The 57,671-nt window shown below is 71.6% G+C and carries 49 protein-coding genes and 1 riboswitch (2 of these 50 cut by a window edge); of the genes, 18 read left to right on the forward strand and 31 right to left on the reverse strand.

Translation table 11 applies throughout. The features are described 5' to 3' along the window. Positions 1-3,148 carry the 5' portion of a DNA polymerase III subunit alpha gene (gene dnaE, locus PS467_RS12055; RefSeq protein WP_311035264.1) on the reverse strand. The gene continues 398 nt to the left of window position 1, outside the view, so the window shows 3,148 of its 3,546 coding nt (coding positions 1-3,148); the start codon lies at positions 3,146-3,148; its stop codon lies off the left edge, out of view. 215 nt (positions 3,149-3,363) lie between these two features. On the opposite strand from dnaE, the gene PS467_RS12060 reads away from it, so the two are divergent. From PS467_RS12060 to PS467_RS12075, 4 genes are all read left to right on the forward strand, one after another. Continuing rightward, entirely contained in the window at positions 3,364-4,689 is a 1,326-nt protein-coding gene (locus PS467_RS12060; protein ID WP_311035265.1) for a DUF2252 domain-containing protein, read from the forward strand. A 77-nt stretch (positions 4,690-4,766) separates the two neighbouring features. Beyond that, positions 4,767-5,714 (forward strand): thioredoxin domain-containing protein, encoded by a 948-nt coding sequence (locus PS467_RS12065; protein ID WP_311035266.1) that lies wholly within the window; start codon positions 4,767-4,769, stop codon positions 5,712-5,714. A 62-nt stretch (positions 5,715-5,776) separates the two neighbouring features. Then, entirely contained in the window at positions 5,777-6,457 is a 681-nt protein-coding gene (locus tag PS467_RS12070) for a hypothetical protein (RefSeq protein WP_311039831.1), read from the forward strand. A gap of 64 nt (positions 6,458-6,521) precedes the next feature. Further along, on the forward strand, positions 6,522-7,349 hold the full coding sequence (locus PS467_RS12075; protein ID WP_311035267.1) for a DsbA family protein: 828 nt from the start codon (positions 6,522-6,524) through the stop codon (positions 7,347-7,349). An 85-nt stretch (positions 7,350-7,434) separates the two neighbouring features. Here PS467_RS12075 and PS467_RS12080 read toward each other — a convergent pair whose 3' ends face one another. Next, complete coding sequence (locus tag PS467_RS12080) at positions 7,435-8,025, reverse strand: dienelactone hydrolase family protein (protein ID WP_268971454.1); 591 nt, start codon at positions 8,023-8,025, stop codon at positions 7,435-7,437. Positions 8,026-8,177: 152 nt separating this feature from the next. Here PS467_RS12080 and PS467_RS12085 point away from each other — a divergent pair, with 152 nt between their 5' ends. Continuing rightward, complete coding sequence (locus PS467_RS12085) at positions 8,178-9,332, forward strand: mechanosensitive ion channel family protein (protein ID WP_311039832.1); 1,155 nt, start codon at positions 8,178-8,180, stop codon at positions 9,330-9,332. A gap of 49 nt (positions 9,333-9,381) precedes the next feature. On the opposite strand, the gene PS467_RS12090 is transcribed toward PS467_RS12085, so the two are convergent. The 4 genes from PS467_RS12090 to PS467_RS12105 all read right to left on the reverse strand — a co-directional run bounded on the left by PS467_RS12090 (position 9,382) and on the right by PS467_RS12105 (position 12,410). Next, positions 9,382-9,846, reverse strand: a complete 465-nt coding sequence (locus PS467_RS12090) for a GNAT family N-acetyltransferase (protein ID WP_268971455.1) — start codon at positions 9,844-9,846, stop codon at positions 9,382-9,384. Next, complete coding sequence (locus PS467_RS12095) at positions 9,843-10,784, reverse strand: RluA family pseudouridine synthase (protein WP_311035268.1); 942 nt, start codon at positions 10,782-10,784, stop codon at positions 9,843-9,845. The genes PS467_RS12090 and PS467_RS12095 overlap by 4 nt, the downstream gene beginning before the upstream one ends. A gap of 118 nt (positions 10,785-10,902) precedes the next feature. Further along, positions 10,903-11,496 carry a signal peptidase II gene (locus PS467_RS12100; protein WP_311035269.1) on the reverse strand — a complete coding sequence of 198 codons (594 nt, stop codon included), beginning with the start codon at positions 11,494-11,496 and terminating at the stop codon, positions 10,903-10,905. Between the two features lie 71 nt (positions 11,497-11,567). Further along, positions 11,568-12,410 (reverse strand): TraR/DksA family transcriptional regulator, encoded by an 843-nt coding sequence (locus PS467_RS12105; protein WP_311035270.1) that lies wholly within the window; start codon positions 12,408-12,410, stop codon positions 11,568-11,570. A gap of 598 nt (positions 12,411-13,008) precedes the next feature. Here PS467_RS12105 and ileS point away from each other — a divergent pair. Then, positions 13,009-16,146 (forward strand): isoleucine--tRNA ligase, encoded by a 3,138-nt coding sequence (ileS, locus tag PS467_RS12110; protein ID WP_311035271.1) that lies wholly within the window; start codon positions 13,009-13,011, stop codon positions 16,144-16,146. Between the two features lie 195 nt (positions 16,147-16,341). On the opposite strand, the gene PS467_RS12115 is transcribed toward ileS, so the two are convergent. From PS467_RS12115 to rsmH, 16 genes are all read right to left on the reverse strand, one after another. Next, the gene (locus tag PS467_RS12115; RefSeq protein ID WP_311035272.1) at positions 16,342-17,514 is read right to left on the reverse strand and encodes a DivIVA domain-containing protein; all 1,173 of its coding nucleotides are present in this window, start codon (positions 17,512-17,514) and stop codon (positions 16,342-16,344) included. A 49-nt stretch (positions 17,515-17,563) separates the two neighbouring features. Continuing rightward, positions 17,564-17,860 (reverse strand): YggT family protein, encoded by a 297-nt coding sequence (locus tag PS467_RS12120; protein WP_268971462.1) that lies wholly within the window; start codon positions 17,858-17,860, stop codon positions 17,564-17,566. Positions 17,861-17,941: 81 nt separating this feature from the next. Further along, positions 17,942-18,556 carry a cell division protein SepF gene (locus tag PS467_RS12125; RefSeq protein WP_020872079.1) on the reverse strand — a complete coding sequence of 205 codons (615 nt, stop codon included), beginning with the start codon at positions 18,554-18,556 and terminating at the stop codon, positions 17,942-17,944. Positions 18,557-18,679: 123 nt separating this feature from the next. Then, complete coding sequence (locus PS467_RS12130; RefSeq protein ID WP_268971464.1) at positions 18,680-19,399, reverse strand: YggS family pyridoxal phosphate-dependent enzyme; 720 nt, start codon at positions 19,397-19,399, stop codon at positions 18,680-18,682. Between the two features lie 3 nt (positions 19,400-19,402). After that, entirely contained in the window at positions 19,403-20,143 is a 741-nt protein-coding gene (gene pgeF / locus PS467_RS12135) for a peptidoglycan editing factor PgeF (protein ID WP_311035273.1), read from the reverse strand. Positions 20,144-20,186: 43 nt separating this feature from the next. Beyond that, entirely contained in the window at positions 20,187-21,425 is a 1,239-nt protein-coding gene (gene ftsZ / locus PS467_RS12140) for a cell division protein FtsZ (protein WP_311035274.1), read from the reverse strand. 276 nt (positions 21,426-21,701) lie between these two features. Next, a complete protein-coding gene (locus PS467_RS12145) occupies positions 21,702-22,499 on the reverse strand; it encodes a cell division protein FtsQ/DivIB (protein ID WP_311035275.1) in 798 nt (265 codons plus the stop codon). A 13-nt stretch (positions 22,500-22,512) separates the two neighbouring features. Continuing rightward, complete coding sequence (murG, locus tag PS467_RS12150) at positions 22,513-23,607, reverse strand: undecaprenyldiphospho-muramoylpentapeptide beta-N-acetylglucosaminyltransferase (RefSeq protein WP_311035276.1); 1,095 nt, start codon at positions 23,605-23,607, stop codon at positions 22,513-22,515. A gap of 6 nt (positions 23,608-23,613) precedes the next feature. Beyond that, positions 23,614-25,065 (reverse strand): putative lipid II flippase FtsW, encoded by a 1,452-nt coding sequence (gene ftsW / locus PS467_RS12155; protein ID WP_311035277.1) that lies wholly within the window; start codon positions 25,063-25,065, stop codon positions 23,614-23,616. 53 nt (positions 25,066-25,118) lie between these two features. Next, positions 25,119-26,570 (reverse strand): UDP-N-acetylmuramoyl-L-alanine--D-glutamate ligase, encoded by a 1,452-nt coding sequence (gene murD, locus PS467_RS12160; protein ID WP_311035278.1) that lies wholly within the window; start codon positions 26,568-26,570, stop codon positions 25,119-25,121. Next, positions 26,567-27,634, reverse strand: coding sequence for a phospho-N-acetylmuramoyl-pentapeptide-transferase (gene mraY, locus PS467_RS12165; RefSeq protein WP_311035279.1), 1,068 nt, complete (start codon positions 27,632-27,634; stop codon positions 26,567-26,569). The genes murD and mraY overlap by 4 nt, the downstream gene beginning before the upstream one ends. An 8-nt stretch (positions 27,635-27,642) precedes the next feature. Continuing rightward, positions 27,643-29,073 (reverse strand): UDP-N-acetylmuramoyl-tripeptide--D-alanyl-D-alanine ligase, encoded by a 1,431-nt coding sequence (locus tag PS467_RS12170; RefSeq protein ID WP_311035280.1) that lies wholly within the window; start codon positions 29,071-29,073, stop codon positions 27,643-27,645. A gap of 62 nt (positions 29,074-29,135) precedes the next feature. After that, positions 29,136-30,896, reverse strand: a complete 1,761-nt coding sequence (locus tag PS467_RS12175; RefSeq protein WP_432280575.1) for a UDP-N-acetylmuramoyl-L-alanyl-D-glutamate--2,6-diaminopimelate ligase — start codon at positions 30,894-30,896, stop codon at positions 29,136-29,138. A gap of 12 nt (positions 30,897-30,908) precedes the next feature. Beyond that, positions 30,909-32,891: a peptidoglycan D,D-transpeptidase FtsI family protein gene (locus tag PS467_RS12180; protein ID WP_311035282.1), complete on the reverse strand. Its 1,983-nt coding sequence runs from the start codon at positions 32,889-32,891 to the stop codon at positions 30,909-30,911. Positions 32,892-33,033: 142 nt separating this feature from the next. Continuing rightward, positions 33,034-33,543, reverse strand: a complete 510-nt coding sequence (ftsL, locus tag PS467_RS12185) for a cell division protein FtsL (protein WP_311035283.1) — start codon at positions 33,541-33,543, stop codon at positions 33,034-33,036. Beyond that, on the reverse strand, positions 33,540-34,502 hold the full coding sequence (gene rsmH / locus PS467_RS12190; RefSeq protein ID WP_311035284.1) for a 16S rRNA (cytosine(1402)-N(4))-methyltransferase RsmH: 963 nt from the start codon (positions 34,500-34,502) through the stop codon (positions 33,540-33,542). Before rsmH ends, ftsL begins: the two co-directional genes overlap by 4 nt. A 410-nt stretch (positions 34,503-34,912) precedes the next feature. Here rsmH and PS467_RS12195 point away from each other — a divergent pair, with 410 nt between their 5' ends. The 4 genes from PS467_RS12195 (at position 34,913) to PS467_RS12210 (ending at position 40,573) form a co-directional block, all read left to right on the forward strand. Next, positions 34,913-35,467, forward strand: coding sequence for a beta-class carbonic anhydrase (locus PS467_RS12195; protein ID WP_311035285.1), 555 nt, complete (start codon positions 34,913-34,915; stop codon positions 35,465-35,467). Between the two features lie 233 nt (positions 35,468-35,700). Continuing rightward, a complete protein-coding gene (locus PS467_RS12200; protein ID WP_268971483.1) occupies positions 35,701-36,756 on the forward strand; it encodes an AAA family ATPase in 1,056 nt (351 codons plus the stop codon). Then, positions 36,756-38,147, forward strand: a complete 1,392-nt coding sequence (locus PS467_RS12205) for a DUF58 domain-containing protein (RefSeq protein ID WP_311035286.1) — start codon at positions 36,756-36,758, stop codon at positions 38,145-38,147. The genes PS467_RS12200 and PS467_RS12205 overlap by 1 nt, the downstream gene beginning before the upstream one ends. Then, positions 38,144-40,573 carry a transglutaminase TgpA family protein gene (locus tag PS467_RS12210; protein WP_311035287.1) on the forward strand — a complete coding sequence of 810 codons (2,430 nt, stop codon included), beginning with the start codon at positions 38,144-38,146 and terminating at the stop codon, positions 40,571-40,573. The genes PS467_RS12205 and PS467_RS12210 overlap by 4 nt, the downstream gene beginning before the upstream one ends. A 268-nt stretch (positions 40,574-40,841) precedes the next feature. On the opposite strand, the gene PS467_RS12215 is transcribed toward PS467_RS12210, so the two are convergent. The 3 genes from PS467_RS12215 to PS467_RS12225 form a co-directional block, all read right to left on the reverse strand. Next, the gene (locus PS467_RS12215; protein WP_030831620.1) at positions 40,842-41,234 is read right to left on the reverse strand and encodes an SCO2097 family morphological protein; all 393 of its coding nucleotides are present in this window, start codon (positions 41,232-41,234) and stop codon (positions 40,842-40,844) included. 267 nt (positions 41,235-41,501) lie between these two features. After that, a complete protein-coding gene (locus tag PS467_RS12220) occupies positions 41,502-42,284 on the reverse strand; it encodes a methyltransferase (protein WP_311035288.1) in 783 nt (260 codons plus the stop codon). 132 nt (positions 42,285-42,416) lie between these two features. Further along, positions 42,417-42,947 (reverse strand): SAV_6107 family HEPN domain-containing protein, encoded by a 531-nt coding sequence (locus tag PS467_RS12225; protein ID WP_311035289.1) that lies wholly within the window; start codon positions 42,945-42,947, stop codon positions 42,417-42,419. A 241-nt stretch (positions 42,948-43,188) separates the two neighbouring features. Between PS467_RS12225 and PS467_RS12230 the strand changes: the two genes are divergently transcribed. Both PS467_RS12230 and PS467_RS12235 read left to right on the forward strand, forming a co-directional pair. Continuing rightward, entirely contained in the window at positions 43,189-43,809 is a 621-nt protein-coding gene (locus PS467_RS12230) for a TetR/AcrR family transcriptional regulator (RefSeq protein WP_311035290.1), read from the forward strand. A gap of 400 nt (positions 43,810-44,209) precedes the next feature. Further along, a complete protein-coding gene (locus PS467_RS12235) occupies positions 44,210-45,766 on the forward strand; it encodes a phytoene desaturase family protein (protein WP_311035291.1) in 1,557 nt (518 codons plus the stop codon). A 135-nt stretch (positions 45,767-45,901) separates the two neighbouring features. Here the strand turns inward: PS467_RS12235 and PS467_RS12240 are convergent, their stop codons facing one another. From PS467_RS12240 to PS467_RS12260, 5 genes are all read right to left on the reverse strand, one after another. Next, entirely contained in the window at positions 45,902-46,897 is a 996-nt protein-coding gene (locus PS467_RS12240; RefSeq protein ID WP_311035292.1) for a hypothetical protein, read from the reverse strand. A gap of 40 nt (positions 46,898-46,937) precedes the next feature. Next, a complete protein-coding gene (gene metF / locus PS467_RS12245; RefSeq protein ID WP_311035293.1) occupies positions 46,938-47,855 on the reverse strand; it encodes a methylenetetrahydrofolate reductase [NAD(P)H] in 918 nt (305 codons plus the stop codon). Positions 47,856-48,036: 181 nt separating this feature from the next. Beyond that, entirely contained in the window at positions 48,037-48,684 is a 648-nt protein-coding gene (gene thiE / locus PS467_RS12250) for a thiamine phosphate synthase (protein WP_268971494.1), read from the reverse strand. A 244-nt stretch (positions 48,685-48,928) separates the two neighbouring features. After that, positions 48,929-49,294 (reverse strand): Rv2175c family DNA-binding protein, encoded by a 366-nt coding sequence (locus tag PS467_RS12255; protein WP_268971495.1) that lies wholly within the window; start codon positions 49,292-49,294, stop codon positions 48,929-48,931. A gap of 102 nt (positions 49,295-49,396) precedes the next feature. Further along, positions 49,397-50,656: an NAD(P)/FAD-dependent oxidoreductase gene (locus PS467_RS12260; RefSeq protein ID WP_311035294.1), complete on the reverse strand. Its 1,260-nt coding sequence runs from the start codon at positions 50,654-50,656 to the stop codon at positions 49,397-49,399. A 127-nt stretch (positions 50,657-50,783) separates the two neighbouring features. After that, a riboswitch (TPP riboswitch) is annotated at positions 50,784-50,898 on the forward strand. Positions 50,899-50,996: 98 nt separating this feature from the next. Between PS467_RS12260 and thiO the strand changes: the two genes are divergently transcribed. The 6 genes from thiO to PS467_RS12290 all read left to right on the forward strand — a co-directional run bounded on the left by thiO (position 50,997) and on the right by PS467_RS12290 (position 57,054). Further along, positions 50,997-52,232 (forward strand): glycine oxidase ThiO, encoded by a 1,236-nt coding sequence (gene thiO / locus PS467_RS12265; RefSeq protein WP_432280576.1) that lies wholly within the window; start codon positions 50,997-50,999, stop codon positions 52,230-52,232. Continuing rightward, positions 52,229-52,429: a sulfur carrier protein ThiS gene (thiS, locus tag PS467_RS12270; RefSeq protein WP_311035295.1), complete on the forward strand. Its 201-nt coding sequence runs from the start codon at positions 52,229-52,231 to the stop codon at positions 52,427-52,429. Before thiO ends, thiS begins: the two co-directional genes overlap by 4 nt. A 91-nt stretch (positions 52,430-52,520) precedes the next feature. After that, positions 52,521-53,324, forward strand: a complete 804-nt coding sequence (locus PS467_RS12275) for a thiazole synthase (protein ID WP_311039834.1) — start codon at positions 52,521-52,523, stop codon at positions 53,322-53,324. A 101-nt stretch (positions 53,325-53,425) separates the two neighbouring features. Beyond that, a complete protein-coding gene (locus tag PS467_RS12280; protein WP_268971499.1) occupies positions 53,426-53,884 on the forward strand; it encodes an SRPBCC domain-containing protein in 459 nt (152 codons plus the stop codon). A gap of 152 nt (positions 53,885-54,036) precedes the next feature. Further along, a complete protein-coding gene (gene pknB, locus PS467_RS12285) occupies positions 54,037-55,962 on the forward strand; it encodes a Stk1 family PASTA domain-containing Ser/Thr kinase (RefSeq protein WP_311035296.1) in 1,926 nt (641 codons plus the stop codon). 231 nt (positions 55,963-56,193) lie between these two features. Then, a complete protein-coding gene (locus PS467_RS12290; RefSeq protein WP_432280738.1) occupies positions 56,194-57,054 on the forward strand; it encodes a deoxyribonuclease IV in 861 nt (286 codons plus the stop codon). A gap of 72 nt (positions 57,055-57,126) precedes the next feature. On the opposite strand, the gene PS467_RS12295 is transcribed toward PS467_RS12290, so the two are convergent. After that, positions 57,127-57,671, reverse strand: the 3' portion of a protein-coding gene (locus tag PS467_RS12295; RefSeq protein WP_268971502.1) for a sulfite oxidase-like oxidoreductase. 79 nt of this gene lie beyond the right edge of the window; only the last 545 of its 624 coding nucleotides appear in the window; its start codon lies off the right edge, out of view; its stop codon occupies positions 57,127-57,129.

The raw sequence follows: 57,671 nt of genomic DNA on the forward strand, positions 1-57,671 counted from the left end.
GGTCCTCCACGGTGGCGATGGCCCAGGCGTTGCCCTGTTTGGTCATCTTGCGCTGGAGGCCGGAGATGATGCCGCCGATGGTGACGATCGCACCGTCGGCGTGCTCGCCCCCGGTGAGCGCGGCGATCGCGGCGTCCGCCTTCTCGTTCAGCACATGCTCGATACCGAACAGCGGATGGTCGGAGACATACAGGCCCAGCATCTCCCGCTCCTGGGCCAGCAGATAGGCCTTGTCCCATTCGACGTCCGAGAACTCGACGTCGAGCCCGAAGCCCGGCCCGTCGCTGTCCCCGCCGTCGCCGCCCAGGCCGCCGAAGAGGTCGAACTGCCCCTCGGCCTCCTTGCGCTTCACCGCGACCACATTGTCGATCAGCGCCTCGTAGTGCGCCATCAGCCCCTTGCGGGTGTGGCCCATCTCGTCGAAGGCGCCCGCCTTGATCAGCGATTCGGTGGTGCGCTTGTTGCAGACCACCGCCTCGACCTTGTCCAGGTAGTCCGGGAACGAGGCGTACTTCCCCTTGGCCTTACGGCCGCGGATGATCGCTTCCACCACGTTCTGACCGACGTTCCGGACCGCCGTGAGACCGAAGAGGATCACATCATCACCCTGGGCGGTGAAGTTGGCCTCGGACTCATTGACGTTGGGCGGCAGCACCTTGATGCCCATGCGGCGGCATTCGTTCAGATAGACCGCCGACTTGTCCTTGTCGTCACGGACCGAGGTGAGCAGCGCCGCCATGTACTCGGCGGGGTAGTTGGCCTTGAGGTACGCGGTCCAGTAGGTGACCAGGCCGTACGCGGAGGAGTGCGCCTTGTTGAACGCGTATCCGGCGAACGGGACCAGCACGTCCCACACCGCCTGGATGGCCTCGTCGGAGTACCCCTTCTCGCGGGCGCCCTTCTGGAAGTTGACGAACTCCTTCTCCAGCACCTCGGGCTTCTTCTTGCCCATCGCACGGCGCAGCAGGTCGGCCTGGCCGAGCGAGTAGCCCGCGAGCACCTGGGCGGCCTTCTGCACCTGCTCCTGGTACACGATGAGGCCGTAGGTGATGCCGAGGACCTCCTTGAGCGGCTCCTCCAGCTCGGGGTGGATCGGGGTGATCTCCTGCTGCCCGTTCTTCCGCAGCGCGTAGTTGATGTGCGAGTTCATGCCCATCGGACCCGGCCGGTAGAGGGCCGAGACGGCGGAAATGTCCTCGAAGTTGTCGGGCTTCATCATGCGCAGCAGGGAGCGCATGGGACCGCCGTCGAACTGGAAGACGCCGAGGGTGTCACCGCGGCAGAGCAGTTCGAAGGTCTTGGGGTCGTCCAGGGACAGATCGAGCAGCTTCAGATCGATGCCCTTGTTGGCGCGCACCATCTTGACGGCGTCGTCCATGATGGTGAGGTTGCGCAGGCCCAGGAAGTCCATCTTCAGCAGGCCCAGCGACTCACAGGTGGGGTAGTCCCACTGGGTCACGACCTGGCCGTCGTTCTTCGGCGAGAAGACCGGGACGTGGTCGGTCACCGTCTCGCTCGACATGATCACGCCGGCGGCGTGCACACCCATCTGGCGCACCAGGCCCTCGATACCGCGGGCGGTGTCGATGACCTTCTTGACATCCGGCTCGTTCTCGTACATTCCGCGCACCTCGCCCGCCTCGCTGTAGCGGGGGTGGCTGGAGTCGGTGATGCCGGAGAGCGGGATGCCCTTGCCCAGGACGTCGGCGGGCATCGCCTTGGTGATGCGGTCGCCCATCGCGTACGGGTAGCCCAGCACACGGGCCGAGTCCTTGATGGCGTTCTTGGCCTTGATGGTGCCGTAGGTGCCGATCTGGGCGACCTTGTCGGCGCCGTATTTCTCGGTGACGTACCGGATCACCTCACCGCGCCGACGCTCGTCGAAGTCGATGTCGACATCGGGCATGGACACGCGCTCGGGGTTGAGGAACCGCTCGAAGATCAGCCCGTGCTCGACCGGGTCGAGGTCGGTGATGCCCATCGCGTACGAGACGATCGAACCGGCCGCGGAGCCTCGGCCGGGGCCGACCGCGATGCCGTTGTTCTTGGCCCACATGATGAAGTCGGCGACCACGAGGAAGTAGCCCGGGAACCCCATCTGGATGATGACGTCCATCTCGTACTCGGCGAGCTTCTGGCGGTCCTCGGGGACGCCGCCGGGGAAGCGGCGGGCCATCCCCTTGCGGACCTCCTCCTGGAACCAGGTGACCTCGGTGTACCCCTCGGGGACGTCGAACCGGGGCATCAGGTCGCGCTTCTCGAACCACCCGGTGGTGTCGATCTGCTCGGCGACCAGCAGGGTGTTGGCGCACCCCTGCTGCCAGGCGTCGGAGGAGTCGATGGCGTACATCTCCTCCGTGGACTTCAGGTAGTAGCCGGAGCCGTCGAAGCGGAAGCGGTCCGGGTCGGAGAGGTTCTTGCCGGTCTGGACGCACAGCAGCGCGTCGTGCGCCTCCGCCTCACGGGAGTACGTGTAGTGCGAGTCATTGGTGACCAGCGGCGGGATGCCCAGCTTCTTGCCGATCTCCAGCAGCCCGTCGCGGACCCGGCGCTCGATCTCGATGCCGTGGTCCATCAGCTCCAGGAAGTACCGGTCCTTGCCGAAGATGTCCTGGTACTCGGAGGCGGCCTTGAGGGCCTCGTCGAACTGGCCGAGCCGCAGCCGGGTCTGCAGCTCGCCCGAGGGGCAGCCGGTGGAGGCGATCAGGCCCTCGGACCACTGGGCGATGGTCTCCTTGTCCATCCGCGGCCACTTGACGAAATAGCCCTCCATATAGGCGTCCGAGGAGAGCCGGAAAAGATTGTGCAGACCGGTCTTGTTCGCCGCCCAGATGGTCTTGTGGGTGTAACCACCGGAACCGGAGACGTCATCGCGCTTCTGGTGCGGCTGGCCCCACTGCACACGCCGCTTGTAGCGCCGCGACTCGGGCGCCACATACGCCTCGATCCCGATGATCGGCGTGACCCCGGCGCCCGTCGCCTGCTGGTAGAAGTCGTAGGCGCCGTGCAGGTTGCCGTGGTCGGTCATGGCGATGTGGGTCATGCCCATCTCATTGCAGGCCTTGAACATGTCCTTGAGCCGCGCCGCACCGTCCAGCAGCGAGTACTGGGTGTGGACATGCAGGTGCGTGAAGGGCGGCTTCGTCACGGTGGAGGACCTCCGGCGAACAATCGATGACGGCAAGGCGAGACAGCACCGAAGGTTACCCCTCCGCACCGACAGGAGCCCGGCACTCACGAGTAGCCTCGGGCGTTGATCCCGACGGGGCGTCCGGTCCTCCCGCGCACCCGGCGGACCGGAACATACCCTGTCGTATCTGCCATTCCGATCAGACCCCTCATGCCCCCAGGAGGCGCTCCGCGATGTCGACCCAGCAGACCCAGGCGGAACAGCGCGGCGAGCACATCCTCGCCGTTTTCGACACCGCCTTCGGCGAGCTGCTCGCCGCCGACCCGGCCGCCTTCCGCGTCAAGTTCCGGAAGATGGCCGCCTCGGCGTTCGCGTTCTACCGCGGCACCGCCTGCCTGTTCTACGCCGATGTGGAGCGGGAGCGCGCCGGCGGGCCGTACCTGGACGACCGCACCAGCCGGGTGTGGATCCACGGCGACCTCCACGCCGAGAACTTCGGCACCTACATGGACGCCAACGGCCGGCTGATCTTCAATGTGAACGACTTCGACGAGGCGTACGTCGGTCCCTTCACCTGGGACCTGAAGCGCTTCGCCGCCTCCGTGGCGCTCATCGGCTACACCAAGGCGCTCAGCGACGAGAAGATCACCGAGCTGGTGCGGACGTACGCCGGCGCGTACCGCGAGCGCATCCACGCCCTGGCCACCGGCGCCAAGAACGACGAGGTGCCACCCTTCACCCTGGAGACCTCGGAGGGTCCGCTGCTGGACGCGCTGCGCGACGCCCGCTCGCTGACCCGCTTCGGGCTGCTCGACTCGATGACCGAGATCCGCGACTTCGAGCGGCGCTTCTCGGCCGGCGGCGGGTCCATCGAGCTGGACGCGGCCACCCGCTACAAGGTCCTGGCCGCCTTCGACGGCTATCTGGAGACCCTCCCGGAGTCCAGTCTCGCGCGTCCGGACTCCTACCGCGTCAAGGACGTCGTGGGCCGCCGGGGCATCGGCATCGGCAGCGCCGGGCTCCCCTCGTACAACATCCTTCTGGAGGGCAACAGCGACGCCCTGGAGAACGATGTGGTGATCTACATGAAGCAGGGGCAGACCCCGGCGGTCTCCCGGCACATCACCGACGAACAGGTGCGGTCGTACTTCCACCACGAGGGCCACCGCACGGTGATCTCCCAGCGCGCGCTCCAGGCCCACGCCGACCCGTGGCTGGGCTGGACCGAGCTGGACGGGGCGGGGCAGCTGGTCGCCGAGATCTCGCCGTACGCGGTGGACCTCGACTGGTCCGACATCGACGACCCGGCCGAGATCGCGGCGGTCGTGGCCGACCTCGGACGGGCCACGGCCGCCATGCACGCGGCCGCCGACGACCAGAGCGGCCACTCGCTGGTGCCGTTCTCCACCGAGCGCGCCATCGACGCGGTGATCGCCGCCGACGAGGACGGCTTCGCCGATCTCCTGGTGGACTTCGCGCACTCCTACGGCGCCCGCGCCCGCGCCGACCACCAGATCTTCGTGGACCTCTTCCGCAACGGCCGCATCCCCGGCCTCTGACCGCTTAAGGGGCCCATGACCGCCCCCGGTGACCGCACGGTCGCCGCCCCCCGCCGACTGCTCTATCGTTACCGGGCATGTGGCCTGGAGAGCAGCCGCCGGGGGGCGAGCAGAATCCGCAGCGGAATCCGTACCAGCAGCCGGGGTACCAGCAGCCGGGCCATCCGCCGCCCCCTGCTCAGCCTCCGGGCTTCCCGCCCGCTCCCCCGCCGCCGCCCGGCCCGGTCGGCGCGCCCGGCCCGGCGGACCGGCAGCGCCGGAGCGGGCTCACGGCCGTCGTGGCGGTGACGGTGGCCGCCGCCGCGCTCGCGGGCGTTCTGGTGATCACGGACGACGACACGGGTTCGAAGGACTCCGCGGCCGATGTCGTCCAGGGCGGCTCCGACGGCTCCACGGACGCGGACGGCTCCGGGGGCTCGCAGAAGCTCGTCACGCCCGCCCACAGCTCCGGTCCGAGCGGCACCACCGTGGTGATCGGCGAGGCCGGCTCCGGGCACACCCTCGACGTCTACGAGGATCTTCGCTGCCCGCCGTGCGCCGCCTTCGAACAGGGGGTCGGGCCCACCATCGCCAAGGACATCAAGGACGGCACGTACCAGGTGTCGTTCCACTTCGCCGCCATCCTGGACGAGACCATGGGCGGCAGCGGCTCCGCGAACGCCCTGAGCGCCCTCGGGGCGGCGCTGGACGTGAGCACCGATGCCTTCCTCGACTACAAGGCCGCCCTGATGTCGTCGAAGAACCACCCCGTGGAGTCCAAGGACTCCTACGCCGACGACGACTATCTGCTGAACGTCTCCCAGGAGGTGTCCGCGCTCAAGACGAACGCCTCCTTCCGGGCGGCGGTGCGCGAGGGCACCTACGACCCCTGGGCGAAGCAGATGATCGCCGACTTCGACGCCTCCGGGGTGAACGGCACGCCCACCGTCGAGCTCGACGGCTCCCCGCTCCAGCCGAACGGCTCCACCCCGGTGACCGCGACGGAGTTCACGAAAGCGGTGAACAAGCAGCTCAAGGACGGATAGCAGGCCGCCATGGCCGGTTCTTCATCTGGTCCATACGGGCGAACGTGGCAGAATTCGAAGGTATGGACGGCACCGGACCGCAGCTGAGGGCAGTGCGCGCGGCGCTCTTCACCGCGCTGTGCGTCACGCTGTCCTCGGCTTCGCATGTCCTGCTGTCGCGGGTCCCGCTGCCCCTGGGCACCGTCGCCGCGCTCTCGGTGGCCGTCTTCGCCCTCGCCTACGCCCTCGCGGGCCGGGAGCGGGGTTTCTGGTCCATCGCCGCCCTGCTGATCCCGTTGGAGCTGGCCGCCGACACGGTCTTCACCACCGGCCAGCAGGCGTGCTACGGACAGTCCGGCGGCCCCGTGGCGGGCTCGCTGCGCTCCATGGGGGTCACCGTCCTGTGCGGCGGCGGTGACCTCGGCGGTCCGCTGCCCGCGGTCTCCCGGAGCGGCGTCGGCACCCCGCTGGCGGCCACCGTGAGCTCCTCCACCCCCTGGCTGCTGCTCGCCGCGCATATCGCGGTGGGTCTGGTCGCCTCGGCCTGGCTGCGGCGCGGCGAGGCCGCCGTGGGCCGTCTGCTGGGCTCCCTGGCCGCCTTCGCCTTCCGGCCGCTGCTGCTGGCCGTCGCGGGCCTGGCGCTGGCCGGGGCGCACCGGCGCCCGGCCCCGCGGCCCGTACGGCCGGTGCGCCCGGCGCCGGCGCTCCCCCTCCTCGTGCACTCCGTGGTGCGCCGCGGACCGCCCTGCTCGGCCGCTGCCTGAGCACAGCGCTCCCCACCCCCGTACGCATCACCGACGACGCACACCCACGGAGATCGAATCCATCATGAGCAACCGCAACAGCCACCAGAACAAGCAGGCCGCGCGCGAACGGCTGCGCGCCGAGCGTGAGCGCCAGGCCAAGCGGGAGCGGACGCGGCGCCAGCTGTTCGTCGGCGGCGCGGTCGTCGCGGTCCTGGCGATAGCCGGCGGCATCGGCTACGCCGTCACCAACATGCACTCGGACGACGCCAACAAGAAGTGGCGGGCGGCGGCCGAGAAGGAGGCGTTCAAGAAGCCCGCCCACACCAGCGGCTCCCAGGGCACGACGGTCGTCATCGGCGACGAGAAGGCCAAGAACACCCTGCACGTCTACGAGGACATGCGCTGCCCGGTCTGTGCCCAGTTCGAGGAGTACACCGGTAAGACCGTGCTCAAGGACATCAAGGACGGCACCTACAAGGCGCAGTTCACGATGGGCACCTTCCTCGACGACAACAAGCAGGCGCCCGGCGCCGGCTCGAAGAACGCCCTGAGCGCGCTCGGCGCGGCCCTCAACGTCAGCCCGCAGGCGTTCCTGGACTACAAGGCGGCGCTGTACGCCCCGAAGAACCACCCCGCCGAGACCGACGACGCCTTCGCCAGCGACCAGAAGCTGATCGACATCGCCCAGCAGGTCAAGGAGCTGAAGGGCAACACGGCCTTCGAGAAGGCCGTGAAGAACGGCACTTACGACCGGTGGGCGCTGGCCATGTCCAAGTCGTTCGACGACACCAAGGACATCACCGGCACCCCGTCCTTCAAGCTCAACGGGAAGAAGCTGGAGGTCAACGGCAACCCGCCGATGACCCCGGACCAGTTCACCCCGCTCATCGAGAACGGGCTCAAGAAGTAACGGCCGACGCTGTTCCCGGCCGGATCGGCGGGCGTGTCCCCACAGGGCACGCCCGCCGATCGCGCTCGCCGGCCCGGCGGCCCGCTCAGAGGTCGGCCAGGAAGCCGAGCGCCACCCGCCAGGCGGCCTCGGCGGCCTCCTTGTCGTAGTCCGGCAGCTCGGGGTCGGTGAAGATGTGCCCGGCCCCGGCATAGCGGAAGACCTCCACATCGGCGCCCGCCCGCCGCATCCGCAGATACCAGGCGTTGAGCCAGTCGTGCGGCTCGAACGGGTCGGGGTCGGCCACGTGCAGCTGCACCGGCAGCTCGTCGGCCGCCGCGTCGTCGGCGATGTCCGAGGTGCCGTGCAGCAGAAGCAGTCCGCGCGCCTTGTCGTCGGCCAGCGCCAGGTTCTGCGCGAGGGAGCCACCGAGCGAGAAACCGGCGTAGACCAGCCCGCGGTCCGAGTAGGGCGCGGCGGCGGTGACGGCCCGCTTCAGCAGCTCGTCGCGGCCGATCCGCTCCTTGATCACCATGCCGTCCTCGACGGTGTCGGCGGTCTGCCCCTCATAGAGGTCGGGCACGACCACCTCATGCCCGGCCGCGCGCAGCCGGTCGGCCGCCTCCCGCACGGCGGGCCGCAGTCCGTACGCGGAGTGGAACAGAACAATCGTCGAGGTACCGGCCACCGCTGTCACTTCCCCTTGCGTGGGTCTTCCGTGGATTTTCGCGAGTTCTTCCGTGGATCGTCCTCTCCCATCGTGCCAGTCGCGGTCTGAGCGCACCCGTTCCGGGGAAGGCGGGACAGGGCACCCGGGAGTCTCCCGAAGGAAGGATGAGGTAGGTGTCCATGGAGGACGTGCTGCGTCCGCTCGTCGTCATCGGCGGCTCACTGGCCATCACGCTGTTCATCGGCTGGGCCGTCGACTGGCTGCTGCGACGGGCCGACGCCCGGCACCCGGAGACCCCCCTGTGGGACCGGCTGCGCCGCTGCCGGCTTCCGCTACAGGTGACCGTGTGCACGGCGCTGCTGGGCGGGTCGTACGACAAAACGGAGGCGGAGGTCGTCCACGAGCACGGGACGGCCATCGGCCGGCTGCTCGCACTGGTGCTGATCGCCGCGGCGGCCTGGCTCGCGGTGCGGGTCTCGTCGGCCATCGTGGAGTCCTCCTACTCCCGCTACGCCTCCAGCGCGCACGACCCCGCGCGGGTGCGCCGGGTGCGCACCCAGGTGACGTTGATCCAGCGGGTGGTGGCCGCGATCGTCGGCGTGGTGGCGGCCTCCGCGATGCTGCTGACCTTCCCGACGATGCGCACGGTCGGCACCTCCATGCTGGCCTCGGCCGGCATCCTCGGCGTCGTCGCCGGTGTCGCCGCCCAGTCCACGCTGGGGAACCTCTTCGCGGGGCTCCAGATCGCCTTCGGCGACATGGTGCGGATCGGCGACACGGTGGTCGTGGACGGCGAGTGGGGCACGGTCGAGGAGATCACGCTGACCTTCCTGTCCGTGCGGACCTGGGACGAGCGGCGGATCACCATGCCGGTCTCGTACTTCACCAGCAAGCCGTTCGAGAACTGGTCGCGCGGCGGCACCCAGAAGGTGGCCACGGTCTTCTTCCACCTCGACCACAGCGCGCCGGTCGAGGAGATGAGGGAGCGGCTGGGCGAGATCGTAAGGAAGTCCCCGGCCTGGGACGGCCGGGACTGGAACCTGGTGGTGACGGACACCACCCCGAGCACCATCCTGGTGCGGGCGCTCATCACGGCGCGGGACCCGGACGACGCGTGGACGGTGCGCTGCGAGGTGCGCGAGAAGATGATCACGTGGCTGCGGGACGCCCATCCCTACGCCCTGCCGCGCATCGCCACCGCCCCGGCCGCCCAGCCCCCGCAGACGCTCCTGGAAGGCGAGCGCGGCCATGAGCGCCGCGGCCGCCACGAACACTTCGCCCGCTTCGAGGACGGGCTGCGCAAGGACGCCCAGGGCCCGGGGCGGGGCTACTGAGGGCGCGCGGCGCCCCGGGCCGCGCCGGCCGCCGCCACCGCACCGCCCGCTACAGCGCCCGCCGCATCGCGCGGTGCGGGATGCCGCTGCCCTCGTCGAACTCGGGGCCGTACGCCGCGTAGCCCAGCCGCTCGTAGAAGCCGAGGGCATGGGTCTGGGCCTCCAGATAGACCTCGGCCAGGCCGCGCCGGCGGGCCTCCGCCTCGACGGCCCGGACCAGGTCGGCCCCCAGTCCGGTGCCGCGTGCCGCCCTGGCCACCGCAAGGCGGCCCAGGACGGCGGTGGTGGCGCCGTCGACACCGGCGTGGGCGTACTTCTTGTCCGCGGCGGCGCCGTGCAGAAACCGGACCGTGCCCACCGGACGGCCCTCGGCGTCGGTGGCGAGGAGGTGGACTGCGTGCGCGTCGTACGCGTCCATCTCCTCCTCCTCGGGGATCCGCTGCTCCACCACGAAGACCTCCCGGCGCACCGCGAAGCAGCCGGACAGGTCCCCGTCGGCCACGACCTCGATCACGCGCTCTCCGCCTTCACGATGTCCAGCGCCGCCCGCAGGTCGTCCGGGTAGGCGCTCTCGAACTCGACCCATTCACCGTGCGCGGGGTGCTCGAAGCCGAGCCGCACGGCGTGCAGCCACTGCCGGGTCAGCCTCAGCCGCTTGGCGAGCGTCGGGTCCGCGCCGTAGGTGAGGTCGCCGACACAGGGGTGGCGGTGGGCGGCCATGTGCACCCGGATCTGGTGGGTGCGGCCCGTCTCCAGCTTGATGTCCAGCAGGCTCGCGGCCCGGAACGCCTCAATGAGGTCGTAGTGGGTGACGCTCGGCTTGCCCTCCGCCGTCACGGCCCACTTGTAGTCGTGCTGCGGATGGCGCCCGATCGGGGCGTCGATGGTGCCGCTCAGCGGGTCCGGGTGGCCCTGGACCAGCGCGTGGTAGCGCTTGTCCACGGTGCGCTCGCGGAACGCCTGCTTGAGCACGGAGTACGCCAGCTCGGACTTGGCGACGACCATGAGCCCGGAGGTGCCGACGTCCAGTCGGTGCACGATCCCCTGGCGCTCGGCGGCGCCCGAGGTGGAGACCCGGAAGCCGGCGGCGGCGAGTCCGCCGATCACGGTGGGTCCGGTCCAGCCGGGGCTGGGGTGGGCGGCGACGCCGACCGGCTTGGAGACGACCACGATGTCCTCGTCGTCGTGCACGATCTCCATGCCCTCGACGGGCTCGGCGACGACCCGCACCGGCGGCGCGGCCCGCGGCATCTCGACCTCGAGCCAGGCACCCCCGGAGACCCGGTCGGACTTCCCGGCGACACTGCCGTCGAGCTGCACCTTTCCGGCGGCGGCCAGCTCGGCCGCCTTGGTCCGGGAGAAGCCGAACATACGGGCGATCGCGGCATCGACGCGCTCGCCTTCCAGACCGTCCGGTACGGGCAGGGTGCGGATCTCGGGAATCGTACTCACCCGACGAGTATGCCGGACCGGGCGCACCGGTTCGTACGCCCGTCGGATACCGGCCGGTCCGCCCCTGTCCTGGCCGGACCGGTGCCTCCGCGGTCCCGTCCGGCGGACCGCCGCCGGGTCAGTCCTTGTGGACCGTGCCGTCCGGATCCAGGCCGCGGAAGGACAGGATCACGATCAGGAAGCCGCCGCACACGATGGCCGAATCGGCGAGGTTGAAGACCGCGAAGTGGGCTGGCGCGATGAAGTCCACCACCGCTCCCTGGAAGTCCCCGGGCGCCCGGAAGACCCGGTCGGTGAGGTTGCCGAAGGCCCCGCCGAGCAGCAGACCGAGCGCGATGGCCCAGGGCACGCTGTAGAGCTTGCGGGCCAGCCGCGCGATCACCACGATGACCCCGACCGCGATCACCGTGAAGACGATGGTCATGGCCTCACCGAAGCCGAAGGCCGCGCCCCGGTTGCGGATCACCTCGAACTGGAGCCAGGTGCCGATCACCTCGACCGGAGCGTGGTGCTCCAGCTTCGCGACCACGGCCAGCTTGCTGATCAGGTCGATCAGATAGGCCAGCGCGGCGACTCCGAGGAGCACTCCGACCCGCCGCCGCCCTCTGTCCGCCGCGGTCTCCTCGGCTCCGGCTCCCGCAGCGCTGGTCCCGGCGCCCCCCTCCGCCTTCCCCGCGTCTGGCGTACCGATGGCCTGCTCCGCCTCTGTCACGTGAGTCCCTCAACCTCTCCGGGCCAGTCTCCCCCTGTGAGGGACGAGGGTACGGCACACACGTACGGGCGTCAGCGGCGCTCCTGGCGCTGCTTGCATTCGACACACAGTGTGGCCCTGGGGAACGCCTGCATCCGGGCCTTGCCGATCGCGTTGCCGCAGTTCTCGCACAGCCCGTACGTCCCGGTGTCCAGCCGCTCCAGGGCCCGCTCGGTCTGGAGCAGCATCTCGCGGGCGTTCCCGGCCAGGGCCATCTCGTGCTCGCGGGTGATGTTCTTGGTGCCGGTGTCGGCCTGGTCGTCGCCGGCGCCGTCACCGGAGTCGCGCATCAGCCCGGTGATCGCCTGCTCGGAGGCGAGGATCTCGGTGCGCAGCCGGCCGGCCTCGGTCAGCAGCTCGGTGCGCGCCTCCTCCACCTCCTCGGCCGACCAGGGGTCCTCACCGGGGCGTACCGCGAGCTCGGCGGGGTCGGCGGGCGCGCCCGCCGCACGGGCCTTGGGCAGCGGGGGCGCGGTCGTCGTGGGCTTCTCGTCGGTCGGCGCACCGTCCGGGGTCTTCTTCGCAACCACTTTCCTGGCTCCCGTCTTCTTCGCGGGCACCGCCTTGCCGGCGGGCGTGGCCTTCCTGACCGTGGTCTTCCCGGCCGTGGTCTCGTCGGCCACGGTCTTCCCGGCCGCACCTTCCTCGGCGGGCGCGGCCGTCTTGGCGGATGCGTTCCTCCTGGCGGGTGTGGCCGCCTTCTTCCTCGGTGCGCTCTTCTTCGCGGACGCGGCCTTGGCGGGGCCCTGCGCGACGGCCCCGTCGGCCGCCGCGGTCTTGTGCGCGGCCTTCTTGCCCGAGGCGCTCTTCTCGGCGGGCGCGGCCTTCGTCGCCTTCGCCGTGCTCTTCTGCACGGCGGTCTTCCTAGCCACCATGGCCGCGGCCCCTTCACATATTGTGATCTTGCTCGCGAATCGTTCCGGAACGATAAATCGACTCCGGGCGGGCGGCAACGGGGCACGCCGCCCGATTCGCCCGGCTTGTCGCTACGACAACCCGGTCTCCCCCGTTGTGCCCCACTCCGCGCGCCGTAATCCGTCCGGCATCCGGTACCCGGGAGTGACCCAGCGTGACGACCGCGCCCACGGCACCCGGCGTAGCGCCATTCGGGTCAATCCCCGCAGCCGGCCGTCCCCCACTCGGCGCAGCGCCTTATTCGGTCGGCCCCGGTCGTCCCGGCCCCGTACACTGGGCGCAGCGAAAGGCGTGGATGGGGACGAGTAGCGTCGTAGGCGGCCCAGAGCGACCCGGGGACGGTGTGAGCCCGGGGGCGAGCGCGATGTGAAGGATCACCCCGGAGCCGCCGGAAGAACCCCCGTCCTGGGCCAGTAGAACCGGCATCGCGATCCCAATGAGGGGGCCGGGAGCTCACCCGCTGCCGGTCAAGGAGGGTGGTACCGCGGGAGCGCACGGCTCTCGTCCCTCCGACGGAACCGGAAAGAGCACGTGTCCGCCGGAGGAAGAAGAGCCCCGATGACGCCGCAGTACCGCCAGGTGCCCGCCCAGGTCGACCTGCCCGCCCTCGAGCACGCCGTGCTCGACTTCTGGCGGGAGAACAAGATCTTCGCCCGTAGCCTCGAGCAGTCCGAGGGACGGCCCGAGTGGGTCTTCTACGAGGGCCCGCCGACCGCGAACGGCATGCCCGGCGCCCACCACATCGAGGCCCGCGTCTTCAAGGACGTCTTCCCGCGCTTCCGCACCATGCGGGGCTACCACGTCGACCGTAAGGCGGGCTGGGACTGCCACGGCCTGCCGGTCGAGCTGGCGGTCGAGAAGGAGCTGGGCTTCAACGGCAAGAAGGACATCGAGGCGTACGGCATCGCCGAGTTCAACGCCAAGTGCCGGGAGTCGGTCACCCGGCACACCGACGCCTTCGCCGAGCTCACCACGCGGATGGGCTACTGGACCGATCTCGACGGCGCGTACTGGACCATGAACCCCGAGTACGTCGAGTCGGTGTGGTGGTCCCTGAAGGAGATCTTCAACAAGGGGCTGCTGGTCCAGGACCACCGGGTCGCTCCCTGGTGCCCGCGCTGCGGCACCGGGCTGTCCGACCACGAGCTGGCGCAGGGCTACGAGACGGTCGTCGACCCCTCGGTCTTCGTCCGCTTCCCGCTGACCTCCGGGCCGCTGGCGGGCCGGGCGTCGCTGCTGGTGTGGACGACCACGCCGTGGACCCTGGTCTCCAACACCGCCGTGGCCGCGCATCCCCAGGTGCGCTATGTGGTCGCCACCGACGGCGCGGAGTCGCTGGTCGTCGCGGAGCCGCTGGTGGAGAAGGCGCTCGGCGAGGGCTGGACCGTCACCGAGGAGTCCTTCACCGGGGCCGAGATGGAGCGCTGGAGCTACCGGCGCCCCTTCGAGCTGGTGGAGATCCCCGACGCGCACTTCGTCGTCAACGCCGACTACGTGACGACCGAGGACGGCACCGGTCTGGTCCACCAGTCCCCGGCCTTCGGTGAGGACGACCTGAAGACCTGCCGTGCGTACGGCCTCCCGGTGGTCAACCCGGTCCGCCCGGACGGCACCTTCGAGGAGGGGCTCGGCCTGGTCGGCGGCGAGTTCTTCAAGAAGGCCGACGAGGCGCTGACGGCGGACCTCCAGGAGCGCGGTCTGCTGTTCCGGCACGTGCCGTACGAGCACAGCTACCCGCACTGCTGGCGCTGCCACACCGCGCTGCTCTACTACGCCCAGCCGTCGTGGTACATCCGCACCACCGCGATCAAGGACGCGCTGCTGCGGGAGAACGAGAAGACCAACTGGTACCCCGAATCGGTCAAGACCGGTCGCTATGGCGACTGGCTCAATAACAACATCGACTGGGCGCTGTCCCGCAATCGCTACTGGGGCACCCCGCTGCCCATCTGGCGCTGCGCCGAGTCCCATCTCACCTGCGTCGGCTCCCTCGCCGAGCTCTCCGAGCTGACCGGCACCGACCAGAGCGGACTGGACCCGCACCGGCCGTACATCGACGAGATCACCTTCCCCTGCGCCGCCGACGGCTGCTCGCTGACGGCCGAGCGGGTGCCCGAGGTCATCGACGCCTGGTACGACTCGGGCTCGATGCCGTTCGCGCAGTACGGCTACCCGTACCGGAACAAGGAGCTCTTCGAGCGGCGCTACCCGGCGCAGTTCATCTCCGAGGCCATCGACCAGACCCGCGGCTGGTTCTACACGCTGATGGCGGTCGGCACGCTCGTCTTCGATAAGTCCTCGTATGAAAACGTGGTCTGCCTCGGTCACATCCTGGCCGAGGACGGGCGGAAGATGTCCAAGCACCTGGGCAACATCCTTCAGCCGATCCCGCTGATGGACCAGCACGGCGCGGACGCGGTGCGCTGGTTCATGGCCGCGGGCGGCTCGCCGTGGGCGGCGCGCCGGGTCGGGCACGGCACCATCCAGGAGGTCGTGCGCAAGACGCTGCTCACCTACTGGAACACGGTCGCCTTCCAGGCGCTGTACGCCCGCACCTCGGGCTGGGCGCCGTCCGGGGCGGACCCGGCCCCGGCCGAGCGGCCGCTGCTGGACCGCTGGCTGCTGGGCGAACTGGGCACGCTCACCGAGCAGGTGACCGAGGCGATGGAGGCGTACGACACCCAGCGCGCCGGAAAGCTGCTGTCGGCCTTCGTCGACGATCTGTCCAACTGGTACGTGCGCCGCTCCCGCCGCCGCTTCTGGCAGGGCGACGCCGCCGCGCTGCGCACCCTGCACGATGTCGTCGAGACGGTCACCCGGCTGATGGCACCCCTGGTGCCCTTCATCACCGAGCGGGTCTGGCAGGACCTGGTGGTCCCGGTGACCCCCGAGGCGCCCGCCTCCGTGCACCTGGCCACCTGGCCGGAGCCGGACCGATCCATGATCGACCCGGTCCTCTCGGAGCGGATGGCGCTGGTGCGGCGCCTGGTGGAGCTGGGGCGCGCGACCCGCGCGGAGTCCGGTGTGAAGACGCGCCAGCCGCTGTCGCGGGCGCTGGTCGCCGCGTCCGGCTTCGAATCCCTCGGCACCGAACTGCGCGCCCAGATCGAGGAGGAGCTCAACGTCTCCTCGCTCGCGTCGCTGAGCGAGGTCGGCGGCTCGCTGGTGGACACCACCGCGAAGGCCAACTTCCGCGCGCTGGGCAAGCGTTTCGGCAAGGGCACCCAGCCGGTCGCCAAGGCGATCGCGGAGGCGGACGCGGCCGCGCTGTCGGTGGCGCTGCGCGAGGGCACGGCGTCGGTGACCGTGGACGGCGAGCAGGTCTCCCTCTCCCCCGACGAGGTCATCATCACCGAGACCCCGCGCGAGGGCTGGTCGGTCGCCTCCGACGCGGGTGCCACGGTCGCCCTCGACCTGGAGATCACCCCGGAGCTGCGCCGCGCGGGTCTCGCCCGTGACGCGATCCGGCTGATCCAGGAGGCCCGTAAGAACAGCGGACTGGACGTGGCCGACCGGATCGCGCTGCGCTGGCGGTCGGCCGACGAGGAGCTCCGCCAGGCCCTCACCGACCACGCCGAGCTGATCGCGGACGAGGTCCTCGCGACCGACTTCGCCTCCGGCGACGGGGAGGAGGGCTACGGCGAGGAGTTCACGGACACCCCGCTGGGCCTCACCTTCCGCCTCCGCAAGGCGTAATACCGGGGGTTCGGTACCCCACCCCGCGAGCGCCGGACGGGCTGGTTCCAGCCCGTCCGGCGCTCGCGACGTCCCGAACCGGGGGCAGGCGGGGGAAAGCGTCCCACCCGCACGGCAAAGGGCCGGGCCCGGGAGCTTGCCGCTCCCGGGCCCGGCCCTGGTGATTGCCGAACGCCGCGCGCTATGCGTACCGCGTCAGTTGTCGTCCTCGTCGATGAGGAAGCCCCGCATCGGGCTCGGCGCCTGCTGCATCGGCTGCGGGCTCTGCGGCCGCACCGGTGCCATCGGCTGGGTCATCGCGGGAGACATCTGCTGCTGTCCGCCGTAGGACGGCGCTCCGCCGTTCTGACCGTGGCCGCCCATGGACTGGTTGCCGCCCATGGTGTGGCCGCCCATGGTGCCGGCGCCGGCCGAGGCCATGGAGCCGCTCATCGAGGGGGACGGCGGCAGCGAGGCGGTCGCCGGGGTACGCGGCGGGGCGAGCGAGTCGTCGGCCTGGTTCTCCAGCTGGCGCAGCTGGCTCTCCAGGTACGACTTCAGCCGCGTGCGGTACTCGCGCTCGAAGCCGCGCAGATCCTCGACCTTGCGCTCGAGCGTGGCACGGGCGGACTCCAGGGAGCCCATCGCCACACGGTGCTTCTCCTGCGCGTCCCGCTCCAGCGCGTCGGCCTTGGCGCGGGCGTCCCGCTCCAGGCCCTCGGCGCGGCTGCGGGCCTCGCCGACGATCTTGTTGGCCTCGGAACGGGCCTCCGCGATCGCCTGGTCAGCGGTCTGCTGCGCGAGCGAGAGCACGCGCGCGGCGCTGTCGCCGCCCGGACCCTGCCCCGGCTGCGGCAGCTGCGGACCACCGGGGCCGCCAGGACCGCCGGGGCCACCGGGACCGCCCATCGGGCCACCCATGGGACCGCCGGGACCCATCGGGCCGTTCTGACCCATGGGACCGTTCTGACCCATCGGACCGTTCTGGCCCATCGGGCCGGGACCGCCCTGCTGCATCGGTCCGGGGCCGTTCTGGCCCATCGGACCGGCCGGCAGCTGCGGGGCACCGCCCGGGAGTTGGGGCGGCCCACCCATCTGCTGCTGCTGGCCGGGCGGCACCGGCTGCGGTCCCGATATGGCGGCGGGCACGGGTGCGCCTGGCCTCTCCTGCTGTTCGGGAGGCTTGCGCATGCCTTGTTGCTGACTCTGGGCGGCGGCACGCGTCGCGGCGGCCAGCTTGGCGCGCAGGTCCTCGTTCTCCCGCAACAGCCGGGTCAGTTCGGCTTCGACCTCGTCGAGGAAGGCATCGACCTCGTCCTCGTCATAGCCTTCTCGGAGGCGGACGGTCGTGAACTGCTTGTTCCGCACGTCCTCGGGGGTCAACGGCATCTCTACTTCACCTCAACGTAGTCGTCGGCAATCGGCAAGACCGTATCGTTCACACCCTGCTCGCAAAATTGCTCACGACGGTGATCAGGATCCAGACGATGATCATCAGCACGAAGAAGGACAGGTCGAGCGCCACACCCCCGAGACGCAGCGGCGGGATGAACCGCCGCAGAAGCTTGAGTGGCGGATCGGTCACAGTGTAGGTGGCCTCGAGGAGGACCACCATCGCTCGACCGGGTTGCCACGAGCGCGCGAACTGGAAGACATAGTCCATAACCAGCCGGAAGATCAGCACGATCAGGAAGCAGTAGAGCGCGATGTAGATCACCTGTAGTGCGATGCCCATCCCGCGCGTCCCTCTCCCCTGGTTCGTACTGGCCTTACGGCCTCGGATGACTCGGTGTTGCCGGTTTGCCGTTTTTGCGTCTCAGCTCTGGTTGAAGAACCCGCCCTCTGCGATACGGGCCTTGTCCTCCGCCGTGACATCGACGTTAGCAGGAGACAACAGGAACACCTTCTGCGTCACCCGCTCAATGCTGCCATGGAGGCCGAACACCAGACCGGCGGCAAAGTCGACAAGTCGCTTCGCATCCGTGTCGTCCATCTCCGTCAGATTCATGATCACGGGAGTGCCCTCACGGAAGTGTTCCCCGATAGTACGGGCCTCGTTGTAGGTCCGGGGGTGGAGTGTGGTGATGCGGTACGGCTCCCGCTCGGACACAACCTTGGGCATGATCACGGGCGCGTTCTTCTCCAAGTTCTGACGTTCAGGTGTGATGGACGCCACGGGGGCAATTCGCGCGGGTCGCCCGGTTTCTACCGCAAGGGGAGCCGGTTCACGCTGCGCGGGAGGATGGACGACTCGCACGGATTCGCCCCTTTCCGGCCGTGGTTCGGTCTCCACTACCTGATGTCGCCGACGGTCCCGCTCGGGCTCCGGCTCGGGCTCGAACTCGTCGTCGGGGTCGAATCCCCGGCCGTCGTACCCATCGTCCTCCACGAGGCCGAGGTAGACCGCCATCTTGCGCATCGCGCCGGCCATTCTCTGCGTCCTCCGCTCTGTGGTGGATCGGCTCCGCCACCGGATGCCATGGATCCACGTGGCCCGCCCGCCTTTTGACGGGAATGACCATATTTTCTGCTGTGGTCCGACTTCTTCGCGACGTTACCGGAGCCTGGGTCGGACTCCGAGTACCGCAGTGCCGACGCGCACATGTGTCGCCCCCGCCGCCACCGCTTCCTCGAGGTCCGAGCTCATCCCCGCCGAAACCATGGTGGCAGCCGGATGGGCCACGCGCAGGCGGGACGAGATTTCCATCAGCCGGTCGAACGCCGCCCGCGGCCGCCCTTCATAAGGACCCGTCAGCGGGGCGACGGTCATCAGACCGTCGAGCCGCAGCCCTTCGGCCTCGGCCACGGAATCGGCGAGCCGTGCCACTCCGTCCGGTCCGACACCTCCGCGCCCTCCCCGTTCGTCGGAGTCCGCGTCGAGCGCGACCTGAATCAGGACGCCCAGCTCCCGTGCGGCCCCCACGGCCGCACGGGAGAGCGCGTCAACCAATCGCTTACGATCGACAGATTGCACCACATCGGCATAACTCGATACCGAACGAACCTTATTGGTCTGCAACTGTCCGACAAAGTGCCAGATCAGTGGCAAATCCGCGCATTCCGCAGCTTTGGGAGCTGCTTCCTGATCGCGGTTCTCGGCGACATGCCGTACGCCGAGTTCCGCGAGCAAACGGACATCGCTCGCCGGATAGGTCTTGGTGACCACGATCCGGGTCACCTCTTCGCGCTTGCGACCGGCCGTGGCACAGGCAGCAGAGATACGTTCCTCCACCCGGGCCAGATTGGCGGCCAGTTCCGCCTTGCGATCCGTCACGACTCAGCCGGCCAACCAGACATAGCTCGCGAGCCGCCCCGTGATGCGCTCGCGCCGGTACGAGAAGTGGTCCGCCGACTCCAGGGTGCAGATGTGAGATTCTCCATCCGCCTCGTCCATCCGCACACCGGACCGGGCCAGTTGGGCCCGGACACCGGCCACCACGTCCACCGCCGGGGTACCCCAGCTGGTTTCGGCCCATGCCTCGGGCACCGTCGCGGCGACATCGGCGCGCATGTCCGCGGGAACCTCGTAGCAGCGGCCGCACACCGCGGGGCCGATACGGGCGACGATCCGGGCAGGCTCAGCGCCCTGTTCGGTCATCGCCTCCACCACCGCCGGGACCACTCCGGCGACCAGACCCGGCCGGCCGGCGTGGGCGGCGCCGATGATCCCGGCCACCGGATCGGCCAGCAGCACCGGGGTGCAGTCGGCGGTGAGGACGGCCAGGGCGAGACCTTGACGCCGGGTCACCACCGCGTCCACCGCCGGGATCTCCCCGTCGGCCCACGGTCCGTCGACCACCGCGACGTCCCGGCCGTGCACCTGGTTCATCCATACGACCGCCGCCGGGTCCAGGCCCATCGCCTTGGCGGCCAGTTCCCGGTTGGCCCGTACGGCCTGGGGGGCGTCGCCGACCGCCCCGCCGAGGTTGAGCTCGTCATACGGAGCGGCGCTCACCCCGCCCCACCGGTCGGTGAAGGCGAAGTGCGCGCCGCTCGCGTCGTGCTGTTGCGCTATCACGTCTGGTTCGCTTCAAAGTCGCCGTCGAGCCATACCGGACGGCTCACTTCAGGAAGTCCGGAACGTCCAGCTCCTCGGCCTGGCTGTCCGGGTAGGGACGAGCCGGGGGGACCTGGGGGTGCGGGGCGGGCGCCGGGGGCGGCGGCACCTCGGCGACCGGGGTCGGGTCCGCCGGGGCGGGCTCCTCCTCGCGCGGGGTGACGCTGCCGAGCCCGCCGAAGGACGGGCGGCTGTTCTCCGAGCGGGACGACGGGCTGCTCGAGGAGGCGGTGGCGCTCTCGTCGCGGCCGCCGCCATAGGAACCGAGCACCTTGTCGCGGTTCTTGGCGGGCGGCTGACCGCCGTCGAAGCCCGCCGCGATCACGGTGACCCGGACCTCGTCGCCGAGCGCGTCGTCGATCACCGCGCCGAAGATGATGTTGGCCTCGGGGTGGGCGGCCTCGCTCACCAGCTGGGCGGCCTCGTTGATTTCGAACAGACCGAGGTCGGAACCGCCGGAGATGGAGAGCAGCACGCCCCGGGCGCCGTCGATGGACGCCTCCAGCAGCGGCGAGGAGATCGCCATCTCGGCCGCGGCCACCGCGCGGTCGTCACCGCGCGCCGAGCCGATGCCCATGAGCGCCGATCCGGCCTCGGACATCACGGACTTGACGTCCGCGAAGTCGAGGTTGATCAGACCGGGGGTGGTGATCAGGTCGGTGATGCCCTGAACACCGGAGAGCAGCACCTGGTCGGCCGACTTGAACGCGTCGAGCACGCTCACCTGACGGTCCGAAATGGACAGCAGTCGGTCGTTCGGGATCACGATGAGGGTGTCGACCTCGTCCCGCAGACCCGCGATGCCGTCCTCCGCCTGATTGGCGCGGCGGCGGCCCTCGAAAGTGAACGGACGGGTGACCACACCGATCGTCAGTGCGCCCAGCGAACGCGCGATGTTCGCGACCACAGGCGCACCGCCGGTGCCCGTGCCGCCGCCCTCGCCCGCAGTCACGAAGACCATGTCGGCCCCCTTGAGGACCTCCTCGATCTCCTCGCGGTGGTCCTCGGCGGCCTTCCGGCCGACCTCGGGGTTGGCGCCGGCGCCCAGGCCCCGGGTGAGCTCGCGGCCGACGTCGAGCTTGACGTCGGCGTCACTCATCAGCAGGGCCTGCGCATCGGTGTTGATCGCGATGAACTCGACGCCCTTGAGCCCGACCTCGATCATCCGGTTGATGGCATTCACGCCACCGCCGCCGATGCCGACGACCTTGATGACTGCGAGGTAGTTCTGCGGTGCTGCCACGTCGAAGGCCTCTCGCCTCGAGTTACGTGTCGCCACCCCGCCGTTGCCGCGGTGCGCCGACTGATGCCGAATGGGACGGTTCCGATTGCCGACCCCAACCCTAACGCTGAAGTTTAGGGTTACCAGTGCCTCTGTTTCCCGGACTCTTCGGAACAGGACACTAAGTCGACAAGTGGCGCGCGTTCAATGAACACGCCGAACCTCCCGCTTTTCTTTTCACCCTATGTGATCACCCAGTGGGCTAGCCAACCAGGGTGCTGGCCAGCCGCTATCACGTCAACTGCGAGACACCGCCGGGGCGCTCGGCGCTTGGACGTCGAAGTGGTCGGCGTCCGGCCGCGCTTTCATCAGCGCGGTGAGCGTCTTCGCCTTCGCCTCGCCGCGCTCTCCGCTCCCCCAGGCGACCGTACGGCCGCCGGTCAGCTCCAGGGTGATCGAATCGTACGAGCGGACCCGGAGGGAACGGGTGTCCCGGTGGACCTTCTCCGGGAGTTGGGTGACCACCCGGACCGCCTCGCGGCGCAGCCTGGCCGCGCCGAAATGGCGCGAACTCGGCGACCGGTCCGGCTCCATTTCCAGCAGCGGAACGCCCTTCGGACGCTTGCTCACGGTGGAGAACAGGACTCCCCCGGCGTCCACTTCGTGGAACTTCCCGTCCTCTTCGACAATCGCTTCGGGCTCGCGTTCCGTCACCACCAGACTGATGGTGTGCGGCCATGACCGGGATACGTCCACTTTCGCAATCCGGGGCAGTCGCTCACGCAGCCGGTGTTCGATCGCTCCGGTGTCCACCGCCGCCAAGGGGGTGTTCATGGATACGTCGGCGGCGTCGCGCACCTCTTCGGCGGTGAGGACGGTGGTGCCGGCGACCCGCACCCGCTCGGTCCGCAGCCAGCTCGAGCCGTAGAGCAGCCAGCCGGCGCCGGCGCCGAGCAGGGTCACCGCCACCGCGGTCAGCAGCAGGGTGCGCCGGCCGGGCAGCCGGATCCGGCGGCGGGCGGCGGGACGGCGTGGGGGCGGGCCGGACGGCGGCGTCCTTCGTGCACCGCGCTCGGCGGTCGACGGTCCGGCCACGCTCCCTGCCTCCTCACGCCTGGCGGCGTGCGCTGATCGCCTCGTACACCATGCCGACCAGCAGCTCGTCGGCGTCCCTGCGGCCGAATTCGGCGGCGCGCCGGGACATCTCGTACAGCCGGTGCGGGTCGCCGAGCACCGGCAGCACATTGCTCTGCACCCACTCGGGGCTCAGCTCGGCGTCGTCGACCAGCAGCCCGCCGCCCGCCTTGACCAGCGGCTGGGCGTTGAGCCGCTGTTCGCCGTTGCCGATCGGCAGGGGGACGTAGGCGGCCGGGAGCCCGACGGCGGACAGTTCGGCGACGGTCATCGCGCCCGCGCGGCAGAGCATCATGTCGGCCGCGGCATACGCGAGGTCCATCCGGTCCAGATACGATACCGGGATATACGGCGGCATTCCGGGCATGTGGTCCACGCGCGGCAGTTCGTTCTTCGGGCCGACCGCGTGGAGCACCTGGATTCCGGCGCGCTGGAGGTACGGCGCGACCGTCTGGACCACCTCGTTGAGCCGGCGCGCGCCCTGCGAACCGCCGGAGACCAGCAGCGTCGGCAGGTTCTGGTCGAGCCCGAAGGCCGCGCGGGCCTCGGGGCGGACCGCCGCCCGGTCGAGGGTGGCGATGGAACGGCGCAGCGGGATGCCGACGTAGCGGGAGTTGCGGAGCTTGCTGTCCGGCGTGGAGACCGCCACGTACTTGGCGTAGCGCGAGCCGATCTTGTTGGCGAGCCCGGGGCGGGCGTTGGCCTCGTGGACGACGATCGGCACCCCGAGCCGCTTGGCGGCCAGGTAGCCGGGCAGGGCCACATAGCCGCCGAAGCCGACGACGCAGTCGGCCTTGGTGCGCTCCAGGATCTGCTCGGCCGCCTTGATGGTGCCGCGCAGCCGCCCGGGGACGGTGATCAGCTCGGGGGTGGGCTTGCGCGGCAGCGGTACGGCCGGAATGAGGCCGAGCTCATAACCACGCTCCGGTACGAGCCGGGTCTCGAGCCCGCGCTCCGTACCGAGCGCCGTGATCCCCACGGTCGGGTCCTGCCTGCGCAGGGCGTCCGCGAGGGCGAGCGCGGGCTCGATGTGGCCGGCGGTCCCCCCACCGGCGAGTACGACATGCACCGAAATTCACCGCTCTCCGGACGGCCGTCCCTTGACGGGCCGTCTCATCGTCTTCCGTCTCACCCGAGCCAGCTTCTTCCGCAAAGCAGGCTGCCGCATGGCCAGTGCCGCCCGCGCGGCGGGCTCCGCCCGTGCGAAGGCGATCAGCAGGCCGACGGCGAACATGGTCGGCAGCAGGGCGGACCCTCCGTAGGAGAACAGCGGGAGCGGAACCCCGGCGATCGGCAGCAGACCGAGCACCGCGCCGATGTTGACCACGGCCTGGGCCGTGATCCAGGTGGTCACGCCTCCCGCGGCATACCTCACGAAGGGGTCCTCCGTGCGTCCGGCCACGCGGATACCCGCATAGCCTAGAGCCGCGAAGAGAACGAGAACCGACAGCGTCCCCGCCAGGCCGAGTTCCTCCCCGGTAATGGCGAAGATGAAGTCGGTATGCGGTTCGGGTAGTTCGCCCCATTTCTCCATACTCGCCCCGAGTCCCGAGCCGAACCATCCGCCGTTGGCGAGCGCGTAGATCCCGTGCACCGCCTGCCAGCACTGGTCGTTCGTCCCGGGCTCGGTGGCGCCGATGCAGGCGAGCCGGGACATCCGGTTGGCGCTGGTCTTGATGAGCAGCACGCCGATGACCCCGGCGAAGGCGAGAACGCCCACGAAGAGCCGGGTGGGGGCGCCGGCCAGCCAAAGGAGGCCGAAAAGGATCGCCGAGAGGATGATCGCGGTGCCCATGTCCCCGCCCAGCATGATCAGGCCGAGCAGCATGGCGGTCGCGGGCACCAGCGGGACCAGCAGATGCTTCCACTGGACCAGCAGCCGCTTGTCCTGTTTGCGGGCGAGAAGATCGGCGCCCCACAGGACGAGCGCGAGCTTGCCGAACTCGCTGGGCTGGAGCAGGAACGGACCGCCGAAGGAGATCCAGTTCTGGTTGCCGTTGACCGCGATGCCCATGCCCGGGACCTGCACCAGACACATCAGGAAGACCGAGACCGCGAGCAGCGGATAGGCGAAGGCGCGGTGCAGTTTGATCGGCATCCGCACGGCGAGCAGCATCAGCGCGCCGCCGAGTGCGGCGGCCAGGAGCTGTTTGCGAAAGAAGTACGACGGCGAGAGCCCGGACTGCAGCGCCTTGATCTGGGAGGCGGAGTAGACCATGACCAGGCCGAGCACCAGGATCAGCAGTGAGCCGCCCAGCAGCAGGTAGTACGCCGTGAGCGGCCGGTCCCAGGCCCGCCGGACGCGCTGGTGGAGCCCGCGCAGCCGGTCCAGGACGTTTCCCCGCACCGGGCGGCGCGGAGGGCGGGAGACGCCCGCTGCGCCGCGCGGGCGGGCCGGAGACGCCGCCCGGCCCTTGGCCCGCACGGCCTCCCGCACCCGCGGGGCGCCGCCCGAGCGCGGCCCGGGGCGGCCGGTGCCGGGGCGTGCCGTCCGGGACCGGGGCGCGGCGGGCTGGTCAGACGTCATGTCGTATCCCCTCCAGTTTCCCCGCGCGGGCGGTCCATGCGGGGACCGGCGGGCTACTGATCGTCCGTGACCCGGCCGGAGGCCAGGTCACGCACTGCCGCGGCGAAGGCGTCGCCCCGCTTGTTGTAGTTGGTGAACATGTCCATCGAGGCACAGGCCGGGGCCATCAGGACGGTATCGCCCGGCCGGGCGAGCCGCGCCGCTTCGCGCACAGCCGCCGCCATCGCCCCAGTGTCGGTCCGGTCGAGGTCCACGACCGGGACATCCGCTGCGTGTCGCGCGAGCGCTTCGCGGATCAGGGCACGGTCCGCGCCGATCAGCACGACGCCGCGCAGCCGCTTGGCCGCCGTAAGGACGAGTTCGTCGAAAGTGGCTCCCTTGGCGAGGCCCCCCGCGATCCACACGATGTGCTCATAGGCGCCCAACGACGCCTGGGCGGCGTGGGTGTTGGTCGCCTTGGAGTCGTCGACGTAGGTCACGCCGTCGACGTCCGCGACATGCTCCACCCGGTGCGGATCGGGCCGGAAGGCGCGCAGCCCGTCCCGCACGGCCGTCGGCGGGACGCCGAAGGAGCGGGCCAGGGCCGCCGCCGCGAGGGCGTTGGCGATGTTGTGCGGGGCCGGCGGGTTCACATCGGAGACCTCGGCGAGCTCCTGCGCCTGCTTCTGCCGGTTCGCCACGAAGGCCCGGTCGACGAGGATGTTCTCCACGACGCCGAGCTGGGAGGGGCCGGGGGTGCCGAGGGTGAAGCCGATGGCCCGGCAGCCCTCCTCGACGTCGGCCGCGCGCACCAGGTCCTCGGTGGCGGGGTCGGCCACGTTGTAGACGCAGGCCACCTGGTTGCCCTCGTAGATCCGGCCCTTGTCGGCCGCGTACGCCGCCATGGAGCCGTGCCAGTCGAGGTGGTCGGGGGCGAGGTTGAGCACCGCCCCGGAGTGGGCGCGCAGCGAGGGCGCCCAGTGCAGCTGGTAGCTGGAGAGCTCGACGGCCAGCACGTCGTACGGCTCGTCGCCCAGCACGATGTCCAGGAGCGAGACGCCGATGTTGCCGACGGCGGCGGTGCGCAGCCCGGCCGCCTCCAGGATGGCCGCCAGCATCCTTACGGTGGTCGTCTTGCCGTTGGTGCCGGTGACCGCGAGCCAGGGCGGGGCGTCCGGGCCGCGCAGCCGCCACGCCAGCTCCACATCGCCCCAGACGGGCACGCCGGCCTCGGCGGCGGCCAGGAAGAGCGGGCTGGTGGGCTTCCAGCCGGGGGTGGTGACGATCAGTTCGGTGCCCGGGGGGAGGGTCTCCCCGTCGCCGAGGCGGACCGTGATGCCCAGTGGCTCCAGCTCGGCCGCCTGGACGCGCTGTGCCTCGCCGTCGCTGCCGTTGACCACGGTCACCGAGGCCCCGAGGCCCCGCAGCGCACGCGCTGCGGGGACCCCGGAGACGCCGAGCCCGGCGACGGTGACCTGCCGTCCGGCGAGGTCGGACACGTCGAGGTGGGCGGCGCCGGACGTCACGATGCCCGCCACCCCGCGTAGAAGAGGCCGAGGCCGACAATCACGCACATGCCCTGGATGATCCAGAACCGGACCACCACAAGGACTTCGCTCCACCCCTTGAGTTCGAAGTGGTGCTGGAGTGGCGCCATCCGGAAGACCCGTCGCCCGGTGGTCCGGAAGGAACCGACCTGGATGACCACGGACATGGTGATCAGGACGAACAGTCCACCGAGGAGGGCCAGCAGCAGCTCCGTACGGGAGCAGATGGCCAGGCCCGCGAGCGCGCCGCCGAGCGCGAGCGAACCGGTGTCCCCCATGAAGATCTTGGCGGGCGAGGTGTTCCACCACAGGAAGCCGAAGCACGCGCCCATCAGGGCGGAGGCGACGACCGCGAGGTCGAGGGGGTCGCGGACCTCGAAACAGGACGCGGGGTTGGTCAGGGTCTGCGCGTTGGCGCAGGACTCCTGGTACTGCCAGACGCCGATGAAGGTGTAGGCGCCGAAGACCATCACGGAGGCGCCGGTGGCCAGTCCGTCGAGACCGTCGGTGAGGTTCACCCCGTTCGACATCGCCAGGATCATGAACAGCGCCCAGATCGCGAAGATCACCGGACCGAAGGACCAGCCGAAGTCCTGGACGAAGGAGAGCCGGTCGGAGGCGGGCGTCTGCTGGCGCGCGTCGGCGAAGTTCAGCGCGAGGACTGCGAAGGCGATACCGACGATCAGCTGACCGGCCATCTTGGCCTTGGCCCGCAGACCCAGGCTGCGCTGCTTGACGATCTTGATGTAGTCGTCGAGGAAGCCGACCAGGCCCATGCCCGCGAACAGGAAGAGCACCAGCACACCGGAGAAGGACGGCGGCTTGCCCGTGATCACCTTCGCCAGGGCGTAGGCGATCAGCGTGGCCAGGATGAAGGAGATACCGCCCATGGTGGGCGTGCCCTTCTTGCTGCCGTGCGTCCGCGGACCGTCATCCCGGATGTACTGGCCATAGCCCTTGCGCGCCAGCAGCTTGATCAGCAGCGGCGTGCCGATCAGGGTCAGGAAGAGCCCGATGGCTCCCGAGAAGAGGATCTGCCTCATGCCACCCATCAGCGGACGCCCTCACCCTTGCCCTCGAGCAGCGCCTGCGCGACCCGCTCCAGCCCCACCGACCTGGAAGCCTTCACCAACACGACGTCCCCCGGTCGCAGCTCGCTGCGCAGCAGATCGACCGCTGCCCGCACGTCGGACACGTGCACCGACTCCTCACCCCACGAACCCTCGTTCTTGGCGCCCATGTTCAGCCAGCCGGCCTCCCGGCCGCCGACCGCCACGAGCTTGCTGACGTTGAGCCGGACGGCCAGCCGCCCGACCGCGTCGTGCTCGGCCAGTGACTCCTCGCCCAGCTCGGCCATCGGGCCGAGCACCGCCCACGTGCGACGCCCCGGTGTAGCAGCGCCCATGGCGACCAGCGCGCGCAGCGCAGCTCGCATGGACTCGGGGTTCGCGTTGTAGGCGTCGTTGACGACCGTCACGCCGTCCGAGCGCTCGGTGACCTCCATCCGCCAGCGGGAGAGCTGCCCCGCCTCGGAGAGCGCCACGGCGATCTCGTCGACGGACATGCCCAACTCATGGGCGACGGCGGCCGCGGCGAGCGCGTTCGACACGTGGTGCTCACCGTACAGGCGCATGGTCACGTCGCTGCACCCGGTAGGGGTGTGAAGCGTGAAGGCGGGCCGGCCGCCGTCGGCGAGCCGGACATTCCCGGCACGCACATCGGCGTCCTCGGCCTCGCCGAACAGGACGGTACGGGCCTTGGTGCGCGACGCCATGGCGCGCACCAAGGGGTCGTCGGCGTTGAGCACCGCCACCCCGCCGTCCTCGGCCGCCGGCAGCGCCTCCACCAGTTCGCCCTTGGCCTCGGCGATCTGCTCCCGGCCGCCGAACTCCCCGATATGGGCGGTGCCGACGTTGAGCACGAGTCCGATACGGGGCGGGGTGAGGTCCGTCAGATACCGGATGTGGCCCTTACCGCGGGCACCCATCTCCAGCACCAGGTGCTGGGTGGCCTCGTCGGCGCTCATCGCGGTGAGCGGCAGACCGATCTCGTTGTTCAGCGAGCCCGGCGTCCATACGGTCGGGCCGCGGCGCTGGAGCAGCTGGGCGATGAGGTCCTTGGTGCTGGTCTTGCCCGCGGAGCCGGTGAGCGCGACCACGGTGACGCCCAGCCGCTCCACGACGGCGCGCGCGAGCGCCCCCATGGCGGCGATGACATCGGGCACGACGATCGCCGGTACGGGAGCGTCTGCGGTGCCGACGGGACGGGCGGCCAGAACCGCCGTGGCGCCGGCCTCGACCGCGCCCCGCGCGAAGTCGTGGCCGTCCACGCGCTCCCCGGGGAGCGCGGCGAAGAGGCTGCCGGGCCGCACCTCGCGGGAGTCGATCACGACAGGGCCCGTGACCTTCAGGTCCGGGTCCGGTATGTCGTGCGGCTGTCCACCGACTAGGCCGGCGATCTCGGTGAGGGACAGTGCGATCACTGATCACCTCCGGCCGTGCGGGAGAGCTGCCTGGAGGGTGCTGGTGCGCGCATGGCGGTCTGTCATCCCTGGTCGTCTTGGTGTTTGTCCCAGTGCTGTGCGCTCGCCCCGGGGCACGAGGCATCGCGCCTGTGGGCTCGCTCACTGAGCTCGATGGCTTCGCGGAGTACCTGGCGGTCGTCGAAGGCACGGACCACGCCGGCGATGTCCTGGCCCAGCTCATGGCCCTTGCCCGCCACGATGACGGTGTCACCGGGCGCGGCACGGGCGACGGCGGCCGCGATGGCGTTGGCCCGGTCCTCCTCGACCAGCACATCACCGCGCTCGTGGGCGGGCACCTCGGCGGCACCCGCGAGCATGGCGGCGAGGATCGCGAGCGGGTCCTCGGAGCGGGGGTTGTCGGAGGTGAGGACGGCCGTGTCGGCGTACCGGGCCACCGCGGCGCCCATGGGGCCGCGCTTGAGCCGGTCGCGGTCCCCGCCACAGCCGAGAACGGCGTGCAGCTTGCCGTCGGTCACCTTACGGAGCGCACGCAGCACCGACTCCACGGCGTCGGTCTTGTGGGCGTAGTCCACGACGGCGAGGTAGGACTGGCCCACGTCCACCCGCTCCAGCCGGCCCGGTACGCCGGGGACGGCGGCGATGCCGTCGGCGGCCGTCTGCGGGTCGATCCCGGCCACGGCGAGCGCCACCACGGCGGCGAGCGCGTTGGACACGTTGAAGGGGCCCGGAAGGGGCGCGGCGGCCCGTACGGACTGGCCGTCCGGACCGAGGACGGTGAAGGTCGAGCCGAGCGGGCCGACCTCCACGTCCGCGGCGCGCCAGTGGGCGTCGGGGTGGCCCTCGGCGGAGAAGGTGGTGACGGGGACCTCGGACTGCTCGATCAGCCGCCGGCCGTACTCGTCGTCGTAGTTGATCACTCCGGCGCGGCTGCGGGCCTTGGTGAACAGCTGGGCCTTGGCCTGGAAGTAGTCCTCCATGCCGGAGTGGAACTCCATGTGCTCCGGGCTGAGGTTGTTGAAGACGGCGACGTCGAAGACGCAGCCGTCGACACGGCCGAGGACCAGGGCGTGGCTGGAGACCTCCATGACGACCGCACGGACGTCGCGCTCGCGCATCACCGCGAACAGGGCCTGGAGATCGGTGGCCTCGGGGGTGGTGCGCTCGGACTTGATGCGCTCGTCGCCGATCCGCGTCTCCACGGTGCCGATGAGACCCGTAAGGCCGCCGTCGTGCTTCGCGGCGGCCCTGAGGCCGCCCTCGATGAGATACGCGGTCGTGGTCTTGCCGGAGGTGCCGGTGATCCCGATCTGCAGCAGGTCGTGACCCGGCTCGCCGTAGATCGTGGCGGCCAGCGCGCCCATCCGGCCGCGCGGGTCCTCCGCCACCAGGACCGGCAGCCCGGTGGCCGCGGCGCGCTCGGCGCCGGCCGGGTCGGTCAGCACCGCGACCGCGCCCAGGTCGGCCGCCTGGGCGGCGAAGTCCGCGCCGTGGAGGCGGGCACCGGACAGCGCGGCGTACACATCGCCGGGACGTACGGCCCTCGAGTCATGGGTGATCCCGGTGACCGCGGCCCCCTCCGGGGCCTCGGGGGCTTCGACGCCCAACTGATCCGCCAGCTCCGCGAGCGGGATCGGGCGGACCTGGAGAGGGCGGGGCGCTCCCGGGTATTCCACAGAAACGTCCTTCTGAGGGGTTTGGGACTGGTCAGCGTGGGGCACGGCGGTGAGCGTACCCGGCACACCCGCTCCCCCGCGAAATGAGACGGGGAAGCGGGCCCGTACCGGACCGTGGTTCCCGGGATCCGGCGTGATCGTCATCACTACTGGGTCCGTTCACTGGCCCGGGTCATAGCTCACGGCGAGCCGTTCCGGCTGCTTCCCGGACGGCCGGACCTGTAGGGCCTTCAGACCGAACTCCATGACCTTCTTGTAGACCGGCCCGCAGACCTGACCGCCGAAATAGCTGCCCTTGGTCGGGTTCTGAACGGCACAGTAGACGGTCAGCCGGGGTTTGTCGGCCGGGGCGAAGCCGGCGAAGGACGCGGTGTAGCCGCGGTAGCGGCCGGTCTTGGGGTCCACCCGGTTGGAGGTGCCGGTCTTGCCCGCGACACGGTAGCCGGGGATCTTCGCCTTGGTACCGGTGCCCTCCTCGTCGTCGACGACCGACTCGAGCATCGCGGTGAGCGTCTTCGCGGTCTCCTTACTGACGACACGGGTCCTCTTGGGGGCGGGCGCGGCCGTGAAGTCGCCGTCCGGCCCCCGGGTGCCGCGGACGAGGGTGGGCGCGATGCGCTCACCGCCGTTGGCGATGGTGGAGTACACCGAGGCCGCCTGGACGGCGTTGAGCGACAGCCCCTGGCCGAAGGGAATCGTGTACTGCTGCGAGGCGCTCCAGTCCTGCGGCTGGGCCAGGATGCCCGGGGTCTCGCCGGGGAAGCCGAGCCCGGTGGGCCGGCCGATCCCGAACTTCCGCAGATAGGAGTAGAGAACCCGGTTCTTCTCCCGCTTGGTCTTCCCCAGCTGCTCGGTGGCGAGGATGGTGCCGATGTTGCTGGACTTGGCGAGCACGCCGTTGAGCGTGAGGTACCAGGTCGGATGGTCTATGTCGTCGGCGAAGGCCCGGTCCGCGCGCCGCAGCCGGTTGGGGACCACCACATGGGTGTCCCACCGCGCCGCGCCCTCCTGGAGGACGGCGGCCATGGACATCAGCTTGCTGACGCTGCCGGGCTCGTAGGCGTCGGAGACCGCGGCGTTGCCCAGGGCGTCGGCGTCCGACGTGGTGATGTCGTTGGGGTCGAAACCGGGCGCGTTGGCCATCGCCAGTATCTGCCCGGTGCGGGTGTCCTGGACGATGACGTAGCCGCGGTCCGCCCCGGACTTCTCGACCTGGTCGGCGATGGCGCTCTGGGCGGCCCACTGGATGTCGCGGTCGATGGTCAGCTCGATGTCGCTGCCGGGGACCGCCGGCTGCTCCTTGACGTCACCGGTGGGCACCTGGTGGCCACCGGACTGGGCGTAGACGCGCCTGCCGTCCTTGCCCGCGAGCTTCTTGTTCAGCTGCTGCTCCAGCCCGGCGGCGCCGCGGCCGTCGGCGTCCACGAAGCCCAGCAGCCCGGCGGCCAGGTCCCCGTTCGGATAGACCCGCTTGCTGTGCGCCTCACGGTTGACCCCAGCCAGGACATTGGTGCCCTTGCCCTTGGCCGCCGAGTCGTCCAGGGCGCTCTTCAGGTCCTTGATCTGGTTCCAGACCTGCGGGGACTGCTGCCGGGCCAGCACCACGTACTTCGACGTGGGGTTGTCGGTGAGCTTCTTCTCCAGGTCCGCCTGGTCCTTGCCGAGGATCGGCGCGAGCAGGGCCGCGGCCCGGCGCGGCGCGTCCCGGGTCTTGGCCGTCTCGGGCGTGAGGAGGTCGGGGGCGGCGGTGATGTCGTACGCGTCCACGGTGGTGGCCAGGTCGACACCGTCGCGGTCGGTGATGGAACCGCGCTCGGCGGACAGCGTCACCGGGATGTAGCGGTTGACGTTGGCCTTGGCCGCGTAGGCGCTGGCGTCCACGGCCTGCACCTGGAGCAGCCGCACCACGAAGACCAGCATGACGAGGGTGAGTCCGAGGCTGATCAGCCGCAGCCGGGGGCGCGGGCTGCCCAGCCGCAGCGGCTGGGGGCCACCGGGGCGCGGGCGCCGGGCCGGACGGCCGGACGGCCCTCCCGGGCGCCCGTCGGCGCGGCGCGGCGCGCCCTTGCGCGGGCGGCGGTCACCGCCCGGCCCGGCCGGACCGGGCACCCTGCGGCGGCGGGGGTCCTGGGGCCCGGTCACGCGACGACCGCCGTCGGTCCAGCGGCCGCCGTCGGTCCAGCGGCCGTCCACGGTTCAGCGGCCGTCCACGGGGCGTGTGCGGTGGTCGGCGCGGACGGGCTGGACGGGGCGCGGGCTGGGGATCGCGTCACCGTGTCACCTCCTAGGGGGCCGGGGTGGACTTCGCGGAGGCGGAGGCGGAGGGGGCGGCCGGAGCGGCCGGTGCGGCCGGCGACGCGAGGACGGACGGTACGGGCGCCTTCGACGGCGTGCGCGCGAGCGCGGACGGCGGCACGGGCCTGGGGGCGCCGAGCACCGAGGGCTGCTCCGTGGCGGGGGTGGGCACGCCGCTGACCGTGCCGTCCGGGTTGAGGAAGGCGGGATTGCCGCCGGGCACCATCCCCAGCTCACGGGCGCGCCGCTCCAGCTCGCCGGGCGCGGAGAGCTTGTCGACGTCCTGCTGGAGCGCCTGGCGCTCGTCGGTGAGCTCCTTGGTCTGCTTCTCGAGCCTGCTGAGCTCGAACGAGCCCTGGTTGAGGGAGGAGTTCAGCAGCAGCAGCGCGATCAGGCCGGAGCCGAGCAGGACCACGACGAGCAGCACGAAGGGCGTGCGCTTGGCCGTGGTCCCCCCCGGCACCGGCCGGCCTTTCGCCCCCGCCCCCCGCGTGCTCAAGGTGCCACCTCTTCCCGGATGCGCTCGGCCGCCCGGAACCGGGCCGGAGCGGCTCGGCGGTTCTCGGCGATCTCCTCCTCGGTGGGCAGCTCCGCGCCACGGGTGAGCAGCTTCAGCCGGGGCTGGTAGCGCTCGGGGACGATCGGCAGCCCGGGGGGTGCCGTATGGCTGGCACCGGCCGCGAACACCTGCTTGACCAGGCGGTCCTCCAGCGAGTGATACGACAGCACGGCGATCCGCCCGCCGACCGCGAGCGTCCCGACGGCCGCCGGAATGGCCCGTTCCAGGACCGCGAGCTCGCCGTTGACCTCGATGCGCAGCGCCTGGAAGGTGCGCTTGGCCGGGTTGCCGCCGGTGCGCTTGGCGGCCTGCGGCAGCGCCTCGCGGATCAGTTCGACGAGCCGGGCGCTGGTGGTGAACGGCTCCTTGGCGCGCTCGCGCACCACCGCGTCCACGATCTTCTTGGCGAACTTCTCCTCGCCGTACGCCCGCAGGATGCGCACCAGCTCACCCGGCGGATAGGTGTTGAGCACCTCCGCCGCGCTGACCCCGGTGGTCTGGTCCATCCGCATGTCCAGCGGGGCGTCCTGGGCGTAGGCGAAACCGCGCTCGGCCTCGTCCAGCTGCATGGACGACACGCCGAGGTCGAAGAGGACCCCCTGGACGCGCGGCACACCGAGCCGGTCGAGGACCTCGGGCAGCTCGTCGTAGACCGCGTGGACCAGCGTCGCCCGATCGCCGTACGGGGCGAGCCGCTCACCGGCGAGCCGCAGCGCGGCCGGGTCGCGGTCGAGGGCGATCAGCCGGACCTCGGGGAAGTCGCGCAGCAGCGCCTCGCTGTGGCCGCCGAGGCCCAGGGTGCAGTCGACCACGACCGCGCCGGGCTGGGCGAGAGCGGGGGCCAGCATGTCCAGACAGCGCTGGAGCATGACGGGAACATGGAGAGCGTTGCTGCTCATTGCGCTGCTCGTGCGCCCTTCTTAGGGTCGGGCGAGGAAGGCACGCACCTCCGGGTCCCCACCCGCTCTGAAGGGGAAGCGGCCTACTGGCGCCGGGGAAGTGACGTCAGGCGACCGGAGCGGGAGGAGGCCGAGGGGTACGTACGCACCGCGCTCACGCGAAATTCCGGGATCCGAGGGGAGCGTCACGCCTCCCACTTCGCGCCACTTTAGTGCACTCGTCCCTTCGGTCAACCAACCGGCCAGCGCGTCCCGGCCCAGGGGTGACATCACCGCCCCCCGTGCGCCGCACAGCGCGGCCCACGGGGTTGTGGATTGCCTCACATCACCCCTTCGGCCCACCCGGTTGCCCTCGTTTGCACTACCTAAAGAGAAGACAAAATCCGCTGGTGAGAGGTAGCGTCATAGCCATGTCGATATCAGCGCCGCAGCCGAACCCGCCCGCCGACCGCGACGCCCGCACGGGAGAGACGGTCACCGACAGCCTTGTGGAGGCCAACCGCAAGTACGCCGAGAAGTTCACCGACCCCGGGATGGACGCGCGGCCCGTGCGGCGCGTCGCCATCGTCGCGTGCATGGACGCCCGTCTGGACCTGCACGAGGCGCTCGGCCTGGAGCTGGGCGACTGTCACACCATCCGCAACGCGGGCGGTGTGGTCACCGATGACATCATCCGATCCCTGACCATCAGCCAGCGCGCGCTCGGGACCCGCAGCGTCGTGCTCATCCACCACACCGGCTGCGGTCTGCTGAACCTCACCGAGGACTTCCGGCACGAGCTGGAGGAAGAGGTGGGCCAGCGGCCGTCGTGGGCGGTCGAGGCGTTCCGGGACCTCGACGCCGATGTCCGCCAGTCGATGCAGCGGGTGCGCACCTCGCCGTTCCTGTTGCACACCGACGATGTCCGCGGTTTTGTCTTCGATGTGACGACGGGTCTGCTGCGGGAGGTCGCGCCGCGGGCGTGAGACGACGCCGAGGGGGTGCTGAGGGGATTCAGCACGATTCAGCACCCGAACTCGCACAAGCATGACAAATAACCCCGGGTTATCCACAGCCGAGTGACGCGAGGCCGCGGAGACCGCAAGAATGCATAGGTGACATCGCCCCCCGCGACCACGCGGGGGACCGATGGCGGCGTTTGCGGTGGGCCGGTCCGTTCCGAGGGCAGCGGCCCTGAGAACGGGCCGAGGAGGGCCGGGTGACGACCTATGACGAGCGAGCGAGCCTCAGCGATCTGACCACCACAGCTGAGCGGGTCCGCCGGTCGGTGGAGGGTGTGATCGAGGGCAAGCCCGAGGTCGTACGGCTTTCGCTGACCGTGCTGCTCGCCGAGGGGCATCTGCTGATCGAGGACGTCCCGGGCGTGGGCAAGACGATGCTGGCCAAGGCGCTCGCCCGGTCCATCGACTGCTCCGTGCGGCGGATCCAGTTCACCCCGGATCTGTTGCCGTCCGACATCACCGGCGTGAGCATCTTCGACCAGCAGCGCAAGGAGTTCGAGTTCAAGCCGGGCGCCATCTTCGCCCAGATCGTGATCGGCGACGAGATCAACCGCGCCTCGCCCAAGACCCAGTCCGCGCTGCTGGAATCGATGGAGGAGCGCCAGGTCACCATCGACGGGCAGAGCTATGAGCTGCCCAACCCGTTCATGGTGGTGGCCACCCAGAACCCGGTCGAGATGGAGGGCACCTATCCGCTGCCCGAGGCGCAGCGCGACCGCTTCATGGCCCGGGTCTCCATCGGGTATCCCAGCCCGCAGGCCGAGCTGGCGATGCTGGACATCCACGGCGGTGTCTCCCCGCTGGACGACATGCAACCCGTCGCGCACGCCCATGAGATCGCCAAGCTGGTCGAGACGGTGCGCACGGTGCACGTCGCCGAGGCCGTCCGGCGGTACGCGGTGGACCTGGTGGCCGCCACCCGCAACCACCCGGATCTGCGGCTGGGCGCCTCGCCCCGGGCCACGCTGCATCTGCTGCGGGCCGCCAAGGCGTCGGCCGCGCTGGCCGGGCGGGACTTCGCGCTGCCGGACGATGTGCAGTCCCTCGCCGTCCCGGTGCTGGCGCACCGGCTGCTGCCCACCGCGCAGGCCCAGCTGAACCGGCGCACCTCGGAGCAGGTCGTCGCGGACATACTCCAGCGCACCCCGGTGCCCGCCTCCGGCCCGCGCGGCGCGGGTGCGATGCCGCCGCCCATGCCGCCCATGCCCCCGGCCGACTACGGCCGGCAGCAGCCGGGCGCGCGGAGGCTGTGATGACCGCAGGGGGGACGGACATGGGGCCCGAGGGCACCGGCGGCGACGGGGAGCGCTCGGGCGGGCTGCGGGCCGCCCTCGCCGGTCTGACGACCCGCGGCCGTTCCTTCCTGGCCGCGGGGGTGGCCGCCGCGGTGTGCAGCTACATCCTGGGCCAGGCGGATCTGCTGCGGGTCGGGCTGCTGCTGGCCGCGCTGCCGCTGGTCTGCGTGGCCGTGGTCCACCGCACCCGGTACCGGGTGGCGGGCAGCAGGCGGCTCACGCCCGCGCGGGTCCCGGCGGGCACGGAGGCCCGGGTGCATCTGCGGATGGACAATGTCTCGCGGCTGCCCACCGGGCTGCTGATGCTCCAGGACCGGGTGCCCTATGTGCTGGGGCCGCGCCCCCGGTTCGTGCTGGACCGGGTGGAGCCGGGCGGGCGGCGCGAGGTGTCCTACCGGGTCCGCTCGGATCTGCGTGGCCGCTATCCGCTGGGCCCGCTCCAGCTGCGGCTGAGCGATCCGTTCGGGATGTGCGAGCTCACCCGCGCCTTCAGCGCCTATGACACGCTCACGGTGGTGCCCCAGGTCGAGCCGCTGCCCCCGGTGCGCCTGACCGGTGAGGCCGCGGGGTACGGGGACGGACGGCACCGCTCGCTGGCGCTGGCCGGTGAGGACGATGTCATTCCGCGCGGCTATCGCGTCGGCGACGATCTGCGCCGGGTGCACTGGCGGTCCACCGCGCGCTACGGGGAGCTCATGGTCCGCCGGGAGGAGCAGCCGCAGCGGGCCCACTGCACGGTGCTGCTGGACACCCGGCGCACGGCCCACCACGGCTCAGGGCCCGGCTCGGCCTTCGAATGGGCGGTCTCCGGGGCGGCGTCGGCCGCGGTCCACCTGCTGGAGCGGGGCTATGCGGTCCGGCTGCTGACCGACTCCGGAAGCTCGGTGCCGGGCCCGGACGGCGGCGGTGGGTTCGCCGGTTCCAGGCACGACTCGGCGGAGACGGCCGGGCTGATGCTGGACACCCTCGCCGTGGTGGACCATTCCGACGGCGGAGGGCTCTCGCCCGCCTATGAGGTGCTGCGCGGCGGCGGTGAGGGGCTGCTGGTGGCCTTCCTGGGCGATCTGGACGAGGAGCAGGCGGCGATGGCCGCCCGGATGCGGCACCGCACCACGGCGGCGGTGGCGTTCGTGCTGGACGGCGCGGCCTGGTCGCGCGGGGCGGGGTTCGGGGACGGACCGGAGCTGCGGGAGCGGCTGCGGCGGCTGCGCGAGGCGGGGTGGACGGCGCTGCCGGTCGGTCCGGGGGCCTCGCTGGCACAGCTGTGGCGGCAGGCCGACGGCCAGGGCGCCACCCGGGCGGAGGCCGAGGGCCCCGCGGTCGGCGGTATGACAGGGAGCTGGGCATGAGTGGAAGTGTTCGGCTCGCGATATGCGCGACGCTGGCCACGGTGGCGGCGGCCGGTGCGCTGCTGCCGCTGGTGGATCCGGCGAGCTGGCTGCTCCAGGCCGTCCTGCTGCTGGCGGTGCAGAGCGCGGCGGGCGTGGCGGCCCGCCGGGTGCCGCTGGCCCGCCCGCTGACGGTGGCCGTGCAGGCTTTGGTGACGCTGCTGCTGCTCACCGTGGCCTTCGTGCGCGAGCAGGCGCTCGGCGGGCTGCTGCCGAGCCCGCAGGCGTTCCACGAGTTCGCGCTGCTGCTGCGGGACGGCGCCGACGACGTGGGGCAGTACGCGATCCCCGCGCCGCTCACCGACGGCATCCGGCTGATGCTGGTGGGCGGGGTGATGGTGATCGGCCTGGTGGTCGACGCGCTGGCGGTGACGTACCGCAGCGCGGCCCCCGCCGGGCTTCCGCTGCTCGCGCTGTACTCGGTCGCGGCCGGTCTGTCCGACGGCGGGAACGACTGGCTGTGGTTCCTGCTGGCGGCGGTCGGCTATCTGCTGCTGCTCCTGGCCGAGGGCCGGGACCGGCTGTCCCAGTGGGGCCGCGTGTTCAGCGGGGGCGCCCCGCATCCGCCGGGGATGCCGCCGTCCGGCCTGGCCGGGGCCGGCGGCGGCCCGGCGCTCGCCCCGGTCCGCACCGGCCGCAGGATCGGCGTGCTGGCGCTCGGCATCGCGCTCGCGGTGCCCGCGGCGCTGCCGTCCCTGGACGGCGGGCTGCTGGACCGGCAGGGCAGCGGCGGCGGGTCGGGCAGCGGCGGCGGCACGATCTCGGCGGTCAATCCGCTGGTGTCGCTCCAGGACAGCCTGAACCAGCCGGAGAACAAGGAGGTGCTGCGCTATCGCACCTCCTCGCAGACCACCCAGGACCTCTATCTGCGGATCGTCGCGCTGGACCAGTTCGACGGCACCTCGTGGAAGTCGTCCGAGCGGCATGTCACCGATGTGCCCAGCCAGCTGCCCTCACCGGCCGGGCTCGGCCCCTCGGTCAGGGTCTCCTCGATCGACACCTCGATCACGGCCGCCGAATGGTACGCGCAGAACTGGCTGCCCCTCCCCTACCCCGCTTCCCGGGTCGAGATCGACGGGCGCTGGCGTTATGAGCCGGAGGGCCGCACGCTGGTCGGCGACCGCGGCCAGACCACCCGGGGCGCGCGCTACCGGGTCACCAGTCTGCTGGTGGAGCCGACGGCCGAGCAGCTGGCGGACGCACCGGCGCCGCCTTCGCGGCTGCGGAGCGAGTACACCAAGGTGCCGGATTCGTTGCCGCCCATGGTGGCCCGTACGGCGCGGGAGGTGACCGCCGGCGCTGCCAACGCGTACCAGAAGGCGGTCAAGCTCCAGGACTGGTTCGCGGTGAGCGGAGGGTTCCGCTACGACACCCAGGTGCAGTCCGGCAGCGGCTCGGCCGCCATCGTGCGGTTCCTGAAGCAGAAGGAGGGCTTCTGCGTCCACTTCTCCTTCTCGATGGCGGCGATGGCCCGGACCCTGGGCATCCCGGCGCGGGTGGCGGTGGGGTTCACTCCCGGCACCACCGAGGCGGACGGTTCGGTGTCGGTGGGCCTGAAGGACGCGCACGCCTGGCCCGAGCTGTATTTCGAGGGCGTGGGCTGGACCCGTTTCGAGCCCACCCCGAGCCGTGGCACCCAGCCCGACTACACGATCGACCAGACGCCCTCGGGCGACCCGTCCGACGAGCCGACGGCCGAGCCCAGCGCGTCCTCGGAGCCGACGGCCGCGCCGACCGCCTCCGAGAGCTGCACCGCGGAGATGAAGAAGCTGGGCACCTGCGGCGGCGCCGCGGCCCAGCAGCCGGACAGTGGCGCCTCGGGCGGGGGCTGGTCGGCGACCAAGGTCACCAGCTGGAGCTCACTGGCGGTGCTGCTCGTCGTGGTGCCCCTGCTGCCCATGCTGTGGCGGCGGCGGATACGGACCCGCAGACTGGGCGGCTCGGGCGGACGCACGGAGCAGGACGCCGCCGACCGGGTCCTGGCCGCATGGCGGGAACTCACCGATTCGGCCTGGGACTTCGGCGTGCTGCCGGACGACTCGCTGACCTCGCGCAGAGCGGTGGCCCGCATGGTGCGGATCGCCGACCTCGACGACGAGTCGGCCCGTGCGGCGCAGCGGGTGGCCACGGCGGTCGAGCAGGTGCTGTACGCACCGCGGCCGCGTCCGGCCGCCGGGGTCGCGGACGACGTCCGGCTGGTGCTGGCCGGTTTCCGGGCCAGGGCCGGGCGGCGGGAGCGGCTGCGTGCGCTGCTGGCCCCGCGGTCCGCGGCGCAGCTGATGTGGGCGGCCGGACAGCGCTGGTCCGCGCTGGTCCAGCGGTGGGGAGCCCCTCGCTGGGCCCGCTGGGCCGCCCAGCTGCGGGCCCCTCGGGGCCAGGGGAGCTGATCCGCGGCCGCCCTGAGCCCCCTGCGGTATGCGCAGGGGGTGGGGGCGGTCCGAGGCGCGCCTCGGGCCGCTGCGGGGCTCCTCGTCCTCGGGGTCCTCACGGGGTCCTCGGGATGTCGCGTTGCGTTCGGGGCCTCGGGGTCGCGGGCACGGCCGGAAGGCGATGGAGAGGCCGTCGAGTGGCTGTGCGGCGGTGGAAAGGGCCATGGCACGGCTGAGGGGCGGTCGCCGGTCGGCGACCGCCCCTCAGCCGTTCATCCGTGAATGCTCAGTGGCCCTGCTCGTCGCGGCGCCGCTGCCACCGCTCCTCGATACGCGTCATCATCGAGCGGCGCTGACGCCCCTGACGGCGGGGAGCCGCCCCGCCGCCGCGCTGTGCCTCACCGGGTTTAGGAGCCTTGCGCCAACCGGTCACCGCGAGCACCGCGCAACCCAGCATGATCAGGAAGCCCACCACGCTGATCCAGATCTGGGGAACGATCACTCCGACCATGAGGAGTGCGATGCCCACGAGAAAACCCGCGACCGCCTGGTAGACCCGTCGCCGGGTGTACGTACGCAGGCCGCTTCCCTCAAGCGCTGTCGCGAACTTGGGATCTTCGGCGTACAACGCTCGCTCCATTTGCTCGAGCATGCGCTGCTCGTGCTCCGAGAGCGGCACGGAGTCCTCCTACTCGTCGGTCGCGGGGGGCGACCGAATGCGACCCTTTCAGGATAGGCAGGGAATCGCCCCCGTGAAACCCGCCCCTCAGCGCCAATTCGCCCACCCCCGCAAGCGGGGCGAAAGTTGACGCTGAGACGTCCATTCCCCTCCCGCCGATTGGCCATGCCGGACGGTGTACCTCGATCATACGGGGCCGGACGTCCGATCGGGTGTGCTGTGGCCTACTCCACCGCGCCGCCCGCCGCCCGGCGAGACGCGTGGCGATCAGTCACGCTCGGCGAGAACGTGCAGCTGAGTGGCGACGGAGCGGAACGCGGGCAGCTCGGCGGCGGCCTCCTCCAGCTGCAACAGGGCCTCCAGCGCCCCGGGCTCGGTGTCCACCAGCACCCCGGGGACGAGATCGGCGAACACCCGCACCCCGTGCACCGCGGCGATCTCCAGCCCGGCCGCGCTCACCAGCTCGCACAGCTGGTCGGCGGTGAAGCGGCGCGGCATCGGGTCGCCGGAGCCCCAGCGGCCCTCGGGGTCGGTAAGCGCTTGCCGCGCCTCGCCGAAGTGCCCGGCCAGGGCGCGGGCCAGCACGGCGCCGCCCAGGCCCGCGGCGAGCACACTGAGGGTTCCGGCGGGGCGCAGGGCCGCCGCCGCGTTCCCCAGGCCCTCGGCGGGGTCGTCCACGTACTCCAGCACGCCATGGCAGAGCACCACGTCGTAACAGCCCCGCTCGACCACGTCGAACAGCCCGTGGGCATCGCCCTGGACTCCGCGCACCCGGTCGGCGACCCCGGCCTCGGCGGCCCGCCGCTCCAGCGCGAACAGCGCGTTCGGGCTCGGGTCGACCACGGTGACACGATGGCCGAGGCCGGCCACGGGGACGGCGAAGTTACCGCTGCCGCCGCCCGTGTCGAGGACGTCCAGCGCACCGTGCGCGGCCCCGCCCTCCGCGGCCCTGCGGCCCGCGGCCTTGGCCCGCCGTTCCAGGGCGTCTTTCAGGACCTCCCAGACCACGGCGGTACGGAGGGACGCCCGGGGGCGCTGCGGGTCTGACACGGCGGGTGGCTCCTCGGCGCGGTGCCGCCACCGCCCGGAGGCGGCGACGACGGCTTACTGACGTCGGTGCTCCCAGCCTATTGCCTCCACGGGCCGGGCCGCGCCCACCGGCCACCGGCCGCCGGGCCGCGCTCAGGCGTCCGACGGGCCCGGCCCGCCATCGGGCGGGACCCGGTGGGGCAGGGCGGGCTGGAGCGTCAGCATGCGCTCCACCAGCCGCAGGAACATCGCGGTGGCGCGCAGCAGATCATCCGCGTCCCGGTGGCTCGCCGCGCCCGGTATCCCTGCCTCGGCGCGGGCCCGGCGCTCGGCGCCGGAGGCGAACAGCGCGCTCCACTCGGCGAGTTCGGGAGCGACCTCCGGCAGCACCTCCCAGGCGCTGCGGATCCGGGCGCGGCGGCGCGCGGTGGACTCGGGACGGCCGCGCACGGCGAGCACGGCGGCGGCCGTGCGCAGGGCGGCCAGATGTGCGGCCGCGAAGCGCTCGTTGGCGGTTTCGAGCGCGGTGGCCTCCGCCAGTCCGTGATGGGCCTGGGTGAGCAGGTCGACGGCGGCGGGCGGGGCGGACGCGCGGCGCAGCACGGGGTGGACATCGCTCGCGGGTCCGGTCAACGAGGGGGCAGGGGCGGCACGGTGCCGACGCGCTGCGGCGGTACTGGCCATGACGAACCTCCTGTCGTCGCGTGGCGGCCGGTCGTGTGGTGGAGCGACCGCCGTATGGGGCCATCGTGGGGCACACCACTGACAATCGGCCCTGACCAGTGCGTATGCCCCCGATGCCGGGTCCTTGGCCGCGATCGGCAGGTGTGGTCGCGGTGCGGTCGGTGGAGCGGTCGGTGGAGCGGTCGCGTCCGGAACTGAGGCTGTGAGCGGGAGCACATCGACAGCGGGCAGAATCGGCGCCATGGACAGCAGCAGCACGCGCCGCCAGGCCACACGGCAGAAACTCTTCGAGGCAGCGGTCACCCTCATCGCCGAGCAGGGCTTCTCCGCCACCACCGTCGACGAGATCGCGGAGCGGGCGGGGGTGGCCAAGGGCACGATCTACTACAACTTCGCCAGCAAGACCGTGCTCTTCGAGGAGTTGCTGCGGCACGGCATCGAGCTGCTGACCGCCTCGCTCCAGAACGCCGCCGACGAGAACGCCGAGCGCGGCGGCAGCCATGTGGACGCGCTGGACGCGATGATCCGCGCCGGACTGGACTTCATCTCCCGCTATCCGTCGCTGACCCAGCTGTACGTGGCCGAGCTGTGGCGCACCAACCGCGCCTGGCAGGCCACCTTGATGAGGGTCCGGCAGCGGGCCATAGCGGCGATCGAGGCCGAGCTGCGGGCCGGGGTGGCCGCGCATGAGTTCAGCGGGGACATCGACATCCCGCTGACCGCGTCGGCGCTGTTCGGGATGGTGCTGGTGGCCGCGCTGGACTGGCAGTCCTATCAGCCGGAGCGGTCGCTGGATGATGTGCACGCGGCGCTGTCGCGGCTGCTACAGGGCCGCGTCGGCGGGACGGTGGCTTCCGGATAGCGGCTCCGGAAGCGGCTTCGGCCGTCGAAGGGCATCGGCCGCCGAACAACATCGGCCATCGAACGGCAGAAGGCGCTGTTCCGGCAGATCGACCCCCATCGACCTGACCGGAACAGCGCCTCCCCCCGTAACTCCCCCGTACTTCCCCCGTTGGAGGCTCCTGGTTCCTGAGACTCCCGGTGACTCCCACCATTCCGTCCGGGCCGCCGCGCCGTTCCGCCGCCCCGTGCCGGCGGTGCGGCGTGCGGCCCTTCCGTGTGCTCCACTCTCTCGTCCGCGCAGGTGGCGGCCCATCCGCGCGACTACTCATCTCCCCGCCTGAGTACCTGTACTCAGGTGTGCGCGCTGATCCTCAGGCGCCGTGCCCCGGTTGTCAGTGGGTGCGGATAAAGTCGCGGTCATGGCACGGATTGCGGTGATCGGCTCCGGGATGGGCGCCATGGCGGCGGCCGCGCGGCTTGCCGTGGCGGGCCACCGGGTGGTGGTGTACGAGCGCGGGCGGACCCATGGCGGCGGGGTCGGCCGCTTCGAGCGGGACGGATTCCGGTTCGACACGGGTCCGGGGCTGCTGCACCTGCCCGCCGTCTACCGGGACCTGTTCGTGAAGACGGGCAAGCAGACCCTGGAGCAGAGCGTCGAGCTGGTCCAGGTCGACCCGGCGAGCCGGCACCTCTTCGCCGACGGCACGGACGTCCGGCTGCCCAATGCCTCGCGTGCGGGGGTGCTCCAGGCGCTGGACGGCGCCTTCGGCGCGGGCGCGGGCGAGCGCTGGAGCGATCTGGTCAACCGGGCGCGCGAGGTGTGGGACGCCACCCGCAGGCCGCTGCTGGAGGAGCCGCTGCGCGCCGACTGGCGGGTCCTGGGCCGCGATCCCTATCCGGCCGCGCCCGTGCGGCGCGGATGGCTCGGCGGCCTGTTCGGCCGGGGCGACGCCGACGGCCCGCCCACGCTCGCCGGGGTGGCCCGGCGCGAGCTGGGGGACCCGCGCGCCGCGGCCCTCCTGGAGAGCCATGCGCTGGCGCACGGCCTCGATCCGCGCTCCGCCCCCGCCGCGGCCACCGTGCTGCCCTACATCGAGCAGACCTTCGGCACCTGGTATGTGCGCGGCGGTATGCGGGCGCTCGCCGATGCCCTCCATGAGCGCTGCCGTCAGCGGAAGGTGGAATTCCACTTCGAGGCCGAGGTCACCGGCATCGTGGAGAAGGACGGCCGGGCGGCGGGTGTGGAGCTGGCCGACGGCACTGTCGCGGAGGCCGACGCGGTGGTCTCGGGCACCGACCCGGCGCTGCTGCCCCCGCTGCTCGGCGGGCAGGAGCCCTGGCGGGCGGAGGACGTCCGGCCGGAGCCGGGCGCGGGAGGCGGTGTCCCGGGGCGGCTGACCGTCTTTCTGGCACTGCGCGGCGCCCGCCCCGGCGACACCGCGCACCGCACCGTGGTCCACACCCCGGACCGGGAGGCGGAGTTGACCGCCGTCTTCGGCGACGGCCACGGCCTCCGCGAGCCCTGCGCGCACCCCACGGTGACCGTGCTGCGCCCGGACGACCCCGCGGTGCGCCCGGACGAGGACCACGAGGCCGTCACCCTCACCGCGGTCGTCGCCCCGCACGGCCCGGTGGACTGGACGGACGGCGCGGCGGCTGAGCAGGACGCCCAGCGGCTGATCACCGCCGCCGAGGCCGCGATACCGGGGCTGCGGGACCGGATCCTGTGGCACGAGGTCCGCACCCCCGCCGACACCGGCGCCGAGACGGGCGCCAGGGGCGGTGGCGTCCCGGGCCCCGCGCTCGCCGGAGCGGACGGCGCGTTTCTGCGGCCCGCCAATGTCACCCGGGTTCCGGGGCTGTATCTGGCGGGCGGCTGGGCCCATCCGGGTGGCGGGCTCGCCCATGCCGGGATGTCGGGCGCGCTGGTGGCCGGGCTGATCGTCGAGGGCGAGGACTGGCGCGGCTCCCAGTAACGGGTACCGGCCAGCAGCGGCACCGGTTCAGTGGCCGTACCGGCCGGTTGCCGTACCAGCCGGTGGCCGCGCCGGTCGGTGGCCGCGCCGGTCGGTACCGCCAGCAGCGGTACCGGTCAGTGGCGGTACCGCGTCTCAGTAGCGGTACTGCTCGTCGAAGCCCTGGGGGTAGCCCGGGTGCTGCTGCTGGTACGGGTACGCCTGCTGGTCCGCCGCGGGGGTGGCGTCGCCCTCGCGCTGCTGCGGCACCCAGGGCCCGCCGGGCCCCATCGCGTCGTACGCCGGGTCCGGCGAGGGGTAGGAGGCGTCGGCCGCCCAGTGGTCGCCGCCGAGGGTCCCGCCGTCCCCGCCGCCGTACGGATCCTGCTGGCCGTACGGCGCGTACTGCTCGGTGTACTGCTGATGGCCGTAGGACTGCTGCTCGTAGGGCTGGGCCTGGGGCTGGGGCTGGGCGCCGCCGTACGGGTCCTGCTGGCCGTAGGCCGCGTACGCCTCGTTGCCGTAGCCGTACTGCCCGGCCTGGGTCTGGTCCGCGTAGACGTCCTGGCCGCCGTAGCCCTGGCCCTGCTCCTGTCCATGGCCCAGTCCGTGGTCCAGCCCGTGGTCCTGCTGCGAGCCGTAGCCGCCGTAGGTCTCGTACGCGCTGTAGTCGCCGGCCGCGTTGTCGCTGTAGGGGCCGGAGGCCGGGGTGAAGGGGGACGGCTCGTCGTAGACGCCGTACTCGCTGGTCTCGTCGGGCATCGGCTGCGGCTGGTACGCGGTCGGCTCCGGCTGGGCCGCCGGGACCGCCTCCAGGCCCGACACCTCGAGGACCGGCTCCTTGTCGGCGTCGTCCGGCCGGGGGCGCTTCTCCTCGCGCCCGAGCAGCCCCGGCAGCCCGCCGCGCAGCGCCCAGCCCGCGGCGAAACCGCGCCGGAAGGAGAGCGTCACGTAGGTCTGGCCTATGGCGAAGGCGATCGCGCCCACCCCGATCACCGGAACCGACGGGATCAGCACACCGACGACCACACCCAGGAAGCCGCAGAAGGCCAGCAACCGCCAGCGCAGCCGCGCCTTGTACTGGAGGAGGACCTCCCCCAGCAGCCACAGCGCGACGACGCCGAAAGCGATGTAGAGGACCGTCCAGCCCATGCCCGCCCCTCTCAATGCGGCCGCCCGTCGGCTGCCGTCATCAGGACCGCTGATGCAGTCCCAGATTCTTGTAGATCTCCAGCGTCGCCGTGGAGTGGTTCAGGGTAATGAAGTGCAGCCCGGGGATCTCCTCGGCCATCAACCTCGCGCACAACTCCGTGGCGTAGTCGATCCCGATCGAGCGTACAGCCGCCGCGTCGTCCTTCACCGCCAGGATCCGGTCCGCCAGTTCGGGCGGGAACGCGGCATTGCTGAGCTGTGCGAACCGCTCGATCTGCTTGATGTTCGTGACGGGCATGATCTCAGGGATGATCGGTGTCGTACAGCCCGTTGCCGCGACCCGGTCGCGCAACCGCAGATAATCCTCCGGATAGAAGAACATCTGCGTGATGGCGAAGTCGGCGCCCGCGCGGCACTTGTCGATGAAGTGACGGATGTCGGTGTCCCAGTCCGTCGACCGGGGGTGCATCTCGGGGAACGCGGCCACGCCGACGCAGAAGTCCCCGGACTCCTTGATCAGCCGGACCAGCTCGGCGGCGTAGGTGAGACCGTCGGGGTGCCGGATCCACTCCCCCATCGGATCGCCCGGCGGATCGCCGCGCAGGGCCAGCATGTTCCGGATCCCGGCGTCGGCGTACTGCCCGATGATGTTGCGCAGCTCGGCCCGGGAGTGGTTGACCGCGGTCAGATGGGCGACGGGGGTGAGCGTGGTGTCCGTGGCGATGCGCTCGGTGGCGCGCACGGTGCCCTCGCGGGAGGAACCGCCGGCTCCGTACGTCACGGAGACGAAGGTGGGCGAGACGGCTTCCAGCCTGCGGATGGCGTCCCACAGCGTCTGCTCGCCCTTCGCCGTCTTGGGAGCGAAGAACTCGAAGGAATACGACTGCTCGCCGGACGCGAGCAGATCGCGCACGGTTCGTGCGCGATCGGTCCTGGTGGAAGCGGTGCCTAGGGCCATACGAGCAGGCTATCCACCCGGCTCGCCCACGCCCACCCAGTCACGGAGATATGGGGGATTTGCCAGATTTCTGTCCGTAGTGCGGACAGTTCCGCGCGTTCTCGACCGTCGGACGAGGCGAGCCGAGCCGGACGGGCGGCCGGGCCGGGGCCCCAGCCTGCGCCGGTAGATCCCGGCCAGGTCAGGCCGCGCGCACCCGCTTCGCCAGCTCCGCCGTCGCCGCCGCCGGGTCGTCGGCGGCCGTGATGGCGCGGACCACGACGATGCGCCGGGCGCCCGCCGCCAGCACCTGATCGAGGTTGGAGGCGTCGATTCCGCCAATGGCGAACCACGGCCGCTCGGTGCCCAGCGCGGCGGCGTAGCGGACCAGGGACAGCCCCGGGGCGGGGCGGCCGGGTTTGGTGGGGGTGGGCCAGCACGGGCCGGTGCAGAAGTAGTCCACACCGGGCTGGACGGCCGCCGCGTCCACCTCCGCCTCCGCATGCGTGGAGCGCCCGATCAGCACGTCCTCGCCGAGGATCGCGCGCGCCGCCGGGACCGGCAGGTCGCCCTGGCCCAGGTGGAGCACATCGGAGCCGATGGCGTGGGCGACGTCCGCCCGGTCGTTGACGGCGAGCAGCTTTCCGTGCCGACGGCAGGCGTCCGCGAAGACCTGGAGGTGCTCCAGCTCTTCCGCCGCCTCCATCTCCTTGTCCCGCAGCTGGACGATGTCCACCCCCGCGCCCAGGACGGCGTCCAGGAACTCCGGCAGGTCGCCCTGTCGCTTCCGTGCGTCGGTGCACAGATAGAGGCGGGCGTCGGCCAGCTGCTCACGAGCGGTGGTGGACATGGGTAGGTCCCCCTGGGGGTCGGTGGCGTACGGGCCGTGAGCGGAGCCCGGCCCGTACGCCCGTGGGCGATACGAAAACGACAAGCCCTGTAGAAGCCTTGCACGAGCCCTGTGGAGCCCTGTGCCGGGGGCTCAGTGCCGAGCCGTGTACCGGCTTCCGCGCGAGCCCTGCGCGCCCTGTACGAGCCTGTACGAGCCCTTCAGGAGCTCTGCGGAAGCCGCCGGTGGCTGGGCGGGAGCGGCGTCAGACAGCCAGCGCCTGCGCGCGCCGCTTCACCTCCGTGCCACGATTCTCGCTCAGGGCCTGTGCCGGGGTGCCGGGCAGGCTCGGGTCAGGGGTGAAGAGCCACTCCAGCATCTCTTCGTCACTGAAACCGTCGTCCTTCAAAAGCGTCAAGGTCCCCACGAGGCCCTTGACGATCTTTCCGTCACCGATGAACTCCTCGGGCACCTGGAGCACCCGGTTCTCGCCACGGCGCACCGCGATCAGCTGGCCCTCCTTGACCAGCTGCCGGACGCGCGTCACCTCCACACCGAGCCGCTCGGCGACGTCGGGAAGGGTGAGCCAGTCGGGGACGAGAGCATCGATCTTCGCGTCAATCTCGGTCACGGAACAAGCCTGCCATCTGGGACTGACAGTGGGTAGCCGGGCGCCCGCCGCGCGGGCCGCCCCGCCCCGCCCCGGACGCCCGCCCGGCGGCCGGCCGGCCCGTCAGCGGACGGCCGACTTCAGCGGCACCGAGGGGTCCATGGCCCGCGTCCGGTCCAGCCGGGCGCCGCGCTCGATCAGCTTGCGCCCCTGGGCCAGATCGCGCGGACGGCCGACGGCCAGCAGGGCGACCAGGGCGCCCTCGCGCAGCCAGCACACCGACCACGCGGCACCGGCCGGATCGCCGCGCCAGACCAGTTCGTCGGCCTCCGCATGATGGCCGGCGTACTGCACGAAGCGCCCGAACTGCTCGGACCAGAAGTACGGCACCGGGTCGTAGACCACACCGGGGAAGTGGGCGGCCGTCCGGTTCCCCACCACATTGGCGGCGACGGTGCGCGGCCCCTGGAGCGCGTTGTCCCAGTGGTGCACCAGCAGCCGCGTCCCGTAGCGGGCGGACGGGAAGGAGGCGCAGTCGCCGACCGCGTAGACGTCCGGCACCGAGGTGCGCAGCCGGTCGTCCGCGGCCACGGACCGGTCCCCGGCCAGCGCCACGTCCGAACCGGCCAGCCAGTCCGTGGCCGGCCGCGCCCCGATCCCGACGACCACCGCACCCGCCCGCAGCCGGGTGCCGTCGTCGAGCAGCAGCCCGCTGTCGTCCACGGCGGCCACCCGGGCGCCGGTCATCAGCGTGGCGCCGCAGTCCTCGTACCAGGCCGCCATGGGGGCGGCGACCTCGGCCGGGAGGGCGCCCGCCAGCGGTCGGTCCGCGGCCTCGACGACGGTCACGGCGCAGCCCGCCTCGCGCGCCGCCGTGGCGAACTCCGCGCCGATCCAGCCCGCCCCCACGACCGCGATCTCACGCTGCCGGGCGAGCACCGGGCGCAGCCGTTCGGCGTCGTCCAGGGTGCGCAGCAGATGGACGTTCGGCACGCCTTCGGCGCCCGGCAGCGGGATCGGGTCGGCGCCCGTGGCGATCACCAGGACGTCGTACGGCACCGGGCCGGTCCCGGTCTCGACCACCCGCTTGTCCGTGCGCAGCCCCGTGACCGGGACGCCGAGCCGCAGCCCGATGCCCAGCCCGGCGAAGTCCACGTCGAGCGTCGATCCCTCGGCCTTACCGAGCAGCACGGCCTTGGACAGCGGCGGCCGGTCATAGGGCTGGTGCGGCTCCGCGCCCAGCAGCACGATCTCCCCGGCCCAGCCCTGCTCGCGCAGCGCGACGGCGGTCTGCACCCCCGCCATCCCCGCGCCGACGATCACCACCCGCTGTCCGCCGCCACCCGAGGACGCCTTCGTCCCCGTCGTCGTCTTATCGCTCACACGATCACTGTATGGCGGCAGGTGGAGCGGACCGCAGAGCGCGGGACGAGATCTCGGGCACAGCACGGAGGGCAGGGCGAACGGCCACCCTTCCGACCGATTCGGACCTCGTACTAGGGTGGCGGGACGAAGCACTCGCGGGAGCCCGGACGCACCGGGCTGAGAGGGAGGCTGACACGGCCTCCGACCGTACGAACCTGATCCGGGTCATGCCGGCGAAGGGAGGGGCGGCGTGTCCACGCACGCACCAGGTCACGACGGACCACACGCACCAGGTCACGACAACGACGGACCGCACACAACCGGCCACGACAACGACGGACCGCGCACGCCAGGTCACGTGGACGACGGACCGCATACACCGCGACCCGGCGGCGGACCGCCCGGCGGGGCCTATGACGCCCTCGTCATCGGGGGCGGCATCATCGGCCTGGTCACGGCCTGGCGAGCGGCCCAGCGGGGCCTGCGCACCGCCCTCGCCGACCCGGCGCCCGGCGGCGGAGCCGCCCGTGTCGCGGCCGGGATGCTGGCGGCCGTCACCGAGCTCCACTACGGCGAGCAGACCCTGCTCGGCCTCAACTTGGCCTCCGCACGCCTCTATCCGGACTTCGTGGCCGAGCTGGAGGAGGCCGGCGGCCAGGACGTCGGCCACCGGGCGTGCGGCACGCTCGCCGTCGCGTTCGACTCCGACGACCGCGCCCATCTGCGTGAACTCCACACGTTCCAGCAGGGGCTCGGGCTGGACTCCCAGTGGCTGACGGGGCGGGAATGCCGCCGTCTGGAACCGATGCTCGCGCCGGGCGTACGCGGCGGGCTGCGCGTCGACGGCGACCACCAGGTGGACCCGCGGCGGCTGGCGACGGCGCTGCTCATCGCGTGCGAGCGGGCCGGGGTGGTCCTCCACCGCGCCCGTGCGGAGCGGCTGCTGCTGGACGGCGACCGCGCCACCGGGGTCGAGCTGACCGGGGGCACCCGGCTGGCCGCCGAGCACACCGTGCTCGCCGCCGGCAGCCTCAGCGGACGGCTCGCGGGCGTCCCCGACGACGTCCTGCCACCCGTCCGCCCGGTCAAGGGACAGGTGCTGCGGCTGTCGGTGCCCGAACGCTACGCGCCGTTCCTCTCCCGGACGGTACGGGCCGTGGTGCGCGGCGGACCGGTCTACCTCGTGCCGCGCGAGAACGGCGAGCTGGTCGTCGGCGCGACCACCGAGGAACTGGGCTGGGACACCACGGTCACCGCGGGCGGCGTGTACGAACTGCTGCGCGACGCCCATGAGCTGGTGCCCGGCATCACCGAACTCCCGCTGGTGGAGACGTGCGCCGGGCTGCGCCCCGGCTCCCCCGACAACGCCCCGATGCTCGGCCCGACCGCGCTGCCGGGGCTGCTGCTGGCCACCGGCCACTACCGCAACGGCGTCCTGCTCACCCCGATCACCGGCGATGTCATGGCCGAGGCGCTGACGAGCGGAGAACTCCCGCCCGAGGCCCGGCCGTTCACCCCGCGGCGCTTCGCGGCCCCGGCCGTCCCCGACGCGTCCGCCGCCGCGCCCTCCCCCGTACAGGAGCAGCACACATGACCGTCTCCGTCAACGGCGAGCCCCGCGAGATCCCCGACGGCACCACCCTCGACCGGCTCGTCGCGACCCTCACCCAGGCGTCCTCGGGCGTCGCCGCCGCCGTCAACGAGACGGTCGTCCCGCGTACCCAGTGGCCCGCGACCCCGCTCGGCGACGGTGACCGCGTCGAGGTCCTCACCGCGGTCCAAGGAGGCTGATCCCCCCATGGCTCCCACCACCACGACCACTTCGGCCAACACGGACACCACGGCCAATACGGGCACCACGGCCACCGCGCCCGCCGCCGCCCTGGCCGACGGCGCCGACCCGCTCACCATCGCCGGGACGACGTTCGGCTCCCGTCTGATCATGGGCACCGGCGGCGCCCCCAGCCTGGAGGTCCTGGAGCGGTCGCTGCTGGCCTCCGGCACCGAGCTGACCACCGTCGCGATGCGGCGGCTGGACCCCACGGTGCAGGGGTCGGTGCTCTCCGTGCTCGCCCGGCACGGCATCCGCCCGCTGCCCAATACCGCCGGGTGTTTCACCGCCGGTGAGGCCGTGCTGACCGCCCGCCTCGCCCGGGAGGCCCTGGGCACCGACTGGGTCAAGCTGGAGGTGGTCGCCGACGAGCGCACCCTGCTCCCCGATCCGATCGAGCTGCTGGACGCCGCCGAAACCCTGGTCGACGACGGCTTCACGGTCCTCCCGTACACCAATGACGACCCGATCCTGGCCCGGAAGCTGGAGGACGTCGGCTGCGCCGCGATCATGCCCCTCGGCTCCCCGATCGGCTCCGGGCTCGGCATCCGCAATCCGCACAACTTCCAGCTGATCGTCGAGCGCGCCACCGTGCCGGTGATCCTCGACGCGGGCGCGGGCACGGCGTCGGACGCCGCGCTGGCCATGGAGCTGGGGTGCGCGGCGGTGATGCTCGCCTCGGCGGTCACCCGGGCGCAGGAGCCGGAGCTGATGGCCGGGGCGATGCGGCACGCGGTGGCGGCGGGCCGGCTGGCCCACCGGGCGGGCCGTATCCCCCGCCGCCACTTCGCCGAGGCGTCCAGCCCGGCCGAGGGCCTGGCGGCCCTGGACCCCGAGCGCCCGGCGTTCGGCTGATCCGCGCCCGGCGGGTCCACGTCCGGCGGGCCCTGTCCGGGTCCCGCGCCGTCCCTCTACGGTGGATTGAGGGGTCAGCGCACACTGCGGAGGTGGTCGCCGTGACCGTGACCGTGGCCGACCGGATCGAGCGCGAGGTGTTCGTACGAGCGCCGATCGACCGGGTGTGGCGGGTGCTGACGACGCCCGAGCACATCCGCGTCTGGTACGCCCCCGGCGGCTGCGAGATCGATCCGCACCCCGGCGGGACGCTCCGGTTCCGCTGGGACGAGCACGGGGAGTTCCACGGCCAGGTCGAGCGGGCGGTTCCGGACACCCTCTTCCGCTTCCGGCTGGCCCTGGAACCCGATCACGCCCCCTCGGATCCCGGGGAGGCGACCGTGGTGGAGTTCGCGCTCTCCGCCGAGGGGCGGGGCACCCGGCTGCGGTTCGCGGAGAGCGGTATCCGCGACCTGGCCGTCCCCGACGACGCCAAGGCCAAGCACGCCGAGTACGCCACCCTGTCGTGGACCTCCGCGCTCGAGGAGCTGGCCGCGATCGCCGCCGCGTCGCACAACTGACACCGCACAACTGACATCGCGCAATCGCACAACGCCACATCACACAGCTGACATCGCGCAACCGACTCACCGGTGTCACCGTTCCGCTGCAATACCCGCCCCACCTGGGCAGCCGGTCCTGACGCAATGCGACGCCTCGTAGACTGCCCCCCGTGGATACGACCCTCCAGGACCCCCTCGTCGGGCAGGTGCTCGACGGCCGCTACCGCGTCGAGGCGCGCATCGCCGTTGGCGGGATGGCGACGGTCTACCGGGCCGTCGACACCCGGCTCGACCGGGTGCTCGCCCTGAAGGTGATGCACCAGAGCCTCGCCTCCGACGCCGCCTTCGTCGACCGCTTCATCCGGGAGGCGAAATCCGTCGCGCGGCTCGCGCACGCCAATGTGGTCGCCGTCTACGACCAGGGAACGGACGGCGACCACGTCTATCTGGCCATGGAGTACGTCGCCGGCTGCACCCTGCGCGATGTGCTCCGCCGGCGTGGCGCCCTGCACCCGCGCGCCGCGCTGGACATCCTGGAGCCGGTGCTGGCCGCGCTCGGGGCGGCCCACCGGGCCGGTTTCGTGCACCGCGACATGAAGCCGGAGAACGTGCTGATCGGCGACGACGGCCGGGTCAAGGTGGCCGACTTCGGTCTGGTCCGGGCGGTGGACACCAACACCAGCGCCTCCACCGGAGCCGTCCTCGGCACGGTGTCGTATCTCGCGCCCGAGCAGATCGAGCACGGCACGGCCGACACCCGCGCCGATGTCTACGCCTGCGGTGTGGTGCTGTACGAGATGCTGACCGGCGCCAAGCCGCACGCCGGCAGCACCCCGGCGCAGGTCCTCTACCAGCATCTGAACGAGGACGTCCCGCCGCCGTCCGCCATCGCGCCCGAGGTCGCCCCGGAGCTGGACGCCCTGGTCGCCTCGGCCACCGCGCGCACCCTCGACGCGCGCCCCGCCGACGCCGTCGCGCTGCTGGGCGCGGCCCGCGCGGTGCGGGACGCGCTGACCGACGCCCAGCTGGACGCGGTTCCTCCGCAGGCCAAGGAGGACACCTCGGATGGCGCGGAGAACCGTACGACGGTGATTCCGCGCCCGGCGGCCGCGGTCGACGACCAGGAGGCGCTGAACCACACCAGCCGTCTGGAGCTGCCCCCGGAACCGCCCCGGCGGGAGCGGCCCGACCGGCGCGGGCGGTTCCGGATGCCGCGCCGCGGGATCGTCACGATCGTCGCCGCGGTGCTGCTGCTGATCGGTCTCGGCGTCGGGATCTGGTACATCAGCGTCGGCCAGTTCACCGAGGTCCCGCCGGTGCTGCGGAAGACCCAGGCGGAGGCGGAGAAGAAGCTGCACGACGCCGGTCTGGACGTGAAGGTCGTCAACGAGTTCAGCGATGTCGTCCCCAAGGGCCAGGTCATCGGCTCCAAGCCCGGACCGGGCGAGCGCGTCCGCGACAGCGTGACCATCCGGGTCTCCCAGGGGCCGCCGCGGGCCGAGGTGCCCAATGTGGTGGGCATGCCGCTCGCCGACGCCAAGCGGAAGATCGCGGACCAGGGGCTCACGGTCGGCACGGTCACCCGCCGCTTCAGCAGTGAGACGGCCCAGGGCTCGGTCCTCTCCACCAGCCCCGGCGCCGGCTCCGTACGCCGTCCCGAGACGTCGGTGTCGATCGTGGTCAGCAAGGGCGAGCCGGTCGACGTCCCGGATGTGGTGGGCGATTCGGTCGCCGAGGCCCGGTCCGCGCTGGAGGACGAGGGCTTCAAGGTCAAGATCGCTGAGCGCCAGGTGTACTCGGAGGAGGACAAGGGCTCGGTCGCCGCGCAGTCGCCGTCGGCGGACGGCCAGGGCGCCAAGGGCGACACGGTGACACTGACCCTCTCCAAGGGCCGGCAGATGATCGAGGTGCCGGACGTCACCGGTCTGAAGGTCGACGAGGCCACGTCGCAGCTGGAGGAGGCCGGCTTCGAGGTGAAGGTCGACAAGGCGCTGTTGTTCCCGGGGGACACGGTGAAGGACCAGTCGGTGGACGCCGGTGACAAGGCGCCCAAGGGGAGCACCATCACCATCACGCTGAGCGGCGGCGTGTTCTAGGGCGCCGGCGGCTTCTTCTAGGGCGCCGGCGGCTTCGCGGCTGCCGGACGGCGATGGCCGTGCCATCCGTCCGGCAGCCGGCCCCCTCCCCCGTACCGCGACGGCTCGCGGAAGCGCTGGTCGGGCAAGGCTTCCGTGGCCCGGTGCGCCCGGCGGGGGCGCCTCAAAGCGGTGGCCGGGGACAACCGAGCCACGAAAAGCAGGCACCCTTGTTCTGTGAGTACGCATCGCATCCGCAACCCCATCGGAGGCCATGTCCGGGTGGCCGGTGGCCTCGCCACCGTCGGCATGGCGCACGCCGCCGACATCGGCGCCGAGACCGTCCAGGTCTTCGTCGCCAATCCGCGCGGCTGGGCCACCCCGGCCGGTACGCCCGCCCAGGACGAGGCGTTCCGGGCCGCCTGTGCCGAGCGGTCCATACCGGCGTATGTCCACGCCCCGTACCTGATCAACTTCGGCTCGCACACGGAGGCCACCGCCGAACGTTCCGTGGCATCCCTGCGCCATTCGCTGCGGCGCGGCCGGGAGATCGGGGCGCTCGGCGTCGTCGTCCACACCGGCTCGGCGACCGGGGGACGCTCGCGGGCCACGGCGCTCGCGCAGGTGCGGGAGCGGATGCTGCCGCTGCTGGACGAGCTGGTCCGGGACGACGACCCGTGGCTGCTGCTGGAGCCGACCGCCGGTCAGGGCACCTCGCTGTGCTCGTTCGTGGCGGACCTGGGCCCGTACTTCGAGGCGCTCGACCGGCACCCCCGGCTCGGTGTCTGCCTGGACACCTGCCATGTGTTCGCGGCGGGCCATGACCTCGCCGCGGCGGGCGGTGTGAAGCAGACCCTGGACGAGCTGGTGGCCGTCACCGGCGAGGGGCGGCTCAAGCTGATCCACGCCAACGACTCCAAGGACGTGGTCGGCGCCCACAAGGACCGGCACGCGAACATCGGCGCCGGGCACATCGGGGCGGAGCCGTTCCGTGAGCTGTTCACCCATCCCGCGACGGAGGGGGTGCCGCTGGTGATCGAGACGCCGGGCGGTACGGAGGGGCATGCGGCGGATGTGGCCCGGCTGAAGGAGTTGCGCGCCGGGGTGGTCTGAGCGCCCAGGAGGCGCCGGGGTCGTCTTCGGAGCCCAGGGCCCTTCTGACGGATCTCCGCGGGAGAGGGGGCCCTAGAGCTCCGGGCCGTCGCCCGGCTCCTCCTGGTAGGAGTAGCGCTGTTCCGCCCAGGGGTCGCCGATGTTGTGGTAGCCGCGCTCCTCCCAGAAACCACGGCGGTCGGCGGTCATGTACTCGACCCCGCGCACCCATTTCGGGCCCTTCCAGGCATACAGATGGGGCACCACGAGCCGCAGCGGAAAGCCGTGCTCGGCGGTGAGCGGCTCCCCGTCCTTGTGCGTCGCGAACATCGTGGTTTCCGCCAGGAAGTCCGACAGGCGTAGATTCGAGCTGAACCCGTATTCCGCCCACACCATGACATGGGTGACGTCCGGCGCCGGCGGTGCGAGTTCCGCGATCTCCCGCGCGGAAACCCCGCCCCATTCGGCGCCGAGCATGCTGAATTTGGTGACGCAGTGCAGATCGGCCACGACCGTCGAGTACGGCAGAGCGGAGAACTCCTCATGCGTCCAGCAGTGTTTTTCGCCGTCCGCCGTGGCGCCGAAGACCCGGAACTCCCATCGGTCCGGCTTGAACTTCGGCACCGGCCCATAGTGCG

Source organism: Streptomyces luomodiensis (assembly GCF_031679605.1).
Classification (GTDB): domain Bacteria; phylum Actinomycetota; class Actinomycetes; order Streptomycetales; family Streptomycetaceae; genus Streptomyces; species Streptomyces luomodiensis.

Excerpts from the sequence above, each read along its gene's own strand:
- PS467_RS12060 (WP_311035265.1), top strand. The coding sequence starts at position 3,364 with ATGTCGACCCAGCAGACCCAGGCGGAACAGCGCGGCGAGCACATCCTC.
- PS467_RS12065 (WP_311035266.1), top strand. The coding sequence starts at position 4,767 with ATGTGGCCTGGAGAGCAGCCGCCGGGGGGCGAGCAGAATCCGCAGCGG.
- PS467_RS12070 (WP_311039831.1), top strand. The coding sequence starts at position 5,777 with ATGGACGGCACCGGACCGCAGCTGAGGGCAGTGCGCGCGGCGCTCTTC.
- PS467_RS12075 (WP_311035267.1), top strand. The coding sequence starts at position 6,522 with ATGAGCAACCGCAACAGCCACCAGAACAAGCAGGCCGCGCGCGAACGG.
- PS467_RS12085 (WP_311039832.1), top strand. The coding sequence starts at position 8,178 with ATGGAGGACGTGCTGCGTCCGCTCGTCGTCATCGGCGGCTCACTGGCC.
- PS467_RS12105 (WP_311035270.1), bottom strand. The coding sequence starts at position 12,410 with ATGGTGGCTAGGAAGACCGCCGTGCAGAAGAGCACGGCGAAGGCGACG.
- ileS (WP_311035271.1), top strand. The coding sequence starts at position 13,009 with ATGACGCCGCAGTACCGCCAGGTGCCCGCCCAGGTCGACCTGCCCGCC.
- PS467_RS12115 (WP_311035272.1), bottom strand. The coding sequence starts at position 17,514 with ATGCCGTTGACCCCCGAGGACGTGCGGAACAAGCAGTTCACGACCGTC.
- PS467_RS12120 (WP_268971462.1), bottom strand. The coding sequence starts at position 17,860 with ATGGGCATCGCACTACAGGTGATCTACATCGCGCTCTACTGCTTCCTG.
- PS467_RS12125 (WP_020872079.1), bottom strand. The coding sequence starts at position 18,556 with ATGGCCGGCGCGATGCGCAAGATGGCGGTCTACCTCGGCCTCGTGGAG.
- ftsW (WP_311035277.1), bottom strand. The coding sequence starts at position 25,065 with ATGACGTCTGACCAGCCCGCCGCGCCCCGGTCCCGGACGGCACGCCCC.
- mraY (WP_311035279.1), bottom strand. The coding sequence starts at position 27,634 with ATGAGGCAGATCCTCTTCTCGGGAGCCATCGGGCTCTTCCTGACCCTG.
- rsmH (WP_311035284.1), bottom strand. The coding sequence starts at position 34,502 with ATGAGCAGCAACGCTCTCCATGTTCCCGTCATGCTCCAGCGCTGTCTG.
- PS467_RS12195 (WP_311035285.1), top strand. The coding sequence starts at position 34,913 with ATGTCGATATCAGCGCCGCAGCCGAACCCGCCCGCCGACCGCGACGCC.
- PS467_RS12205 (WP_311035286.1), top strand. The coding sequence starts at position 36,756 with ATGACCGCAGGGGGGACGGACATGGGGCCCGAGGGCACCGGCGGCGAC.
- PS467_RS12210 (WP_311035287.1), top strand. The coding sequence starts at position 38,144 with ATGAGTGGAAGTGTTCGGCTCGCGATATGCGCGACGCTGGCCACGGTG.
- PS467_RS12225 (WP_311035289.1), bottom strand. The coding sequence starts at position 42,947 with ATGGCCAGTACCGCCGCAGCGCGTCGGCACCGTGCCGCCCCTGCCCCC.
- PS467_RS12230 (WP_311035290.1), top strand. The coding sequence starts at position 43,189 with ATGGACAGCAGCAGCACGCGCCGCCAGGCCACACGGCAGAAACTCTTC.
- PS467_RS12235 (WP_311035291.1), top strand. The coding sequence starts at position 44,210 with ATGGCACGGATTGCGGTGATCGGCTCCGGGATGGGCGCCATGGCGGCG.
- PS467_RS12240 (WP_311035292.1), bottom strand. The coding sequence starts at position 46,897 with ATGGGCTGGACGGTCCTCTACATCGCTTTCGGCGTCGTCGCGCTGTGG.
- metF (WP_311035293.1), bottom strand. The coding sequence starts at position 47,855 with ATGGCCCTAGGCACCGCTTCCACCAGGACCGATCGCGCACGAACCGTG.
- thiE (WP_268971494.1), bottom strand. The coding sequence starts at position 48,684 with ATGTCCACCACCGCTCGTGAGCAGCTGGCCGACGCCCGCCTCTATCTG.
- thiS (WP_311035295.1), top strand. The coding sequence starts at position 52,229 with ATGACCGTCTCCGTCAACGGCGAGCCCCGCGAGATCCCCGACGGCACC.